We start from the raw sequence: 57,342 nt of genomic DNA, 5'->3' as shown, positions 1-57,342 counted from the left end.
GTTCGCCACCACCGCTTCAAGAGTGGCCCGGTCCCGGCGCTTGAGCTTGATATCGGTTCTTGCATGCATTCCACAGACTCGCACCGGCGAGCCCGAGCGGGAATCCCCAAAAGAATCGAAGTGTCAGATTTCATCCACTAGGATGGAACCGGCCGCCCGCGGCGGTTCGCTTGCCTCCTTCGCCGAGGGCATCGCGGCGAGCGAGGTTGTCGTGCACGATCCACCGCCAGGAACGGAGTTGCCGTGATGGATGAGGCGCGCCCTGAAACGCGGCTCAAGGGCCGGGAGCATTGGACGAAGAAAGGCGATGTGCGTCTTTTCCTGTGGGAGAAGAGCGCCGTTCCGTCCGCGACGCGCGCCGGAACCGTACTCTTCGTTCATGGATCGTCCATGGCCTCGCAGCCGACGTTCGACCTCGAGGTTCACGGGCGACCGTACTCCTCGGTGATGGATTGGTTCGCCAGTCGCGGCTACGACACCTGGTGTGTCGACATGGAGGGCTATGGCAGGTCTGACAAGCACCGGGACATCAACAGCGACATCGCCAACGGCGCCGACGATCTGGCCGCGGCGTCCGACTACATCCTGAAAACGCGCAACTGCGGGCCGCTGCTCGTGTACGGGATCTCATCGGGCGCCTTGCGGGCAGCCTTGTTCGCCGAGCGCCATCCGGAGCGGGTAAAACGTCTGGCGCTGGATGCGTTCGTGTGGACCGGCGAAGGCAGCCCGACCCTGGCGGAGCGACGCAAGAAGCTCCCGGAATTCCTGGCCCGCAACCGTCGGCCGGTAGATCGGGCCTTCGTGCACAGCATCTTCAACCGCGATCATCCAGGCACGGCCGAGGCCAAGGTGGTCGAGGCGTTCGCCGATGCAATCCTGGCCTTGGACAACTCGATGCCGACCGGCACCTATGTCGACATGTGCTCGAAGCTGCCGACCGTGGATCCGAAAAAGATTCTCGTGCCCACCCTCATCATGCGCGGCGAATACGACGGTATCGCGAGCTTCGATGATCTCATCGCATTCTTCCGGAAACTGCCGAATGCCGACAAGCAGTTCATCGTCATGCCCGGCATATCGCATGCCTCGTTCCAACAGAAGAACTACATGCTCGTCTACTACATCCTGGCGTCCTTCTTCGGCCAACCGGACCCCTTCTATCGCGGCGATGCATAGACGGATCGGCGCGTGCCGGCCTCGCCCCCTTCGCCGAAATGCCCGAAGGATTTTGGGGAGTTATGCGGCAATGGGAACCGAATCCAAGCGCCGCTGCGTCACCTGCCAGAAGGAATTTCCGGACGGCCCCGCCGAAATCCAAAGCAAGCTCAGCCAATTCGACGATTGGTGCATCTGCAAGGCCTGTGTGCTTGCATACAGGAAGCCGGTCAAGCAAGAGTCCAAGTGCAGGCCTGAACCGACCGAACGGCAGCGGCCCCGCGCTTAGGGGCTTCGATGCGAGGTGCTTCCGCCGTGAGCGAAACCTACCCGCGCGACCTCATCGGCTATGGCGGCAATCCGCCTGATCCGCGCTGGCCGAATGGCGCACGGATCGCCGTCTCCGTGGTGATCAACTACGAAGAAGGGGGCGAATACTCGATCCTCCACGGCGATCCGCATTCGGAAACCGTCCTGACGGATATGCGCGATCCCCCCCTCCTGATGGGCGCGCGCAATTTGAACGTCGAGTCCATCTTCGAATATGGCAGCCGTGTCGGGTTCTGGTCGATTCTGAGCGTACTCAAGGAGCGCAGCATCCCGGCGACGATTTATGCCGTGGGGATGGCGCTCGAAAGGAATCCGACGGCGGCGCGGGCGATGCGGGATGCCGGCTGCGAGATCGCGTCCCATGGCTATCGTTGGATCGATTACCAGAACATGAGGATGGAGGAGGAGCGCACGCAGCTTCGGCAGGCGGTTGCCGCAATCGAACGGCTGACCGGGTCTCGCCCGCTCGGCTGGTACACCGGGCGTCCAAGCCCGAATACGCGCCGCCTCGTCGTCGAGGATGGCGGCTTTCTCTACGACAGCGACGCCTACAACGACGACCTACCCTATTGGACCACGGTCGACGGCAAAGCGCATCTCGTCGTTCCCTACTCCTTCGACAACAACGATAGCCGCAGCAGCCGCGGCCAAGGCTTCGAGACCGGTGAGGTGTTCTTCACCTATCTGCGCGACAGCTTCGATTGGCTCTATTCGCGTCCGACGCCGCGCATGATGTCGATCGGCCTGCATTGCCGGCTGACCGGTCGCCCCGGTCGCCTGGGAGCGCTCTGCCGCGTCCTGGACTACATGGGCCAGCATAAGGACGTCTGGTTTTGCCGACGGGTCGACATCGCACGCCACTGGCGCGCCATCCATCCCCATCGTGGCGATGGCGCCGCTTAGCCGGCGGCTGCCTTCAGGGCGCCGGGCTCGCCGGAGAGAATCTCGAGGGCTGCAAGCACGCCGCCCTCCTTGAAGGGCACGCCGGCGCGCTTCAATCCCATCTCGACCCCGCAAAGCGTGCCGGCAAGCATCAGTTCGTTGAAGTCGCCGAGATGGCCGATGCGAAACACCTTGCCCTTGAGGCGGCCAAGGCCCGCGCCGAGCGACATGTCGTAGCCTTCGAGAATGGTGGCGCGCAATGAGTCCGCATCATGCCCATTCGGCATCAGCACCGCGGTGAGCGAGTTCGAGTACTCCCGCGGATCGACCGCCAGCAGCTCCAGTCCCCAGGCGCGCACCGCCGCACGCGTCGCCTCGGCAACGCGCCGGTGCCGGGCGAAAACCTGCGGCAGACCTTCCTCATCCAGAAGCATCAGCAACGCTTCACGAAGCCCGTACAACAGGTTCGTCGACGGCGTATAGGGAAAGAATCCGGTCTCGTTGGCGGCGATCAGCGGCTGCCAGTCCCAATAGGATTTCGGCAGCATCGCCGTCTTCGCCGCCGCGCGGGCTTTCTGGGAGATGGCGTTGAAGCTGAGGCCGGGCGGCAGCATCAATCCCTTCTGCGAGCCCGCCACCGTCACATCGACGCCCCATTCGTCGTGGCGGTAGTCGATCGATGCCAAGGATGAGATGGTATCGACCATCAGCAATGCCGGATGGCGCGCGGCCGTGATCGCCTTCCGCATCTCCGCGATGCGGCTGGTGACGCCGGTCGAGGTCTCGTTGTGCACGACCAGAACCGCCTTGATCGCATGCGCTTTGTCTTGGGCCAGCTTCTCACCGGCGACCGCCGGGTCGGCGCCGTGACGCCAGTCGCCGGGCACCAGATCGACGACCAGACCCAGCCGCTTCGCCATTTCGTGCCAGAGACTGGCGAAATGGCCGGTCTCGAACATGAGCACGCGATCTCCGGAGGAAAGCGTATTGACCAGGGCCGCTTCCCAGGCTCCGGTGCCCGAGGCCGGATAGATCGCCACCGCCCCCTCGGTCTTGAATACGCGCTTCATGCCCTGGACCACCTCCCGGCCCAGCGCGCCGAAATCCGGCCCGCGATGGTCGATGGTCGCCCGGTCGATGGCACGAAGCACGCGCTCGGGCACATTGGTCGGTCCGGGAATCTGCAGGAAATGCCGGCCGCTGCGGAAGCTCATAGACACTACCCCTGAGAAGGATGGCCGCAGTTTGCCTGCGGAACGCGACCCAGACAACCCGCCTCCGCCGCCCCGGCCTTGAATATGCCCGACAAATCGGCAGGATGGGCCATCAGCCGAGACGTTCCATGACCGCACCGAGCTCCTCCACCACGGCGTCGAGTTCCGGGATTGCTCCGGGCGATCCAGGTCTGGCAGCGCGCCTCAAGCGGCATGTCGAAGGCGAGGTGCTGTTCGAAGCGTTCGACCGCGGCCGCTACAGCACCGATGCTTCGATCTACCAGATCGAGCCGATCGGCGTCGTCATACCGAAATCGATCGCCGACGTGGCCGTGGCGGTGGCGATCGCGGGCGAGAGTGGGGTATCCGTGCTGCCGCGTGGCGGCGGGACCTCGCAATGCGGCCAGACCGTGGGCCGCTCGCTGGTCATCGATTGCTCGAAACATCTGGACCGCGTGCTCGCGTTGGACGTCGAGCGCCGCCGCGCCGTGGTCGAGCCGGGCCTCGTCCTCGAACGCCTCAATCGGGTGCTGAAGCCGCACAAGCTGTTCTTCCCCGTGGATGTCTCCACCAGCGACCGCGCCACCATCGGCGGCATGACCGCCAACAACAGCTGCGGCTCGCGCTCGATCCGCTACGGCAACATGGTTCACAACGTGCGCGGCATCGATGCGCTGCTGGCCGACGGCACCCGCATCGAGCTCGGCGAGGTGCCCGGCAACCTGGCGTCCAGCGGCAATGGCTACGCTCCGCGCTACCTCGATCTCGTTCAGCGCATGCGCGCCATGCACCGGCGCGAGGCGGCGGAGATTGCCATGCGCTTCCCGAAGCTTCTGCGCCGGGTCGGCGGCTACAACATCGATATGATCGACGATGCCGGCCACAATATGGCGAAGCTCCTGGTCGGCTCCGAAGGCACCCTGGCGTTCTTCAATTCCATCGAGCTGGAGCTGCAGGCAGTCCCGCCGCATCGCACCCTTGGCGTCTGCCACTTTCCGACGTTCTATCAGGCAATGGATGCGACGCGGCATATCGTCGCCTTGGGTCCATCGGCAGTGGAGTTGGTCGATCGCACCATGATCGACCTATCGCGCGACATTGCGATGTACAGGCCGATCGTCGATCGCTTCGTGCAAGGCCGGCCGGAAGCGTTGTTGCTGGTGGAGTTTTCCGGCACCGAAGCCGACGCGCAGCACGCGAAGCTGCGAGAGCTCGTCGAGCTCATGGGCGATCTCGGATTTCCGGACGCGGTCGTCGAGGCGACCGACCCGGGCTTCCAGGCAGCGGTCTGGGAGGTGCGCAAGGCCGGCCTCAATATCATGATGTCGATGAAGGGCGACGGCAAGCCGATCTCCTTCATCGAGGACTGTGCCGTGGCGCTCGAGGATCTCGCCGAATACACCGATCGCCTGACCCAGGTTTTTCGCAAGCACGGCACCTATGGCACGTGGTATGCGCACGCCTCCGTCGGCTGCCTGCACGTCCGGCCCGTCCTCAATCTGAAGCTCGACGTCGACGTGAAGAAGATGCGCGCCATCGCCGAGGAAGCCTTCGCCATGGTGCGGGAGTACAAGGGCTCGCATTCGGGCGAGCACGGCGACGGCCTGGTGCGTTCGGAGTTCCACGAGCCGATGTTCGGCTCGCGCATCGTGCGCGCCTTCGAGGAGGTGAAGGACGCATTCGATCCCGACGGCCTGTTCAATCCGGGCAAGATCGTGCGCCCGTCGCGGATGGATGACCGCGGCTTGTTTCGGTTCAAGCCGGGACATGCCGTCGAGCCGCTCCAGACCGTGTTCGATTGGTCGGAATGGGGCGGCCTCGGCGGCGCGGTCGAGATGTGCAACAACAATGGCCAGTGCCGGAAGTCGGATCCAGGCGTCATGTGCCCCTCCTACCGGGCGACGGCCGAGGAGAAGCATCTGACGCGAGGCCGCGCCAACACGCTGCGCCTGGCGCTTTCGGGTCAGCTCGGCCCCGGGGCCTTCACCTCCGATGCGCTCAAGGACACCCTCGACCTCTGTGTCGGCTGCAAAGGCTGCAAGCGCGAATGCCCGACCGGCGTCGACATGGCGCGGATGAAGCTGGAGTTCCTGCACCACTATAAAGAGCGCCACGGCTTGAGCCTGCGCGACCGATTGATCGGCTATTTGCCGCGTTATGCCGCGGTCGCCTCGCGCCTGGGACCTTTGCTGAACCTGCGGGACCGCATTCCGGGCCTCGCCGGGCTAGGCGAATGGCTGACGGGGTTCAGCCGGCAGCGTCCCCTGCCCCGCTGGCACGCGCATCCCTACCGCGCCCGGGACGAGCCGCCGGGCACCGGCGAGGCAGGCGCGGTCGTCCTCTTCGTCGATACCTTCAATCGTTGGTTCGAGCCCGACAACGCCCGGGCCGCCGAGCGGGTACTCACACGCGCGGGCTACCGCGTGCACGCCGCGGCGGCGCCAGGCAAGGCACAGCCCCTTTGCTGTGGCCGTAGCTTTTTGGCCGCAGGAATGGCCGAGGAAGCCAAGCGCGCGCAGCGCCGATTGCTCGCTTCCCTTCGCCCGTTCGTCGAGCAAGGCGTTCCCATCGTCGGTCTCGAACCCTCCTGCTTGCTGACGCTCCGCGACGAGCTGCCGGGTCTGTTGCCTGGCGCCGAGGCGAAGGCGCTCGCTTCTCGCGCCGTGTTGTTGGAGGAGTTCATTGCCGGCGAAGCCGCCGCCGGACGCTGGCGCCTGCCCATGCAAAGCCTGGGCGCCCGGCAAGCGCTGGTGCATGGCCACTGCCACCAAAAGGCCTGGGGCACGGTCGGCGCCCTCGAGGCGACGCTCCGCCTCGTCCCCGGACTGACGGTGAAGACCTTCGATGCGACCTGCTGCGGCATGGCCGGCGCGTTCGGCTACGAGGCGGAGCATTACGCGCTCTCCCTCAAGATCGGCGAGCTCGGGGTGCTGCCGACCATGCGTGCCGCCGCCGCCGACACGCTGCTCATCGCCGGCGGCACCAGCTGTCGCCATCAAATCCGCGACGGCGCCGGACGCGAGGCGCTGCATCCGGCGCGCATCCTCGAAATGGCGAGCGCACAGCCGTAATGTTCGTTGCGGTGCGCGGTCTGCGATAATTTATCCGTATCGTCGTTTGATAAATAAATTCTATCTAAATTACCGATATAGCCGCATGAATGATAAAAATACTTGACGCGATATTGGCGTGCCCAGATGCTCACCGGCCCAGGGAGGACTGCATGTACGAAATCACCCGACGTGATGTGCTGGAAGGGTTGCTGGCGAGCGGGCTCGTGCTGGGAGCGCTGCCCGCCTCGGCGCAGGACCGATCCGCGATCATCGAGGGCGCCAAGAAGGAAGGCGCCTTCGCCTTCGCCACCTCGATTTCGGCGGCGGGATTTCCGAAGTTCATGGACGCGTTCAAGGCGAAGTATCCGTTCTTGGACGTGAGCAGCGGCTACTACTCCGCGCCCACGGGCCGCGTCCTGGCGCGCGTCAGCGCCGAGATGAGCGCGGGCAATCTCAGCTTCGATGCGTTGCACGTCGCCAATCTGGCCCCGTACGTGACCATGGCGCGAAATGGGCAGCTGCTGCCCTACCGATCCCCGGAGCTCGCGGCATACCCCGATGAGTCCCATGACGGCGACCTCTGGGCGACGGCGCGCGTGATCGGCGTGATCATGGCCTACAACAAGAACGTGCTGCCGCCGGACAAGGCACCGAAGGCTTGGGTCGACATGCTGAAGCCGGAATTCAAAGGCAGAAAACTGGTGATCCAGGACTCCGCCGCCGGCACCAGCTTCAACCAGATGTACATGCTGGAGAAGCTGCTCGGCGCGGATTTCATGAAGAAATGGGGGGCGCAGCAGCCGGTGATCGTCTCAACCTCGGCGCAGCTCATCGACCTCTTGGTTCGCGGCGAAGCTTTGGTCGGTGCGACCGTCGATCATTTCCGCGCCTTCGAGGCGGATGCCGTCAAGGCCGGTATCGTCGGCGTCTATCCAAGCGAAGGCATGCCGGTCGCCATCGCCCCAATTGCCATCCTGAAAGGCGCTCCGCATCCGAATGCGGCGCGGCTGTTCGTCGATTTCGTGCTCTCCAAGGAGGGCAATACCATGCTCAACCTCGACATCTTCGGGGTTTATTCGAGCCGCAAGGACGTGCCTCCGCCCGCAGGACAGCTGCCGTTCGAGCAGACGAAGCCGCTCTTGCCCAAAGATCTAGCCGACTACGAGAAGGCCTCCGGAAACTTCCCAGAGCACTTCGACTCGTTCTTCAAGGTATGATATGGCGCTACGCGGCGTAGGTTTGGGCGAAGCCGCGTCCGGCAATCGCCGCTTTCGCAGCGTCAGGCTGGCGCTCTCGACGGAGAGCGTCGTTGCCATCGTCCTCTCGGTCGTGCTGACCGTCCTCGTCATCCTGCCGCTGATCGCCGTCGCCATGGGCGCCGTCAAGGATGCCGGCGGCCTCAGCCTGCAGCCCTTCCTCACGGTTCTCTCGGCTACCCGGATCATCACGAATACGGTGCTGGTCGGCACCGGCACCACGATCTTGGCGGTGACGCTGGGCGGTGCCTTGGCTCTGATCCTGGCCCGCATCGATACGCCGGGCCGCTCGGCGCTCGAGCAATTGGTCATTATGCCGCTCTACATCACGCCCTTGCTGACCGCGATCGCCTGGTCATGGCTCGGCTCGCCCCGTGGCGGCCTCGTCAACCTATTCGCTCGGCAGGTCTTCGGCATCGACAGCCTGGTGAACCTGCAGACGGCCGGCGGCGTCATCTTCGTGGCGGCGCTCGCCTATGTGCCCCTGCCCTTTCTCCTGATCGGGGCGGCCCTCAGGGTCATGGATCCGTCCTTGGAGGAGAGTGCGCGCATTCACGGCGCCTCGCAGCTGGACTCGCTCCGCCTGGTCACGCTGCCATTGGTGTTGCCCTCGGCGCTCGGCAGCGCACTTCTCGTCTTCGTGCAGGCGATGGGTTTGTTCAGCGTGCCCGCGGTTCTTGGCATGCCGAGCGGGTTCTATGTTGTCGGAACGGAGATCTATCGGCTCCTCAACAACTTTCCGCCACGGGTAAGCCAGGCGGCAGCGTGGGGGCTGCTCCTGCTTGCGGTCACCGCCGCGCTCGTGTGGCTGCAAGGCGTCATCCTCAACCGCCGCTCCTTCGTCACCATTACCGGCAAGGCCTTCCGGCCCCGGATTCTCGACGTCGGCGCCTTTCGATACCTGCTTGCGGCGCTCGCCTGGATCTATGTCGCCTTGGCGGTGCTGCTGCCGGTCGCAACGCTCATCTGGGCGGCATTGGTCAATTTCATCACCATCGACGTCAAGCTGATGGCCTTCGACCTCAGGCACTTCCGTTACGTGCTCTTCCAGTACCCGAAGACCTTTCTCGCCATGCAGAACAGCCTGATCCTGGGCGCTGCCACCGCGAGTGCCGTGTGCGTGCTGGGCCTCGGCGTCAGCTGGGTGGTCGTGCGCAGCCGGAGCCCCGTCCGCTCCTATCTCGACCAGGTCGGCATGTTCCCCCTTGCCACGCCCTCGATGGTGCTGGCGCTCGGGCTCCTTTGGGTCTACGTCGCGATCAAGTGGCTGCCGATCTATGGCACGATCGGCATCCTGCTGCTCGCCTATGTGACGCACTACCTGCCGTTCGGCATCCGCGCCGGAACGGGTGCCTTGCGCCAGCTCCATGCGGAGCTCGAAGATGCGGCACGGATGACCGGCGCCACCTGGAGCAAGATGGTGCGCTGGATCACGCTGCCGCTCACCCGCCCAACCTTGATTGCCACCTGGACGCTGATCTTCATCCTGTCCATGCAGGAGGTCAGCTCCTCGATCCTGCTCTATACGAGCCGCACCGTTGTGCTTGCGGTCGCGGTCTTCGATCTTTGGGAAGCCGGCAACGTGAATGCGCTCGCGGCGTTGAGCGTGCTGCAGCTAGCCGTCACCTTCCTGGCGCTCTTGGTCATGATCCGCGCCCGCCACCGGCAGGTCCTCGTATGAGCGCGGGCTTCCTCCAGGTCGAGAGCTTGGTGGTGAGCTACGGCTCGGCGATCGCCGTCGACGGTATCGATTTCGCTGTCGGCCAAGGCGAGCACGTGACCTTGCTAGGGCCCTCGGGGTGCGGCAAGACGACCACGCTTCGCGCCGTCGCCGGTCTCGAATCCCCCCGCGGCGGCCGCATCGTCATCGACGGAGCGCCCGTCTACGACGCCGCCAACGGCCGCAACGTGCCGCCGGAAAAGCGCGGCCTGTCCATGGTCTTCCAGTCCTACGCGATCTGGCCGCACATGACCGTGTTCGACAACGTCGCCTTCGGTTTTCGGGTGCGCGGGATCGGACGCGCCGAGGCCCGCCCGGCGGTCGAACGCGCGCTCTCGCTCGTCGATTTGGCGGGTTTTTCCGATCGGCCGGCTACGAAGCTGTCGGGTGGCCAGCAGCAGCGGGTCGCGCTGGCACGGGCGATTGCCTACGACTCGAAAATCATCCTGCTGGACGAGCCGCTCTCCAATCTGGACGCGCAATTGCGGATTGCGATGCGCGCCGAGTTGAGCGATCTGCGCCGTCGCTTGGGCTTCACGGCGATCTACGTGACCCATGACCAGGAGGAGGCGTTTGCGCTCTCCGATCGCATCATCGTCATGCGCGACGGCCGGATCGAGCAGCAAGGGACGCCGGGCGACATCTACGCGACACCGAAGACGCGCTTCGTCGCAAGCTTCCTCGGCATGAAGAATGTCCTCGAGGCCGAGCTTGCTCCGGTGCCCGGTGAGGATGACCTGGCGGACGCCAAATGCGCCCCGGACTTGATCTTGCGCGCGCGCGATCCCTGGCATCGCACCGCATCGACCACCGCGGCTGCGATCGGCTTCCGACCCATCGATGTACGCTTGGATGCAGGGCATGCCGTGCCCGGCGATGGCATTCCGGGCGTGCTCAGCCGATCGCTCTTCCTCGGCGACGTCGCCCATTACTATGTTCGCTCGGGCCCCGTCGAAATCTGCGTTCACGATCGTCCCCGCCCCGAGCTGGTCGAGGGCGCCGCCGTCTCTTGGCGGGTTTCTCCGGAGAAGTGCCTGGCGCTCCGCGACTAGATGTCCCCGGCGCGACGATCGACGAGTCATAGATCCATGGAGGTGTAGTGCGATGACTGGCGTCCAAGACGATACGGCCTCGCGCCGGAGCAAGCGGTCCAATCGCGGCCTGCGCATTCTTTGCCCGAACGGCCATCTGGGCTTTGCCCCGACCAAGATCGGCAGCTTCGAACGCGGCCTGGCGGCGGAACCCGACATGGTCGCCTGCGATTCCGGCAGCTGCGATTGCGGCCCGGTACCGCTCGGTTCCGACGGAACGGCAAGCCCGCTTGCCTGGCAAAAGCACGACATCGAGGCCATGCTCTTGGGCGCCCGCCGCCTCAAGGTGCCGATGATGATCGGATCGGCCGGCGATACCGGCACGAACAGCCGCGTCGACCGTTTCATCGGCATCGTCAAGGAAGCCGCCAAGCAGCACGGGCTGCCCAAGTTCAAGCTCGGCTACTTCTATTCCGAGGTATCGAAGGATCTCGTCCGCGCCAAGATGAAGTCTGGCGCCATGGTGCAGGGGCTCGACGGACGACCGGAACTCACCTACTCGGAGCTCGATGCAACCGACCACATCGTCGCCGTCGCCGGCGTCCATCCCTTCATGAAGCTGCTCGACATGGGTGCCGACGTCATCATCGGCGGGCGCAGCAGCGATTGCGCCATCTTCGCCGCACCCGCACTTCGCCGGGGCTATCCGGAAGCGCTTGCCTACTACTACGGCAAGGTCATGGAATGCGCATCCTTCTGCGCGGAGCCCTATGCCGGCAAGGAGTCCATCATCGGTGAGATCACCATGGAGGATGTGAAGGTCACGGCCATGCTGCCGGAGCAGCGCTGTACGGTCGCCTCGGTCGCTGCGCATTCGATGTACGAGCGGAGCAATCCATATTTCGAATACTTTCTGGGCGGCCATATCGATATGAGCCAGTGCGTCTATGAGCAGTTCGACGAGCGCACGACCCGCGTCACCGGCCCACGCTTCATTCCGGCGAAGGAGCTGCGGGTGAAGCTGGAAGGTGCCGGCAAGGTCGGTGAGCGCTATGTCGGCATCGCCGGTGTCAGAGACCCCTACACCATCTCGCGGATCGATGGGGTCATCGCCTGGGCCAAAGCCGCCGTCCGCGAGCGATTTGGCGATGAGGGCTATACGCTCGCCTACACCGTCTACGGCCGCGACGGCATCCTGGGCGAGCTCGAGCCCTTGCGCGATCGCCCCGGCCACGAGCTCTGCATCGTCGTGCAGGGTGTGGCGCCGACCAAGGAGATGGCCGAGGAGGTCTGCATGACCGGCACAAGGCAGATGTTCTACGCGCGGCTTCCCAACGTGAAAGGCACGGCCGGCGGCGTCGCCTTCATGCTGGATGAAGTCATGCCCGCAAGCGCCGCTTATCGCTGGACGCTGAACCACACGATGCCGATCGCCGACCCGATGGAGCTTTTTCCGGTGCACATGATCGAAGCGGGAGTCTGATCGATGACGAGCAATGCCGCGCGCACGACACCGCTGACCTCGCTCGCCAAGGCCATTCGCAGCAAGAATGCCGGCGTCGACAAGATCACCTTCGACGTCATCTTTCAGGAGAAGAAGAACTATGATCTCGTCCGCCAGAGCCGCGTCTTGTCGCGAGAGGCGGTTTGCAAGCTCTACGGCATTTCCGACTCGCGCATCAGCGACCATGTCGAGTTCGAGCCGGGTCTCGCGATCAAGTTCACCATCTTCCGCAAGGTGCCGAGCGGCAGCGTCGGCGATGCCGACATCTTCGGTAGCCAGCAATATGGGCCGCTGCTCGGGATCGAGGTGCCGATCTCGTAGGTTGAGGCGCTAGGACAATATCCACCGGGATCGAACCGGACGGTTCGATCCCGGTGGATGAAATTGCCCTATCTTTCAAAGAGTAGAGCAGCTTTATCCGGCCAGATGGAATCGCCAAGCGATTCCATCTGGCCGGATGCTGCTCTAGGCCAGAGGCTCGAGATCGCCGACCAGGGTGGGCAGGTATTCGTTCACGGTCGGATGGATGAACATGGCTCGCTCAAGCAGCGTATAGGGCTGATCGGCGTACATGAGGCCGAGCAGCGACTGAACCGCTTCGTCAGCCTCGATGCCGAGGAAGGCGACGCCCAGAATCCGCTCGCTCTCGGCATCGACCAAGATCTTCATGAAACCTTGCGTTTCGCCGCGTTCTCGCGCACGCCCGACATGGCTCATCGCCAGCTTGCCGACCACGACCTTGCGTTTGCTCGAACGCGCTTCCTCTTCGGTCATGCCCGCCCGCCCCAAGGGCGGGTCGATGTAGAGCGCGTAGGTGGGTATGCGGTCGCTCACGCGGCGCTTGCCACCGTCCAGCAGGTTTGCGGCAACGATCTCATAGTCATTATAGGAGGTGTGAGTGAAGGCGCCGCGCCCGTTGCAATCCCCGAGCGCCCAGATCCCTGGAACATTGCTCCTGAGCTCGTCGTCGACCGTGATGAATCCGCGCGCATCGACCGCCACGCCGGCCTTGTCCAAACCGAGATCATGCGTGTTCGCCGCCCGGCCGACGGCCAAGAGCAAATGCGAGGCGCTGACGGACTTAGCACCGTCATCGCAGTCGAGTTTGACCTCGATCTGGCCGTCACGTCTCTCGACGGCGATGCAGGCCGAATTCAGCCGAATATCGATCCCTTCATTCTGGAGAATGTCCCGCACGGCGTTCGATATGTCCTCATCATCGCGCGGGATCAGTCTCCCCTTTGTCTCCACCACCGTCACCCGGCTGCCGAAGCGCCGGTACATCTGCGCGAACTCCAGCCCGATATAGCTGCCGCCAATGATCGCGAGATGCGCGGGCAGGAAATTCACCTCCATCATTCCCGCATTCGTCAGGTAGGGCACATCCTTGATACCCGGCAGGTCCGGGACATGGGCGCGGGCGCCGACATTGATGAAAATCCGCTCGGCGCTGAGCTGCTCGCCGCCGATGGCGATCAGCTTCGGTGCTTCGAAGCGCGCCTGACCCCGGTATACGGTAAGATTCTTCGTTCCCTGCAGCCAGGCCTCGAGCCCGTCCTTGGATTTCTTGACGACCGCATCCTTGCGCGCCTTGACCCGTTCCATATCCACTTCGACCGGCCCGCTCACCTTGATGCCGAAATCCTCGGAGCGGCGCGTCACATAAGCGGCGCGGGCGCTGGCGATGAGTGTCTTCGTCGGAATGCAGCCGACATTGACGCATGTGCCGCCAAACAGCTTTCGTTCGATGATCGCCGTTCTGAGACCTTCCCCGGCCAGCCGGGCCGCCAAGGGCGGGCCGGCCTGGCCAGTGCCGATGATGATCGCGTCAAATTGGGTTGGCATAGGAACCTCCTCGTGGTGAGCGACCTTCCGCGTGTCGATGGATCAACGAAGCCGTCCCTCCTATTGACCTCTTCATGACCGCATGCTTCCCATGAAATTCTCGATCGGGTGAGGAGCCCTCTGATGCTGACCAACAGCCGCACCGTACGTATCGAGTGGGGAGACTGCGATCCCGCTGGAATCGTGTACTACCCGCGCTACTTCGCCATCTTCGACAACTGCACCCACGCCCTCTTCGAGCGCGCGCTCGGCATGACCAAATATCAGATGACCGAAGCCTATCGCATGATCGGATGCCCGATGGTCGATACCAGCGCCCGCTTTATCGTCCCGTCGCGCTTCGGCGATGATGTCGTCGTCGAGTCCGCGCTCGAGGAATTCCGACGGTCCAGCTTCAATGTCCGCCACCGGTTGCTCAAAGGCGCCGTGCTCGCGGTCGAGGCTTTCGAGACACGGGTCTGGGCCATTCGCGACCCTGCCGATCCCTCGCGCATCAAAGCATCGCCGGTTCCGCAGGACGTGATTGCCGCCTTCAAGCAAACCTGACGGTCGGACCGCCGCCTCACATCCTTTCGATGACCATCGCGATGCCCTGCCCGACGCCAATGCACATCGTCGCCAAGGCGTAGCGCCCGCTGCGCCGGATGAGCTCATTGGCCGCCGTCGTCACCAGACGAGCCCCGCTCATGCCGAGCGGGTGGCCAAGGGCAATCGCCCCGCCATTGGGATTCACGTGCTCGGCATCGTCCGGCAGGCCGAGCTGGCGCAGGCTCGCCAGCGCCTGGCTCGCGAAGGCCTCGTTGAGCTCAATGACATCCATGGCCCCGATCTTGAGGCCCAACCGATCGAGGAGCTTACGCGAGGCCGGCGCCGGACCGATGCCCATGATGCGCGGCGGCACGCCGGCCGTGCCGGCGCCGACCACCCGGGCCCGCGGCGTGAGGCCATGCTCCTTGACAGCACGCTCCGAGGCGACAATCACCGCGGCCGACCCGTCATTGACGCCGGACGCGTTGCCGGCGGTGACCGTGCCATTCTTGCGGAACGGTGCCGGCAGCTTGGCCAACATCTCCATGGTCGTGTCCGGACGCGGATGCTCATCGTCTCGGACAAGCTTCGGCTCGCCCTTCCGCTGCGGGATGGGCACGGGAACGATCTCCTCGGCGAGCCGACCATCCTTCATCGCGCGGCCGGCGCGTTGCTGGCTGCGCAGCGCGAAGGCGTCCTGGTCCTCGCGGGTAACCTGAAACTCCTCCGCTACGTTCTCGGCGGTCTCGGGCATGGCGTCGACGCCATACTGGGCCTTCATCAGCGGGTTCACGAAGCGCCAGCCGATGGTCGTGTCGTAGATCTCGGCACTGCGGCTGAACGCCGCCTCGGCCTTCGGCATGACGAAGGGCGCACGGCTCATGCTCTCGACGCCGCCCGCGACCATCAGCTCCGCCTCGCCCGTCCTGATCGCCCGCGCGCATTGGGCAATCGCCTCCATACCCGAGCCGCAGAGGCGATTGACGGTGGCGCCGGAAACCTCCGTCGGCATGCCGGCCAGAAGCGCCGCCATCCGCGCCACGTTGCGGTTGTCCTCGCCCGCCTGGTTGGCGCAGCCATAGATGACATCGTCCACCTTCGACCAGTCGACCCGGAGATTGCGCGCCATCAATGCCTTGATCGGCAACGCCGCAAGATCGTCGGTTCGGATCGTTGCCAGCGCCCCGGCAAAGCGACCGATGGGGGTCCTGACGGCATCGCAGATGAATGCTTCGGTCATGACGGCTCCTCTGCACACTGGACGTTCGCGGACGCCTCGTTCACTGCACGTTCTCGATCTGGCCGCGGTTCCTGATGGCCGACATCGTAGCGTATTCCTCCGATCGCGTACCATGGGACACTGGCTCGGTTGCGATCGCATGTCCGAGGAGTATTGACCCCATGACGCTCTTGGTCACCGGCGGCAACGGATTCGTCATGAGCAATCTCGCTCGCCATTGGCTCGAAAGCGATACGCAGGCACGATGCGTCATCCTCGATTCATCGCCACCCGATGCGATCGCCCTGCGCTTCTTTCAACCGGTCGCCGATCGGTTGCGGTTCATCGAGGGCGATGTAACAGAGCCTCGAACCTGGGCGCAAACCCTGGCGGCGCATGGGATCACCCATGTGGCACATGGTGCCACCGTGACGCCCATTGCCCGAGGCACCATTACCGAGGCGCGCCGCGAACCCGAGGCCGACGACCCGCGCCGGGTCATCGACGTCAGTGTCATGGGTACCGTGGCGGTGCTGGATTGGGCGCGGCAACGCCAAGGGCTGCAGCGTTTCCTCTATGTGAGCTCGGGCGCGGTCTATCTCGATGACGGCCCGGCAGTCGCCGGCGCGCCGCTGCCGGAGGATGGCTATGTCGGGCCCCGGGCGCTCTATGGCATCTCCAAGCAGGCCTCCGAGCTGATCGTGGCGCGCTATGCCGATCTTTTCCGACTCGACGTCGTATCGGTGCGGCTGCCGTCGATGTTCGGACCGATGGATCGCAAGACTCGCTCGCGCGACTACCAATCCGCCATGCACCGATTGGCGCATTTGGCGGTTGCGGGCAGCCGGCTTCGCGTCAATACCTTGGACGGCGTGGGCGACTATCTGCATGCCGGCGACGCCGCCGTGGCGATGGCGCTCTTGCTTCGAGCCCCCACTTTAAGACACAGGACCTACAATCTTGCTTCCGGCGAAGCGACGCGGACGCGGACCTTGGCCCAGTATGCGAAGGAGAAGGCACCGGGGTTCACCTTTGAGACGGCTCCGGCAGACGAGGCGAACCTGCTGCAGGATGAGCGCCTGACCGGCGGCAAATGGGGTGCCTATGACATCAGCCGGCTCGGGCAAGAGTTTGGCTGGCGTTCACGGCCGCTGCGCGAGGCGCTTCACTCCTATATGGATTGGATAGCAAGCTTCGAAGGCCGATGACGAAGTCCACGACTCCTCGCGACGATCACTGTGCCGCACGGAAGGCTCGCAATTTCCCTTTTCTCGGCGCGCTCCTGCTGGGGTGCATGCTGCAGGGAGCATTCGCGGCCGCGGGCGAGCCGGACGCCAAGCCCGGGGCGATCTGGAGCCTGTCGCTCGAGAACGATCTATTCGCCAATGCCGACCGCCACTACACCAATGGCATTCGGCTGTCCTATCTCGGTGCCGAATCCGACATTCCCGCTTGGATCTCCCAGGCGGCGGACGCGTTTCCGCTCTTCGCCGCGGAGGGCAAGCGTCGCGTCGGGTTCGCCCTCGGCCAAAGCATGTACACGCCCCAAGACATCACTCGAAGGCCCCCTGACCCGACCGATCGGCCGTTTGCCGGATGGCTCTACGGCAGCGCCGGAGTGATTTCGGAGACCGAGACCAGGCTCGATGCCTTGGAATTCGACCTCGGCATCGTCGGACCGGACTCGCTGGCGGACCGCGCGCAGAAGTTCGTTCACGGCATCACCAAGTCTCGCCGTCCGCAGGGCTGGGACTTTCAGCTTCACGACGAGCCTGGCGTCTTGCTGAGCTACCAACGGAAATGGCGCGGCCTCTAAGAGGTGTCCCGCTTCGGCCTCGGGGCCGATTTCACGCCCTATGCCGGCGGCAATGTCGGCAATGTGCTGACCCAGGCAGCCGCGGGCGGAATGCTCCGTGTCGGCTTCGACCTGCCGGCAGATTTCGGGCCGCCGCGCATCCGGCCGAGCCTGACGGGATCAGACTATTTCTTGCCCCAGCGCGATTTCGGCTGGTATCTCTTTGCCGGCGTCGAGGGCCGGGCTATCGCGCGCAACATCTTCCTCGACGGCAATACCTTCCGCGACGGTCCCCATGTCAGCAAGAAGCCCCTGGTCGGCGATCTGCAAATGGGCGTCGCCATGGCCATCGGGGGCACCAGGGTCTCCTATACGCATGTCTTCAACACCAAGGAATTCTATGGTCAGCGCGGCGGCGACACCTTCGGCTCCTTCTCCGTCTCCTTCCTCTTCTGACAGATAGGCAGATCGCATGAACGAAGGCCCCCTGAGCGGCAGTCAACCGCCGAGCGAGTTCGGAATCGGACGGCCGGTTCCGCGGAAGGAGGATTCGACCCTGCTCCGCGGCGAGGGTCGATACACCGACGACATCAGCCTCCCGCATCAAGCCTACGCGGTCATGGTCCGCAGCCGCCATGCCCACGGCACTATCCGCACGATCGACCTGTCGGCCGCCCGTCTCATGCCTGGCGTGCTCGGCGCCTATACCGGTGCCGATCTCGATGCGGCGGGCTTTGGGCAAATGAAATGCGCCGTCGCCTTCACCAATCGCGACGGGACGGCGATGAAGCCGCCATCGCGTCCGGCACTGCCGCGCGGGCGCGTTCGCTTCGTCGGCGAGGCGCTGGCATTCGTCGTCGCCGAGACGGCGGCTGAGGCCAAGGATGCCGCCGAGCTGGTCGAGGCGGAAATCGAAGCGCTCCCGGCCGTGACCGACCCCATTTCCGCGGTGGCTTCGGGAGCGCCGCAGCTCCATGCCGAGGCGACCGGCAATGTCGTTCTCGACTACCACTATGGCGATTCCGCCGCGGTGGAGGCCGCCTTCGCCCGGGCGGCACATGTCACCCGCCTCGATATCGTCAGCAATCGCATTGTCGTGAACGCCATCGAGCCACGCTCGGCCATCGCCCACTTCGACGCGGCCAAGGAGAGGTGGATCCTCTACGTCGGTTGCCAAGGCGTGTTCGGACTGCGTGCTGCCTTGGCGCGCGACATCTTGAATGTGCCGCCGGACCGCGTTCGGGTGCTCACCGGCAATGTCGGCGGCTCCTTCGGAATGAAGGCGCCGGTCTATCCCGAATATGTGTGCCTGCTGCATGCCACGCGCGTCCTTGGGCGTCCGGTCAAATGGACCGACGAGCGTTCCGAGAGCTTTCTGTCGGACCATCACGGTCGCGACCACATCAGAACCGCCGCAATGGCGCTCGACGCCAATGGACGAATTCTGGCCGTACGCCTCGCCGGCTATGGCAATGCCGGGGCCTTCCTCAATCCTCCCCTGCAGGCCACGACCAACGCCGTCAAGAACATCGTCGGCGTCTACGCAACGCCGCTGATCGAGGTCTCCGCCAAGATCGTCTTCACCAACACCACGCCGGTCGGAGCCTATCGCGGCGCCGGCCGGCCCGAGGGCAACTATTACATCGAGCGGCTCATCGACGTCGCCGCCGCCGAGATGGGCATCGATCGAGCCGAGCTGCGCCGCCGAAACCACATCCGCCCCGAGGCCATTCCCCATAAGGCTCCTTCGGGCATGCTCTATGACAGCGGCGAGTTCACCAAGGTCATGGACCGGGCCCTAGAAGCGGCCGATTGGGAGGGCTTCGAGAGGCGCAGGAAGGCGAGCGCTACCCTGGGCAAACTCCGTGGCCGAGGCATCGGCAGCTATCTCGAGGTGACCGGTCCGCCGCAGAAGGAGATGGGAGGGATACGGTTCGAGGCCGACGGCACGGTGACGATGATCACCGGGACTCTCGATTACGGCCAAGGACACGCTTCGGCCTTCGCGCAAGTCCTGGTCGACAGGCTCGCCATACCGTTCGATCGCCTGCGGTTGCTGCAGGGCGACAGCGACGAGCTGCTCGCCGGCGGCGGCACCGGAGGCTCGCGCTCGATGATGGCGAGCGGTCAGGCAATGGTCGAAGCGAGCCGCCGCGTTGTCGACCAAGGTCGGCAGATCGCAGCCTTCGTTTTGGAGGCGGCATCGGCCGATATCGAGTTCCGGCAAGGCCGCTTTCATATCGTCGGCACCGATCGCAGCATCGGCCTCATGGAGCTGGCCGGGCGCCTTCGGACCGGATTGTCGGTACCGAAGGAGCTGCCGCAATCTCTCGATGTCGGGCATGTGCTGGATAGCCCGCCATCGGCCTTTCCCAATGGCTGCCATGTAGCCGAGGTCGAGATCGACCCCGAGACCGGCGTGATCGAGGTGGTCGCCTACTCGATGGTCAACGACTTCGGGACCATCATCAATCCGATGCTGGTCGAGGGGCAAGCTCACGGCGGCATCGCCCAGGGGATCGGCCAGGCCCTGATGGAGCGGACGCATTACGACGAGCAGGGCCAGCCCCTGGCAGGCTCCTATATGGACTATGCGTTGCCCAGAGCGAGCGATCTGCCGTCGTTTCGGTTCGCCAGCCACCCCGTCCCGGCGACGACCAACGCGCTCGGCGTCAAAGGATGCGGCGAGGCCGGGTGCGCCGGAGCGCTCCCAGCGGTGATGAATGCCGCGGTCGATGCGCTATCGGCTTATGGAATAAGCCACATCGACATGCCGGCCACGCCGGAGCGCGTCTGGCGGGCGATCCAGGAGGCGCAGTCCGGCGCGGGCACCCCTCGCTGATCGCCAGTGGCTAGAGAAGCGGATTGGTCCGGCGGGTAAACGAAGCTTCTTCGGCGATCCAAGCATGAAACGCCCGGATCTTTGCATGCGTCTGTCGTTCGCGGGGAAACACCAGAAAATAGGCGACGCGGTTCTGAACTTTGATATCGATCGGATTGACGAGCCGTCCCGATGACAGCTCATCGGAAATGAACGCGGCCTGAGCGAGCGCGATGCCGAGGCCGTCGACCGCACCTTGATAGGTCATGGCCGAATTCTCGAACGTCAATTCCTTTTGCGCCGTGAGGTCGGCGATCCCGGCCGCGGCGAACCATTGGCTCCAATCCGTCGGCCTGCGGATCGAATGGAGGAGGACGTAGCGGCTGACATCGCGCGGCTGGCGGAGCCGACGCCCTCGACCGAGCAGCTTCCTGCTGCAGACCGGTATGAGGACCTCGCCGAACAGGCGATCGCCGGCGAGCTTCCGATCGATGCCCTCGCCATAGGCCACGGCCACATCCACCTCGTCGCGCTCGAAGACGACGGGATCATGCGATGTCGTGACCTGCACGGCTATGTCGGGGTGGAGGGCGTGAAATCGTCCCAGCCGCGGCACCAGCCATCGGATGGCGCAGGTCGGCGGCAGCTTGATGCGCAGCATCCGCTCGTCCGGGGCGGAAGAGAGGTTGGCGGTCGCGCGGGAGATTTGGAGAAACGCGTCACGAACCTCCCGAAGATAGCGTGCGCCCTCGCGCGTGAGCTCGACCTGTCGGTGCAGCCGCAGGAAAAGCTTCACGCCGAGCGCTTCCTCAAGCTTGAGGATGTGGCGGCTGATCGCCCCTTGGGTCACGAATAATTCGTCCGCCGCCGCCTTGAAGCTGACATGCCGGGCCGCGGCTTCAAAGGCGCGGAGTGCGTTCAAGGGCGGCAGACGCAGCATTCGAGCATCCCTATGAATGACTTTTGATCAAGCGAAACGGAATAAAACTGCCTCGTCAACCGCTTTCTGATGACCTTGAATGGGCTAATTAAGTCACGCGGGACCGGTCGTCCGAACGCAAGGGTTGAAGACCGGATCCGCGGGGAGAAGGGGCCGGGCCGTAGAAGCCCGCCAAGGGGAGCCGATGCAAGGCGCAATACGCAAGGACCTGCCGTTGACGCTGCGGTCTCGGCGCGGCGCCGCGCGCAATCGCGCGCTGCGGCGCGAAATCGACCGCCGCATCTTGGCGCGCACGATGGTCACTCTCGGCGAGAAAGCTCATCATGGCCCCCGCCGCTCACATGGATAAGGCGATCCCCAACGCACGGCTTTGGGGCAGCGATCCCATTGCCGGCCTGCTTAGAACCCTGGATATCGAATTCATCGCGCTGACGCCCGGCGCCAGCTTCCGAGGCCTGCACGACAGCCTGGTCAACTATCTCGGAAACACCCGCCCCGAGCTGCTGCTCTGCCTGCATGAGGAGCATTCGGTCGCCATCGCCCATGGTTACGCCAAAGTCCGTGGCCGCCCGATGGCGGTGGCGCTCCACAGCAATGTCGGCCTGATGCATGCAACCATGGCGATCTTCAATGCCTGGTGCGATCGCGTGCCTATCCTGATGCTGGGCGCGGTCGGTCCCATGGATGCGGTCCAGCGTCGACCTTGGATCGACTGGATTCATACGGCGCGCGACCTTGGCGCTTTGGTGCGCGGCTACACCAAATGGGACGATCAGCCCAGCTCCGTGCCTGCCGCGCTCGAATCCGTCCTTCGCGCCCATCAGATTGCGATGACCGCCCCGAACGGCCCGGTGTTCGTTTGCCTCGATGCCGGCCTGCAGGAGCAGGAGATCGACGCGACACAGGCCCCGCCTGGAGTCGCCCGGTTCCAGGCTCCCCAGCCGGCCGATCCGCCTGCAGAAGCCGTTAGCGAGGCCGCCAAGATGTTGGCTGAGGCCAAGAGCCCGTTGATCTTGATCGGACGTGTCTCCAGCGCTCCGGAAGATTGGCATCGCCGCGTGCAGCTCGCCGAGCGCCTCGATGCGCCGGTGGTCACGGACATCAAGACCGGCGCAAGCTTTCCAACGATGCACCCCTTGCATCCGTTTCCTCCGGGCCTCTACATCAGCAACGAGGCGGGAACGCTCATCAAGGACGCCGACGTCATCCTCAGCCTCGATTGGATCGACCTCGGCGGCACCTTGCGGCAAGCATGCGGAGGCACCTGGCCGGTTGCGGCCGTCATCCAGTGCTCGCTCGATCAATACGTCCACAATGGCTGGAGCATGGACTACCAGGCATTGCCGCCGGCGGAGATTACCATGCTGGCCTCGCCCGACAGGCTGGTGCGCAAGCTGCTCGAGGCGATCCCGTCATCTTCCTCTCCGAAGCGCAAGCCGCCGACCAGAGCACCGGCAGCCGTCGATACCGGACCGGCGATGCGCGAAGGACGGATTTCGATCGAGGTGATGGCGGAAGCGACAACCTCGGCGCTTGCCGGCCACAGCCCTTCCTATATTCGCCTGCCGATCGGCTGGCCCGGGGAGCATTGCCGCTTCTCGCACCCGCTCGATTATATCGGCTACGACGGCGGCGGCGGCATCGGCTCGGGTCCGGGAATGGCGGTGGGCGCAGCGCTGGCGCTCCGCGGAACCGGCCGTCTTCCCGTCGCCATCATCGGCGATGGCGACTATCTCATGGGGCTCACCGCGATTTGGACCGGCGTCCATCACAAGGTGCCCGTCCTGATCATCGTCTCCAACAATCAGAGCTTCTTCAACGACGAGCTGCACCAGGAACGCGTCGCCCGCATGCGCCAGCGTCCCGTCGAAAACCGATGGATCGGGCTCCGGATGAGCGATCCGCCGCTCAATCTCGCGGTTCTGGCTGAGGGGCAGGGAGCCGTCGGCCTGGGGCCGGTGACAACGCCATCCCAGCTCAAATCCACCCTGGCCGCCGCCATCGACAAGGTTCGCCAGGGCGCAACCTGCGTGGTGGATGTGCATGTCGCTCCGGAGTACGCTCGCGCCACCTCGACCGCACTGCTGCGCCAGATCCCCTCGTGAGACTGACCGCAGCGGGCCGCCACGGAGCCAGATTTTGCCGGATGGGAGGTAAGGATGCAGTCGCACCGATTTGGCTTTGTCGGCCTCGTCGCCGGGCTTTTGTTCAGCGCCGCTCCGTTCACGGAGCTCAAGGCCGATGAAATCGCCGTCGGCAACTACGGCATCGCCGCGAACGGCATGCCCTTCGCCGTCGCAATGGCAAAGGGCTACTTCAAGGAAGAGGGCGCCAACGTCACCGGCATCATCTCCTCGCAGGGCGGCGGCACATCATTGCGCAACATGCTGGCGGGCGGCGTCGCCTATGGCGAGGTCAATCCCGGTGTCGTTACCGTCGCCATTCGCGAAGGTGCCGATATCAAGATCATCAGCGACAACGTGCTGACTGTCGCCGAGTTCGTGTGGGCGGTGAAGCCGGACTCTCCCATCAAGTCGGCCAAAGACTTCAAGGGCAAGAAGATCGGCTACACCAATCCCCGCTCGACCAGCCAGGCGCTTGCCATCCTCCTTCTGCAATCCGCCGGCTACAAACCCGACGAGGCGGAGCTGGTGAAGACCGGCGGCTTCGGCGAAGGCGTGGCGGCGCTGGACGCCGGCCTCATCGACGTGGCGCCGATGGCCGAACCGGTGTGGTCGAAGTTCAAGTCGAAATATCGTGCCGTGGTGACGGCGACCGAGGTCCTGCCACCCCTCGACAATGTCGTCGGCGTGACGACGTCGGCCGCGGCCGCGACTAGGGGCGACTTCATTCGCGCCGTGATCCGGGCGCGCCGGCGGGCCGTCCAGTTCATGTACGCCAATCCCGACGAGGCCGGCGACATCGTCGCCAAGGCCTATGATCTCGAGCCCAGCGTCGCACGCAGCGCGATCAGGAATCTCGTATCCGCCAAGACGCAAGGCGTGCCCTATTGGGGCGAGGGCCAAATCAACCTCGAGGGGATGAAGCGGATGGTCGACGTGCAGAAGATGGTGGGCGCCATCGAAGGCGAGATCGACCTCATGAAGATGATCGACACGCAGTTCCTGCCGGACGACTTGAAGGCCGTGAAGTAAGGCACAGCCGGGGTCCGCGCGTGGCGAAGGTTCACGTATCGCTGCGGGCGGTCACCAAGGTCTTTGCCAGCCCCGGCGGCGGCCGGCAGGTGCACGCCTTGGGCCCAATCGATCTCGACCTCTACCAAGGCGAATTCTTCGCTCTCGTCGGCCCATCGGGTTGCGGCAAGTCGACCCTGCTCGAGCTCGTCGCCGGCCTGGCTCAAGCGACCCAGGGCGCAATCGAGTTCGAAGGGCATTCGATCCAAGGACAGATCGCCGATGGGGTCGGCGTGGTGTTCCAGGAGGACGCCTGCTTTCCCTGGCTTTCCGTTGCCCAAAACGTCGCCTTCGGGCTCCGCAAGAGGGACCTCCCGTCGGCGGAGCGAGATCGGCACGTATCGGAGGTCCTCGACATGATGGGCCTTTCCGATTTCGCCCGCAGCTATCCCGCGCAATTGTCGGGAGGCATGCGACAGCGCGTTTGCATCGCCCGCACATTGGTGATGGAACCGCGGCTTATTCTTCTCGACGAGCCCTTCGGCGCGCTTGATCAGCAGACAAGGCTGTTGATGGGCGAGGAGGTGCTGCGGCTCTGGCGCCAGACGGGAGCCACCGTACTGCTCATCACCCATGCGCTCGACGAGGCGGCGATGCTCGCCGACCGGATCGCCGTCATGTCCGCCCGGCCCGGCCGTCTCATCGATGTCGTCGAGACCGGATGGCCGCGTGAGCGCGATAGCCGCCTCATCGAGCAAGAAGCGTTCAGCACCATCACCAGCCGGCTGTGGAAGAACTTGCGGCAAGAATCCCTGAAGACGATCGGTCGCTCTCCGGGCGATCCGTGACCAAGGTCGGCTTCTTGCGCCTGCTGACGATTGTCGGAGCGATACTCCTGCTGGAAGGACTCTGCGTCGCCGGCGTTATTGACCGCATAACCATGCAGCCGCCGCACGAGATCGTGTTCGATTTCGGTCGGATCCTGGCGTCGGGTAAATTGAACGCCGCGATCGCCAAGACGCTCACCAATGCGGCAATCGCCCTCGGCCTTGCTTTGGCGGTCGGTATCGCGACAGGGGTTGTCCTGCACGGCTACAAGCCCGTCAGGGACATGCTCGACCCGCTGTTTGCGACCTACTACGCCATCCCGGTCTTCGCGTTCTACCCGCTGCTCATCATTCTGATGGGCCTCGGCGACGCCCCGCAGATCATGATCGGGTTCATGCTGGGCATTGTCGCCGTGATCGTGAATACCCTCAACGGGCTCGACCGCGTGCCTCGCGTGCTCAAGAAGACCGCCGCCGTTCACCGTCTGGGTGCGATGGAGACAGCGTTCAAGATCACCCTTCCCTATGCGGCACCCTATCTCTTGACCGGCGCCAAGTTCGCGGTCGCCTACTCTCTCATCGGCATCATCGGAGCGGAATTCATCATGTCCCGCGGGGGCATCGGTTACGAGATCAGCTTTGCCTTCACCAACTTCGACAATCGCACCATGTATCCGCTGATTCTGCTGATCTTGCTGGTCTCAATGGCCGTCAATGGCGCGCTGTCGCGGGTGGAGTCGGTGCTGTTGGCCCGCAGGGGGCTCAGGTGATCGACGAGCGCTGGAGGTCGCTCCACAATATCCTGTTCCTTCTCGTCAGCCTCGTCCTTGCTTGGCAGCTGCTCTATTGGTTCGTCGGCGATATCGCCATGCGCTCGCCTCTGGAAACGATTCGCTTCACCCAGCGCCTGGTGTCGACGGATTCATTCTGGCCGCACCTGTCCGAGTCCCTCCGCGCCTTCTCTGCGGCGCTCGCAATTGCCGTCGGCCTGGGCTTGGCCATTGGGTTCTGGCTTGGCTTCTCTCGCCTCGCCGGCGACGTGCTCGAGCCGATGCTGGTCGCCCTCTATTCGATTCCCAAGATAACCCTCTACCCGATCGTGCTGCTGGCGTTCGGCCTGGGCATGCCGGCGAAGATCGCCTTCGGCGCGATTCACGGCATCATCCCGATCGCGCTCTTCACCATAAACGCCGTCCGCAACGTCAAGCCGATCCTGATCAAGACCGGCCGCGTCTTTGCCTTGAGCCGCTCTGAAATGGTCGCCTCGGTGCTCTTTCCGGCCGCCGCTCCCGAGATCTTCACCGGATTTCGGGTCGGGTTCTCGCTAACGCTGATCGGAACACTGCTGGGCGAGATGTTTGCCGCGCAGCGCGGGCTTGGCTATCTCCTGATGACCGCCATCGGGCTGCACAATGTCGACGTGATCATGTCGGTGACATTCCTCTTGGTTCTGGGCGCGGCCAGCGTGAGCAGCTTGCTGCTGGCGATCGACCGGCGATTGCACAGATCGGCGTAGGGCCTGGAAGATCTAGGCGACGGCCCGCAAGCCGCCAATGTCGCGGATGAAATGGGCGATTTCCGTCACGCCGCGGTTCTCCTTGAGGTTCGTGAACAGGAACGGACGGCTGCCGCGCATCTTACGGGCATCCCGGTCCATCACCTCCAGGCTGGCTCCGACGATCGGTGCCAGATCGATCTTGTTGATCACCAAGAGGTCGGAGCGGGTAATGCCGGGCCCGCCCTTTCGCGGGATCTTGTCGCCCGCCGACACGTCGATCACGTAGATCGTCAGATCCGCGAGCTCCGGCGAGAAGGTCGCTGCCAGATTGTCGCCGCCGGATTCGATGAAGACGATATCAAGCTTGGGAAACTGCCGCGACATGTCCGTGACCGCCGCCAGATTGATCGAGGCGTCCTCGCGGATCGCGGTATGGGGGCAGCCGCCGGTCTCGACGCCGACGATCCGCTCGGCTGGCAGCGCGCCCGAGCGGACCAGGAACTCGGCGTCCTCCTTGGTGTAGATGTCGTTGGTCACCACGGCGATCTCGTAGCGATCGCGCAAATGCTTGCATAGTCGGTCGACGAGCGCCGTCTTGCCGGAGCCGACCGGGCCGCCGACGCCCACGCGCAATGGTCCACGAGGTGATGGGTTCATGATCGGAAGAGCCTCGAATATTGCACTTCGTGGCGCATCGAGCACCAGTCGACCATCGGCGCCGCGGTGCCGATTTGACCGAGATCGCTACCGAGCGCGGCATTCACCGCCGCCGCCACATCCGCCTCCAGGACGGCAATGGCCGCCTGTCCGTCCGATTGTCCCAGCGGAATCAGGCGAACGCCGGCGGAGACCAGATTGGCAGCAAACGCCGCCAAATAAGCGGTCAGTGCCGGTTGCAGCGGCAACCCGTGGCAGGCGGCCGCGAGAGCGACTGCGACCGGAAGCGTGATCGTTTCATAGCGCCGCACGAGCGTTTCAAGCTTGGGCACCGGCCACGCCGTCCCGGTGATCGTCAGGAAGGCGGAACCCTGCGCCCTGCTCTCGAGCGCGAGCTCGGCGGTGCCCCGCCACGCGGCGGCGAACTCCACCACCGTGTCGAGCGCGCTGAGATCGCCGGCTGCCACGGCGCGCCACGCCGCTACGAACATCGCACCATCGACCCGGCCTCCGCCTCGACTGAGGATCCCGCCCACCCAGGCAACGAGGTCGGATCGACCGGTCACCAGGCCGGCATCCACTGCCGCTTCGATTCCGTGGCTGTAGCTGTAGGCGCCCGTCGGATAGGCCGGGGACAGCCAAGCCAGCAGCCGATAGAGTGCCGCTTCACTCGCCATGGTGGTGATGGTGGTGATCGGACCCATCGCCGTGCTCATGGCGGTGCGGATGGCGATGATCGTGGTTGTGCTGGCCGTAGGCGCCGCCTTCCGGATTGAAGGGCGCCTGGATCGGCCGCACCTCGGCGCCAAGACGGCGCAGCATGTCCACGATCACGTGATCGTCGCGGATGAGGATGCGGCCTTCGGCGATATCCGCCGGCAGATGGCGATTGCCGAGATGCCAGGCCAGGCGCGCCAGCGCGGCCGATGATGAAGCGGTGATCTCGACCAAAGCCTCCGCGGCGGAGCCGACCGCGACGTATCCGCCACCCTGGAGCTTGAGCCCATCTCCCTGACGAAGCACCGTTGCCTCGGGCAGGTCCAAGAGGAACTCCAATCCCCCGTCGCAAGCATAGCGCCGCCGGCGACGATGCCGTTCATCATAATCGAGCGTGATGCTGTCGATCTGCTCGGCGGAGGGCCAGGTGCCGGCCGCCATGACCTGGGTCGCTCGACGCATGCCTCGCCTCAGAAAAGAAAGTAGCGCTGTGCCATGGGCAGAATCTTAGCCGGCTCGCAGCTCAGCAAAGCGCCGTCGGCGCGAACCTCATAGGTCTCCGGATCGACCTCGATGCGCGGCGTCGCGGCATTGTGGATCATGGACCGTTTGCCGATGCCGCCGCGGGTATTTTTGACGGCGAGAGCCGGGCGGCCCACCTGGAGGCGGCGGGTCACATCGGCCGCAATTGCAGCGGCGGAGGTGAACAATACCGCGCTCTCGATGCGGTTGCGACCGAAGCCGGCGAACATCAGCCGGTAGTGCTGGGGCTGCGGCGTCGGGATCGAGGCGTTGGGATCGCCCATTGGTGCCGCGGCGATCGAGCCGCATTTCAGCACCAGATCCGGCTTCACCCCGAAGAAGGCCGGCGACCAGATCACCAGATCGGCCAGCTTGCCCACCTCGATCGAGCCGACATGGCTGGAGAGCCCTTGGGCGATCGCCGGATTGATGGTGTATTTGGCGATGTAGCGGCGCACCCGGAAGTTGTCGTTGTCGCCACGGTCCTCGGCCAGCGGGCCGCGCTGGCGCTTCATCTTGTCGGCGGTCTGCCAGGTCCGGATGATCACCTCGCCGACGCGGCCCATGGCCTGGCTGTCGGACGACATCATCGACATGGCGCCGAGGTCATGAAGAACGTCCTCGGCGGCGATCGTCTCCTTGCGGATGCGGCTTTCGGCGAAGGCCACATCTTCGGGAATGCGCGGGTCGAGGTGATGGCAGACCATGAGCATGTCCAAATGCTCATCCAGCGTGTTTACGGTGTAGGGCCGCGTCGGATTGGTCGAGGACGGCAGCACATTGGCTTCGCCGCAGAGGCGAATGATGTCCGGCGCATGGCCGCCGCCCGCACCTTCGGTATGAAGAGCGTGAATGGTGCGCCCCTTGAAGGCGGCGATGGTGTCTTCGACGAAGCCCGACTCGTTCAGCGTATCGGTGTGGATCGAGACCTGGACGTCGTGGCTGTCGCCCACGGCAAGACAGGCATCGATCGCGGCCGGCGTGGTCCCCCAATCCTCATGCAGCTTCATGCCGCACGCCCCCGCCTCGATCTGCTCGATGAGCGCCTGCGGCTGCGAGGCATTGCCTTTGCCGAAGAAGCCGAGATTCATGGGAAACGCCTCGGCAGCTTGCAGCATCCGTCCGATATGCCAGGGTCCGGGTGTGCATGTGGTCGCCGCCGTTCCCGCCGCCGGTCCGGTGCCGCCGCCCAGCATGGTCGTGACTCCGGAGTAAAGCGCCTCCTCGATCTGCTGCGGCGAGATGAAATGGATGTGGCTGTCGACGCCGCCCGCTGTCACGATCTTGCCCTCGCCCGCGATCACCTCGGTGCCGGGGCCGATGACGATGTCGATGCCGGGCTGAATATCGGGGTTGCCGGCCTTGCCGATCGTGGCAATGCGGCCGTCCTTGAGGCCGATATCGGCCTTGACGATCCCCCAATGGTCGAGGATGAGCGCGTTGGTGATGACGGTATCCACCGCACCTTCGGCGCGCGAACGCTGGCTCTGGCCCATGCCGTCGCGGATCACCTTGCCGCCGCCGAACTTCACCTCCTCGCCGTAGAGGGTCCGATCCGCCTCCACCTCCACGAACAGCTCCGTGTCGGCGAGGCGCACCTTGTCCCCCACGGTCGGACCGAACATGTCAGCATAGGCACGGCGCGACAGAAAATGGGCCATGGTTGGCTCCTAGCGCCGCTGCAGGCTCGTGGCCGCGACCGAGCCGGCGGCACCGAGCAGGGCACAGCCGCTCAAGGCATCGAGGATGCGGCGACCGCGGCCGCTGAAGGCGAGCGCGCGCGCCTTCGAGGCCATCGCCGAGTAGGCCAGCAGCACGGGGTATTCCCAGGCGATGGCGAGGAAGCCAAGGACGACGATTCGCGCCGAGGCGCCATCGGCGCTGCCGACGAAGGCCGGCAGCAAGGCGCAGAAGGTCAGCACGGATTTCGGGTTGGCGCCCTGCAGCAGGAAGCTTTGGCGAAACAGCTGCGACGGCCTGGCGGCCGGGCCCCGGGTCACGCCGGCCCTATCGGCGCTGCACGCGCTCCTGAGGGCGCGGATGCCGAGCCAGGCGAGATAGGCCATGCCCACCCATTTCACCGCCTCAAAAAGCTGGGGGACCGCCAGCACCAGAGCACCCAACCCCAAGGCTGCCAACATGCAATACATGCCGTTGGCGGCGAGGATGCCAAGCACGCTGGCCTGTGCCGGCCGCCAGCCATTGACCATCGAATGGCCGACCACCTGCATGACGGCGGGACCAGGCGTGATATTCAGCAGGAAACTAGTCGTCGCGAACGCGGCGAGCGAGGTCGGATCCATCCCTGCGATGCTCATAGGCGCCCCATCACCTTACCGTTGAAGCCGTAGACCATCCGCGCCCCCGCATAAGCGACGAGCTTGACTCGCCGGGTCTGTCCCGGCTCGAAGCGCACCGCTGTTCCCGCGGGGATATCGAGACGAAAGCCGCGGGCGCGGTCCCGATCGAAGCGTAGGGCGCTGTTGGTCTCGAAAAAGTGATAATGGCTGCCGACCTGGATCGGCCGGTCCCCGGTGTTCGCCACCTCGATCTCGATCGCCGAACGCCCAGCATTGATCTCGATCTCGCCGTCGCGCGCAATCACTTCGCCAGGAATCATGCTCTTGTCCTCAACGAATGGGCTGGTGGACGGTGACCAGCTTCGTGCCGTCGGGGAAGGTCGCCTCGACCTGGATCTCCCGGATCATCTCGGCCACCCCTTCCATCACCTGCTCGCGCTTGAGCACCGAGGCGCCGTCGCGCATCAGCTCCGCCACGCTGCGACCGTCGCGCGCCCCCTCCACCACGAAATCGCTGATGAGAGCCACGGCCTCCGGATGGTTTAGAACGACGCCGCGCTCGAGCCGCCGGCGCGCCACGATCGCCGCCATGGCGATGAGCAGCTTATCCTTTTCCCGTGGGGTTAGATGCACGGAGACGTCTCCTCCTCGAATTCATTTCCTCAACTGTACCAGACCCGCGGCAACCGGCCTGGAAGGCAAGCCGCCGTTCGAAATTGCACGAGAAACGTTTGCAGATCGTCGCGCACGCGGCCTGCAGAGCCCAGCCAGCGAGCGACCAGAAGGTCGCCGAGCCGGGTGACGCCGGCGCGGCATTCCGCCCGTTCCACGATCGCGCGCGCCGCGGAAAGCAACCGCTCGGCACCCGCCCCGAGATAGAAAGCGGTCGCGGAGGCTTCGGCGCCGGCAAAGCCGCTGGGTGCCCCGATGGTCTCGGCGATGTCGTCCTCGAGGCTGAGCGCATCGGCCCAGACCAGCCTCCCGCCGCGCCACAACCGCCATCGCTCATGCCAAAATCCGCGCGAGAAGCTCTCCCCACGAGCCAAGCGGCCGAATACGACCATCTCGGCCGCGAAAAACCGGCCCTCCGGGGCAATCTCAGCTTCGTTCCGGCGGTCGAGGCGCGCTCCATCGAAAAGAATGGTCTCTTGTGGCAGCCACTCGAGCTCGGCTCCTGCCGCGACCTCGAGGTTGACCGAGATTCGGCAATCGTCCCCCAGCGAGCGATAGATCTTCTCCGCCGCCTGCGTGGTCACGATCGCCTTGGCACCCTCGGCGGCGGCGAAGCGGAGCTGCAAGCGATCGCCGCCGGCAAGCCCGCCCGAAGTCGTCACCAGCACCGCCTCGAGCGGCTCGTCTGCCGCCCGATTGGGAAAGAGCACGCGGGCGGGCGAGCGTTGGTAAAGCTCGGCCAAGACCGTTTGGCGTCCGCGGCGGCGGACACGGATATGGGCGGCCCCATCGCCACGCTGCAATGGCGCTGCCGGCCGTATGCGGGGAGCATCTTCGGGCACCTCAGACGGTAAGGTAGCGGCGAACATCGGCTTCCACCAAGTCCGCCTTTTCGCCCGCCATAACCACTTCACCGCGCTGCATCACCACGATCTCGTCGGCGAGCTCGCGGGCAAAATCGAGATATTGCTCCACCAGCAAGATCGCCATGTCGCCGCCCGCGGCAAGCGTGCGGATCACCCGTTCGATGTCCTTGATGATCGAGGGCTGGATCCCCTCGGTCGGCTCATCCAACACTAGAAGCTTAGGGCGCATTACTAAGGCCCGAGCGATCGCCAATTGCTGCTGCTGACCACCCGAGAGATCGCCGCCGCGCCGGCCCAGCATGTCGCGAAGAACCGGGAACAGCTGAAAGATATGATCGGGAATATGACGGAGAGGCCGTGGCAGAGGCGCAAAGCCCGTCTGCAGGTTCTCCAGCACCGACAGCCGGGGAAAGATCTCGCGGCCCTGCGGGACAAGGGCAAAGCCGAGCTTGGCGCGGGCATGGGGCGGGGCGGCACCCAGATCCTTCCCCTGCCAAGAGATGCGCCCGGCGCGGATCGGCTGCAGCCCGAAGATCGCGCGCAGCAGCGAGGTCTTGCCGACGCCGTTGCGGCCGAGGATGCAGGTGACACGCCCGGGCAGCGCCTCGACCGTGACCTTCTTCAAGGTATGGGAGGCGCCGTAGAAGAGATCGATGTTCTCGACGCTCAGCATCACCGCCCCAGATAGACTTCGATGACCCGCGGGTCTTGCTGCACATGGTCGATCGATCCCTCGGCAAGCATCGATCCCTCATGCAGCACGGTCACGCGCGCGCCGAGCGAACGAACGAACTCCATGTCATGCTCGACGACGACGATGGTTCGGCTGCCCGCCAGCTCGAGAATGAGGCCTGCGGTTGCGTCGGTCTCGTGATCGGTCATGCCGGCGACGGGCTCGTCCAGCAAGAGCAGCCGCGGATTGTGGATGAGCAGCATGCCGATCTCGAGCCATTGCTTCTGGCCGTGGCTGAGCGCCCCGGCCAGGGCCTGCTCGCGATCGACGAGGCCGACCGTACCCAAGACCGCCTGAATGCGATCGCGGTCGCCGGCGGAGAGCTGCGCCAGGAGTGTGCGCCAGGTGCCGCGTTCCGATTTGAGCGCCAGCTCCAAATTCTCGAAGACGCTGAGATTCTCGAATACCGTCGGCTTCTGAAACTTGCGGCCGATGCCCAGATTGGCAATAGACGCCTCGTCCAGACGCGTGAGATCCGTATCCCCGTCATAGAACACCACGCCTGCATCCGGCCGGGTCTTGCCGGTGATCACGTCCATCATCGTGGTCTTGCCGGCGCCGTTCGGGCCGATCACCGTGCGCAGCTCGCCCTTCTCGATGACCAGCGACAACCGGTCGAGCGCACGGAAGCCGTCGAAGCTGACGGTGACTCCGTCCAGGTAGAGGAGAGTGTTGGGCGGTCTCAGCGAGGATCCGGGTCCGGGGGTTGCCGCTGGCTCGCGCTGGGTCATGGCAACATCCATGATCAGTCGCCGGCGGCGGCGAGCGCCAAACGCTGGCGACGCCGGTCGCGGAGCTGCCGGGCGAGCCCGACGACGCCGTTCGGGAACAGCAGGGTCACGAGGATGAACAGGGCGCCGAGGAAAAAGAGCCAGATCTCCGGCGCAGCACCGGTGAGCCAGGTCTTCGCGGCATTGACGATGCCGGCTCCCAGCACGGCACCGAAGAGCGTGCCCCGCCCCCCGACCGCAACCCAGATCGCGATCTCGATGGAGTTGCCGGGCGAGAACTCGCTTGGATTGATGATACCGACCTGCGGCACGTAGAGCGCGCCCGCAAGACCGGCCAGCATCGCCGACAAGGTGAAGGTGAACAGCTTCGCACCGGTCACCGAATAGCCGAGGAATCGAACCCGGCTTTCGGCATCCTTGAGCGCCAGCAATACGCGGCCGAGCTTGGAGGTCACCACGAACCGGCAGATGAGGAGGCTGATCCCAAGGGCCAGCACGGAAGCGATGTACAAAGCCAGCCGCGTCGACGGCGCCTGCACCTCGTAGCCGAGGATCTCCTTGAAATCCGTCATGCCGTTGTTGCCGCCGAACCCCATGTCATTGCGGAAGAAGGCCAGCATCAAGGCATAGGTCATCGCCTGGGTGATGATCGAGAGGTAGACGCCGGTTACCCGCGAGCGGAACGCAAACCAGCCGAAGACCAGGGCCAGCAGTCCGGGCACCAGCAAGACCATCGCTGCCGCATAGGGGAAGTGGTTGAAGCCCCACCAGTACCAGGGCAGCTCCTTCCAATTGAGGAAGACCATGAAATCCGGCAGGAGCGGATGGCCATAGACGCCGCGCGTGCCGATCTGGCGCATGAGATACATGCCCATGGCATAGCCGCCGAGCGCGAAGAAGGCGCCGTGGCCCAGGCTGAGGATGCCGGCATAGCCCCAAACCAGATCGAGGCTGAGCGCCAGAATGGCGTAGCAAGCGTATTTGCCGAGGAGCGGCACGAGGTAGTTTGGCAGATGCAGCGGCGATGTGGCGGGCAAAGCCAGGTTCGCGAGCGGGACGACGACCAGCAGCACGAGGCCGAGGCCGAGGAGCACCGCCCAGCTGCGGGCATCGAAGAGACGCCCGAACATCTAAATCTCCGCCGCCCGGCCCTTGAGCGCGAACAACCCGCGCGGCCGCTTTTGAATGAAGAGGATGATGGCGACGAGCACCGCGATCTTGCCGAGCACCGCGCCGGCATAGGGCTCGAGCAGCTTGTTGACGATGCCCAGCGTCATGGCGCCGATCAGCGTTCCCATGGTGTTGCCGACGCCGCCGAAGACCACGACCATGAAGCTGTCGACGATGTAGAAGCTGCCGAGATTGGGGCTGACATTGCCGATTTGGCTGAGGGCCACGCCGGCAATGCCGGCTATGCCGGAGCCGAGCCCAAAGGTGAGAGCATCCACCCTCGAGGTGGCGATGCCCATGACTGCGGCCATGTCGCGGTTTTGCGCGACTGCACGCGTATAGAGGCCGAAGGCCGTGCGCCTCAGGAACACGGCAAGGCCGCCCAAGACCATGAAGCAGAAGACGATGATGACCAGCCGGCTCCAGGTGACGGTGAAGCCGCCCGCCAGCTCGAAGCCGCCGGTCATCCAGTTCGGATTGGCCACTTCTCGGTTGGGCGCGCCGAAGATGGAGCGGACCGCCTGCTGCAGCACGAGGCTGATGCCCCAGGTCGCCAGCAGCGTCTCCAGGGGCCGCCCATAGAGATAGCGGATCACGCTGCGCTCGAGTGCCATGCCGACCGCGCCGGCCACCACAAAACCGACGGGGACAGCGACGACGAGATAGGCGTTGATCCAGCCCGGCGGCAAATAGGCGCGGAACACCTCCTGCACGACGAAGGCGGAATACGCACCCAGCATGATCATCTCGCCATGCGCCATGTTGATGACGCCCATGACCCCGAAGGTGATGGCAAGACCGATCGCGGCGAGCAGCAGAACGCTGCCGAGGCTGATGCCCTGGAAAAGATTGGCGGCGTAGCCGATAAAGGTGAGGCGCCGCTGGACGCCGGCGAGCGCAGCTGCGAGGACCGCCTTGACCTCCGGATCGGTTTCCACCGCCGCGCGCCCCTCGAGCAGCGAGCCAACACGCATATCGGTCGCACCGCTCAATAGCTTCGCCGCCGCGATCCGGTTCGCCTTCTCCGCATCGGTCAAACCGGCGGCGGCCAGCGCAATGTCCATCGCCGCTCTGACGCTCGCATCGGTCTCCTTGGCCGCGGCTTCGCGCAAGAGCGTCACCGCCTCGGGCGTCGCGCTTTCGAGCAGGGCATCGGCGGCAAGCCGGCGCTGCTCGACGTTCATGCTGACGAGGCCGAGCCTGCCCACCGCTTCGCGCACGACATTGCGGAGGTTGTTGTTGATGACGACCGGGTCGAGGCTTGACGCCCTCACAATCCCAGCGGCTTCCAGCGTTGCCGCCCGCGTGATCCGGACATCATTGCCGCTGGGGTCGCCGATGACAATGGTGCCGTCTTCCTTGCGCGTAAACAGTCGCCCGTCGGCGAGCGCTCGCAGCACGGGCACGGCGCGCTCGTCGCCCAGCGCGGTCAACCGCACGATGGCTTCGCCCTTGGCGGCAAACGATTCAGCGGTCAGAAGCTTGATGGACCCGGCGAAGTCGAGCGGCTGGCTTTCGGTCGTGGCCGCGGTGACGCCGGCGCCGGCCAACAGCGCCTTCGCTTCGTCGTCGAAGGCGATCCTCTCGATCTCTCCTTCCTTGGCCATGTCCTCGATATCACCGGTCGTGGCATTGGTGATGAGGACCATCTCGCCGTCTTTTTCACCGATGACGACGGCGCCGTCCGCGACGCGGCGGAACAGCTTGTCGACCGCGATCGCCTGCAACGCCGCCTTAGCCTGGGGATCGTCATTCGCAATCAGTGCCTGAATGGCGGGCTTGGGATCCGAGTCGGCCAAGCCCGCGATCGCATCACCCAGAGCGTCGGCGCGTGCCGCCAAAGACAGGCTCAGCACGCCAATGGCGGCGAATACTGCCGCCAGCAAGACGCGACCCATTGCCCAGCCCCAAACGCTCGACCGACCCAACAAATGCATAACTCTTCGGATGGGCCTCTTGAGCGAAACGGGGCCGCTCCGCAACCGGGCGGCCCCGCTCTCTTGCTTAGTCGTACTTTACGAATTTCGGCTTTTCACAGTTGCCGCAGACCCAAGGGAAGGTCCAGTCCGCGGTGAGCTTGGAACTCTCCGGGATGTATTTCGACCAAGCCTCTGCCTTGATCGGCCCTTTCGTCTGCCACACCACGCTAAACTGCCCGTCCGGGCGGATCTCCCCGATCAGCACGGGCTTGGACAGGTGGTGGTTGGTGTTCATCACCGCCGTGAAGCCGGAGGGTGCCTTCACCTTCTGGCCGTACATGGCCTGGCGAACGGCGTCGACATTGGTCGATCCGGCCTGCAAGACAGCCTTCGTCCACATCTTGAAGCCGATATAGGTGGCTTCCATCGGATCGTTGGTCACACGCTTATCGCTCTTGATGAACGTGTGCCACTCCTTGATGAACGCGTCGTTGGTCGGGTTCTTCATCGACTCGAAGTAGTTCCAGGCGGCGAGATGGCCGACCAGGTTCTTGGTATCGATGCCGGCGAGCTCCTCCTCGCCGACCGAGAAGGCGACGACCGGAATGTCCGAGGCTTTGATCCCGGCGTTGGCCAGCTCCTTGTAGAACGGCACATTGGCATCGCCATTGATCGTCGAGACCACCGCGGTCTTCTTGCCGGCGGAGGCGAACTTCTTGATGTCGGCGACGATGGTCTGCCAATCGCTGTGCCCGAAGGGCGTGTAGTTGATCATGATATCCGCAGGTGCCACACCCTTGGCCTTGAGGAACGCTTCCAGGATCTTGTTGGTGGTCCTGGGATAGACGTAGTCGGTTCCGGCGAGCACCCAGCGCTTGACCTCACCCCCTTCCTTGCTCATCAGGTATTCGACAGCCGGAATCGCTTGCTGATTGGGAGCCGCTCCCGTGTAGAACACGTTCTTGGAGCTCTCCTCGCCTTCGTATTGCACCGGATAGAACAGGAGCCCGTTCAGCTCCTCGAAGACCGGCAGCACCGACTTGCGGGACACCGAGGTCCAGCAGCCGAAGACCACGTCCACCTTCTCCTTGGAGATGAGCTCGCGCGCCTTTTCGGCGAACAGCGGCCAGTTGGACGCCGGATCGACGACCACGGCCTCGACCTTCTTGCCGAGCAGGCCACCCTTCTTGTTGAGGTCGTCGACCATCATCAAGACCGTGTCCTTGAGCGTGCTCTCGCTGATGGCCATGGTGCCGGAGAGCGAATGCAGCACGCCCACCTTGATGGTGCCCTGCGCGGCTGCACCGGTTGCCCACAGGCCAACCGCCCCGGCAAGGGCCAGGGTTCCCGTCAATTTGCTTAGTCTTTGCATGAATGTCCCCCTATTGAGCCTCGCGCCTATTGCGGCGCAGCATGCAGGAGGGGCAACAGCAAGAACCGAGCCATGCGATATCTTACTTTCAAAGGGTCCGTCAGAAACCTGTAACAGAACCGCTTTGCATGAATTAACGCCGGGGTGCCGCTGGACTTGCAGTCACCGGCCTGACTATGATTTTCGCAACTGCACAAATTCGCGTCACTGAGGTGCCCGGAGCAGCGGCGGCATCCAGAAACATTCCTCGCCACTCGCAGCACCGTGATTTCGGGCCGTCGGAATCCGTGGAATCATGGTGCTGCCTAAAGTAGCAATGTCGATCCATAAGAAAATGAGCGCATGGCCCGAGACGCCAGGGGGAGAATTTTGATGCCGACGCTGAACATCAACGGGAAGTCGCAGCAGGCTGATGTGGACCCGCGCACGCCCTTGCTGTGGGTGCTGCGGGACACCTTGGGGATGACCGGGACCAAGTACGGGTGCGGGATTGCCCAGTGCGGGGCATGCACGGTGCATATCGACGGGGTGGCGATGCGGTCGTGCTCGGTTCCGGTGAGTGCGGCGGCGGGCAAGAAGATCACCACGATCGAGGGTCTGGCGACCAACGGGGTGCTGCACAAGGTGCAGAAGGCGTGGGTGGAGCATGACGTGCCGCAATGCGGCTATTGCCAGAGCGGGATGATCATGGCGGTGGCGGCGCTGTTGAAGTCGAAGCCGAAGCCGACGGATGCCGACATCGACGGGGCGATCACCAATATCTGCCGCTGCGGCACCTATCAGCAGGTGCGCGAAGCGATCCACGCCGCTGCCAACGCCAAGGCGTGAGGGAGAGAGCCATGACCCAGCAGATGACCGTGATCGATCGTCGCTCCTTCCTGGTTGGCGCCACGGCGCTTGGCGGCGGGCTCTCCCTGGGCATTACGCTGCCCATGGGCTCCGCCTCGGCGGCGGAGGCGGCGCCCGAGGTGAATGCCTGGGTGGTGATCAAGCCGGACGACACGGTGGTGATCCGCATCGCCCGCTCGGAGATGGGCCAGGGGACCTTGACCGGCTTGGCCCAGCTGGTTGCCGAGGAGCTGGAATGCGACTGGTCGAAGGTGACGACCGAGTTCCCCACGCCGGGCCAGAACGTGGCGCGCAAGCGCGTATGGGGGAACTTCTCCACCGGCGGCAGCCGCGGCATCCGGGAGTCGAATGAGTATGTGCGCCAGGGTGGGGCGGCGGCGCGCGAGATGCTGGTCCAGGCGGCTGCCAATAGCTGGAAGGTGCCGGCCTCGGAGTGCGGGGCGGCCAACAGCGTGATCACGCACAAGCCTTCGGGGCGCAAGACCACCTACGGCAAGGTTGCCGAGGCTGCCTCCAAGTTGGAGCCGCCGAAGGCGGTGAAGCTCAAGGATCCGAAGGATTGGAAGATCGCCGGCAAGCCGGTGAAGCGGCTGGACACGGCCGACAAGGTGACGGGCAAGACCGTCTACGGGATCGATGTGAAGCTGCCGGGGATGCTGACGGCGGCGATCAGGGACTGCCCGGTGAATGGCGGCAAGGTGAAGAGCTTCGATGCGGCCAAGGTCGAGCGGATGGCCGGGGTTAAGAAGGTGGTTCCGGTTGGCGAGAGCGGTGTGGCGGTGATCGCCGACAGCTTCTGGAACGCCAAGACGGCGGTTCTGGCCTTGCCGATCGTCTGGGACGAGGGCGAGGGCGCCAAGGTCTCGAGCGCCACCATCGCCGAGATGCTGAAGGAGGGCCTGAGCGCCGAGAAGGCTTTCATCGGCAACCAGGCCGGGGATGCCAAGGCGGCGATTGCGTCCGCGGCGAAGAAGGTGGAGGCGGTCTACGCCTACCCCTTCCAGAACCACGCCACCATGGAGCCGATGAACGCCACCGCCCTCTATACCCCGGACAGGTGCGAGGTGTGGGCGCCGACCCAGAACGGCGAGGCGGCGCTGGCCATGGCGGCCGAGGCCTCGGGCCTGCCGCTTGCCAAATGCGAGTTCTACAAGACCATGGTCGGCGGTGGCTTTGGCCGGCGCGGACGGACCGACTATGTGCGCCAGGCGGTCCTCATCGCCAAGCAGATGCCGGGCACGCCGGTCAAGCTGTTGTGGACCCGCGAAGAGGACATGACCCATTGCTCATACCACCCGGCGGGCCAATGCAAACTCACCGGCGGCCTCGACGCCAATGGCAACCTCGTCGGCTTCCACATACGCCTCTCCAGCCACTCGATTGCCGCCTCGCTCAATCCCCAGAACCTGCGGAACGGCATGGATCCGGGGGTCTTCCAAGGCCTCAATCCCGGCGGAACCGAGAGCGCCTTCGGATATGAGGTCAAGAACCTGCTGGTCGAGCACGCCATGCGCAACAGCCATGTCCTGGTCGGACCCTGGCGCGGGGTCAATACCAATCACAATGCGATCTATGTCGAATGCTTCATCGACGAGCTCGCCCATGCGGCGGGCCAGGATCCGCTCGCGTTCCGCCGCAAGATGCTGAAGCCGAAGCACCGGGCCGTGCTGGAGGCCGCCGCCGCCAAAGCCGGCTACGGCAAGGCACCGAAAGGCCGGTATCACGGGCTGGCGCAGTTCATGGGCTATGGCAGCTATGTCGCAGCCTGCGCCGAAGTGTCGGTCAGCAATGACGGCCGCTTGAAGATCCACCGCATCGTCGGCGCCACCGATCCCGGCTACATCGTCAACCCGGCGCAGGTCGAGCGCCAGGTCGCCGGCTCCTTCGTCTATGGCCTGTCGGCGATGATCTATGGCGGCTGCACGGTCAGCAACGGCGCCATCGAGCAGACCAACTTCGATACCTATAACCTCATGCGCATGGACGAGATGCCGAAGGTCGAAGCGGTCATGGCAGCCTCCGGCGGGTTCTGGGGCGGCGTCGGCGAGCCGACGATCTCGGTCGCCGCACCGGCGGTGCTGAACGCGATCTTCGCCGCCACCGGCAAGCGCGTCCGCGCCTTCCCGCTCATGAACCACGACCTCAGAACGGCGTGATCGACCCTGCGGCGGCCCCATCGGCCGCCGCTCCCGTTCGTCAGGTGGGACATCAGGTGACAGCTCGCACGATTCTCGCCGGAATGATTCTTTGGGCGACGGCCCAGATCGCCGTCGCCGCCTCGCCGGAAGGCCCGCCGGGAGCCGCCTCCTGCACCGGCTGCCATCCGGCCGGCCAAGCCGTCGAGACGCCGGTACCCAGGCTCATCGGCCGCACCGCGACGGAGATAACCGCGGCGATGCAGGGATTCCGCTCGGGGAAGCTGCCGACGACGATCATGGACCGCATCGCCAAGGGCTTCAGCGACGAGGAGAGCAGAATCATCGCCGCCTGGTATGGCGAGCAGAGGGACTGCGCGGGATCAAGACCATGAGCAGGCGCTGGACGTCACGTCGCGATTTCTTACGGAAAGTAACGGCCGGAGCGGCGAGCGCGCTCCTGCCGCTACCGGCCTTCGGCCAAGGGGCAAGCGGCCGCGTCGTCGTCATCGGCGGCGGCTTTGCCGGCGCCACCTGCGCGAGGACGTTGAAGCGGCTCGAGCCGCGCCTGACGGTGACGCTGGTCGAAGCCAACCGCAGCTTCACCGCCTGCCCGTTCAGCAATGGCGTCATCGCCGGTCTGCGCGAGCTCAAGGAGCAGCAATTCGGCTATGACCGGCTCGCGCAAGACGGAATCGCCCTGGCGTTCACCGCAGCGACGGCGGTCGATCCCCTGGCCCGCAGCGTGACCTTGGCCGATGGCGGGCGGCTTGCCTATGACCGGCTCGTTCTGGCCCCGGGAATCGACCTCCGATGGGAAGGGCTCCCCGGGTATACTGAAGCCGCCGCCGAGCGCATGCCCCATGCCTGGAAGGCAGGCGAGCAGACCCTCCTGCTGCGCCGCCAGCTCGAGTCGATGGAGGATGGCGGCATCGTCGTCATCTCGGCGCCGGCCAATCCATTCCGCTGCCCCCCCGGTCCTTACGAGCGGGCGAGCTTGATCGCCTACTACCTCAAGACCAAGAAGCCGAAATCGAAGCTCATCATCCTCGATGCCAAGGATGCCTTCTCCAAGCAGCGCCTCTTCCAAAATGCCTGGAAAGAGCTCTACCCCAACCACATCGAGTGGGTCTCCTTGTCCTCGGGCGGCAAGGTGACTTCGGTCGATCCGGCCTCGCTGACCTTGACGACCGATTTCAACAAGTACAAGGCCGATGTCGCCAACGTCATTCCCCCACAGAAGGCGGGGCGCATCGCCGAGCTCGCCGGTGTTGCCAACCAAACCGGATGGTGCCCCATCGACCCGGTGAGCTTCGCCTCGAGCTTGCAACCCAACATCCATGTGATCGGCGATGCCTCGATCGCCGGCGCCATGCCGAAGTCCGCCTTCTCCGCCAACGCCCAGGCGAAGGTCTGCGCGGCCGCTGTGGTGAACCTCATGGACGGCGCCACGCCCCCGGAGCCGAGGCTGATCAACACCTGCTATAGCCTGGTGGCACCTGACTATGGCATCACCGTCGCCGGCGTCTATCGGCCCGCCAACGGTATCCTCGCCGACATCGAAGGTGCCGGCGGCACCAGCCCGTTGGATGCGCCGCCATCCGTGCGCGCCCAGGAAGCCGGCTTTGCCGATGGTTGGTTCAAGACGATCACCGGCGAAGTATTCGGCTAGCCGCGGTGCCTGGCTTGGGCTCGCCTTGCTCGCGGCCTTGGCCGGCCCTTCGAGCCCGGTCGCCCTCGCCGAAGAAGGCCTTCGCCATTATATTGTGGTGGAGGATGCCATTCCTGCCTCCTTGACGGGAATGGCGGGAGATCCCGCCAAGGGGCGCCTGATCGTCGGCAATCGGCAGGTCGGGCTCTGTCTCCTGTGCCACAGCGGCCCCTTTCCCGACGAGGCATTCCAGGGAACCTTGGCGCCGAACATGGAGGGAGCGGGAAATCGCTGGTCGGAAGGTCAACTGCGTCTGAGGATCGTCGATGCGAGCCGCGTCAACCCTGATACCATCATGCCGCCCTACTACCGAACCGAAGGCTTGACCCGCGTGGCGCCCAGCGCAGTCGGCAAGGCCTTGCTGACCGCCGAGCAGGTCGAGGACGTGGTCGCCTACCTGAAGACGCTGCGCCAATAGAGCGGAGACGATGACCAGCGAGGATCATGCAATTTCGGGCACGAGCCGACGCCGCTTCCTCATCGGGTCGGCGCGCCTGGCCGCCGGTGCCGGGCTCCTGTCGGTGTTCGCCGCCAAGACCAGCCTTGCCACGCCGGAATCCATGCAGGCGGCGATTCAGGAGGTGATCGGCGAGGCGCAGCTGCGCCGTGGGCGCATCAGCCTCGATTTGCCGCCTTTGGTCGAGAACGGCAATACTGTGCCGGTCACGGTCGCAGTCGAAAGCCCGATGACCGACGTCGATCACGTCAAGGCCATCCATGTCTTCAACGAGAAGAACCCGCAGCCTCATGTGATCTCCGTGAGCCTCGGACCGCGGGCCGGCAAAGCGACGTTCGCCACACGCATCAAGCTTGCCGATGCGCAGCGTGTCGTCGCCATCGCGGAGATGAGCGATGGCTCGTTCTGGACCGAAAGCGCCGACGTCATCGTGACGGTCGCGGCCTGCATCGAGGTCATAAAGTGATGGCGCGGGCTCTGATCAACGTCCCGGCCAAGGCCAAACGCGGCGAGATCATCGAGATCAAGACGCTGATCTCCCATCCCATGGAGACCGGCTTTCGCGTCGGCTACAACGGCGAAATGATTCCGCGCGACATCATCGATCTGTTCGTGTGCACATACAACGGCGAGGAAATATTCCGCGCCACGCTCGCCCCGGCGATCGCCGCCAATCCTTTCATTACCTTCCATACGGTTGCGAGCGAGAGCGGCACGATCGCCTTCCGCTGGTCCGGCGACAATGGCTTCGCGATGATTGAGTCTGCTGCCATCGCCGTCGAATGATCGCCCGCTGGGTCCGTCGGTTCGCCACCCTCCTCCAATGCCTGCTTCCGGCGCTGGGCTTCGCTTCTGCGGCAGGCGCCACGGAAATCCCGTTCGCGGACCGGCGGTCAGGCTACGAGTTCATGGGGCGCGAGACTCGGGCGATGCAGGACGACGACACCGCCAATCCCGGCATGCTGTGGGTGCTCGACGGCGAGGCTCTCTGGAGCCGGAAGGAAGGATCCCGGGACAAGTCTTGCGCCGATTGCCACCAAGACGCCCGGGTGAGCATGAAAGGCGTTGCTGCACGCTACCCCGCCTTCGATGCCGCGCATGGTCGACCGGTCGATCTAGAAGAGCGCATCAACGTCTGCCGCACTGAGAAGCAGCAGGCGGCGCCCTTGCCGTTCGAGAGCAAGGAGCTGTTGGCTTTGACCGCCTATGTCGGACGGCAGTCCCGCGGCCAGCCCATCAGCATCGTCGAGGACGATCGGATCAAGCCGTTCATCGAGAGAGGTCGCGCGCTCTTCGAGGAGCGTCAGGGACAGCTCAATCTCTCCTGCGCCCAGTGCCACGACGATAATTGGGGTCAAAAGCTGGCAGGCGCCCCGGTGCCCCAGGCGCATCCCACGGGCTATCCGCTCTACCGGCTCGAATGGCAGGCCCTCGGCTCGCTGCAGCGACGGCTCCGCAACTGCCTCGTCGGCATGCGCGCCCAGTCCTATCCCTTTGGTGCGCCCGAGTACGTCAACCTCGAATTGTATTTGATGTGGCGCGCCCGCGAGCTACCCGTGGAGACTCCCGCCGTACGCCCCTGATTCCGCCGGCATTTCGAAAAGCATCGCGGAATTGCCGGTGTTGGCGATAGAGTCCCGGCGACCGCAGCGATGAACACGAGGATCCCATGACCGCGAAGGCCCGCAGCGAGGCTGATCTTGGACTGTTGGAAACGGCAAAGCGCGTTCTGCCGGCCGGCACGTTCGGAAATACGCCTGCCGACTTCGTGATCCGGGAAGGCCGTGGCGGACGGGTCTGGGATGAGGACGGCAAAGAATATGTCGATTTCCTGCTGGGATCCGGCCCGATGCTCATCGGCCATGCGAATCCGGAGGTTACCGCTGCGGTCCAGGCGCAGGTGCCTCTCGGCACGACCTATTTCGCCAACAACCGCCACGGCATCCGCCTCGCCGAGGCCATCGTCGATGCCGTCGCCTGCGCCGACAAGGTGCGCTTCGTCAGCAGCGGCACCGAGGCGGATGCCTATGCCATGCGTCTTGCCCGGGCCTATCGCAAGCGTGAGAAGATCCTCAAATTCGAGGGTGGCTATCACGGCATGAGCGACTATGCGCTGCAAAGCCTCGCCCCGAAGCGGCCGGGCAACTTCCCGCAGCCGGTCCCTGACTCCCCCGGTATTCCGCGGAGCGTCAGCGACGAGATTCTGGTAGCCCCCTTCAACGACATCGACAGCGTGAACGCCCTCATCCGCGCGCATCGCGATGAGCTGGCGGGCGTCATCGTCGAGCCGTTCCAGCGCATCGTTCCGCCGGCGCCGGGCTTTCTGCAGGCGCTCCGGAAGGCGACGTCCGAGAACGGCGTGCCGCTCATCTTCGATGAGGTCGTCACCGGCTTCCGCCTCGCCTATGGCGGCGCTCAGGAGTACTACGGCGTCGTCCCCGACATCTGCACCCTGGGCAAGGTCATCGGCGGCGGGTTTCCGCTGGCGGCGATCGCCGGTCGGGACGACATCATGGCGCATTTCGACCGCGGCAGGGTCGGCGATGACGGCTTCCTGACCCAGATCGGGACGCTGTCGGGCAACCCCGTCGCCGCCGTCGCCGGCCTCGCCACCCTTGAGATCCTGCGGCGACCCGGCGCCTATGAGCGCATCTTCGAGACCGGCCGCACCTTGATGAACGAGCTGTCACGGCTGTTGAAGCGCTCCGGCTTGAAGGCCCAGGTCATCGGCGAGCCGCCGTTGTTCGACGTCGTCTTCACCGACGGCGAGATCCGCGACTATCGCGGCACGCTGCGCGGCGATGTGGAGATGCTGCGGCGCTTCAATGCGCTTCTGCGCCAGCGCGGCATCATGAAGGGCGAGTCGAAATATTATGTCTCGCTCGCCCATACGGCCGAGGATATCCGGCACACCTCAGAGGCTTGGGCTTCGGCGATCGAGGAGCTCAAGTCTCAGAGCAAGTGAGCGGAAGGATCATACGATCTGGTTTCTGAGCGTGGTTTCGCCGCGCCAGAGCCGCTCGAGATTATCCATGAGGATATCGAGGACATTGTCCTCGTAGCGCCGGGTTTCGCCGCCCGTATGCGGGGTAATGAACGCGGTTTCCAAATCCCATAGCGGCGAGTCTGCCGGTAAGGGTTCCTCCACCGTGACGTCGATGCCGGCACCTGCGATCTTCCCCTTGGAGAGCGCATCGACCAGCGCCGCCTCGTTCACGCATTTGCCCCGGGCGAGATTGACCAGAAAGGCCGATTTCTTCATTCGGGAGAATGCGTCGGCATCCATCAGATTCTCGGTCTCCTTGGTCAAGGGACAGGTGAGCGCCACGAAATCGGCCTCCGGCAGCAGCGATTTCAGCTCCTTGGTCGCATGCACCGAGTCCGCCGCACCGCCGCCCTGGCTCGGATCGCGACGGATGCCGATGACGCGCATGTCGAGGGCTTTTCCGAGCTCGGCGAGGCGCCCGCCGATGCGACCAAGCCCTACCACGATCAGCGTCTTGCCGCCGAGCTCGTCTTCCCGGCGGGCGAAGTCGCCGATCATCCCGCGCCAAACATGCTTCTTCTGATTGTCGCGCGCTTCCGGCAGGCGTCGGCTCAAGGCGAGGATGAGGGACAGCGCATGCTCCGAGACCGCACGGGCGTTGACCCCGGCCGCGCTCGCCAGACGGATCCCCTTGGCGGCGAGCGCCTCCTTGGAGAATTGATCGACCCCTGCCCCGATCGATTGGATGAAGCCGAGCTTCGGTGCCAGCCCGATCAGCTCGTTGCGCCAGAGGCCGGAGATGACGAGGACGTCGGCATCGCCGATTTTCGCATCGAGATCCTCCCGGCTGGAGACCTGAAAATGGCCGATGCCGGTGTTGCGCGGCTGGAAGCGGGCCTGAAACCGGTAGGCGACATGGGCGAAGCAGATCTTGAGACGGTCCTTCGGGGGAATCACGGGTGCACCTCGTGGATGATTCATGGGACGCTCAGCGCCTGCTCAGACGGCCTCGATCAGCGACTTGATCAGGACCACCTCGAACTCGTGCGCCGTCGTCAACCGTCGCCAGCGCTCGTCGCTCATGCCTCGAAGGCGCCAGGCGATCAAGGTCAGCACCGATGCCTCGGCTCCGAGCTCGAGCCGGTCGCCGGGCACCACGCGCGCCATGATCCGCGGGGTGAGCGCGTCCTTGCTCTTGCCCAAGTGATAATCGATGACGCCGCGCTTTGGATCGGCGTCGATACGGACCCAGGTGACGGCGCCATCGAAGATGGATTGGCCCTCGACCAGCCCACCTTCGTGCAGCACCGTGCGCCAGGTCCCGAATGACCAGCGGTCGAGCTTGGCCGGGTCCGACATGAAGGCAAAGGCCTTGGCCGCCGGCGCCGCCAGCTCGATCGAGACCGCATGGGTGAGCGTGTCGGCCATGGCTCACCTACATTCCGCTCTTGAGGCCATAGACCCTGAGGGCTGCTTCGGGCGATACCAAGCCCGCGGCGATATCCGCCTTCACGCGTTCGGGAGGCCGCTCGGTTGGCTCCCCGAGGCCGCCGCCGCCAGGTAGCTCGACCACCAGCCGGTCGCCGGCCGGCACCACATGGGTTGCCTTCGTGGCGAGCGCCGCACCCGATCCCAGGCGAGCCGCCCCTACCCCGCCGGAATGGCCGCCATTGCGCCCACGCGGCGGAAACCGAATCCGATCGAAGGTCGCCGCCGAGATGGTGAACGCCGCCTCCTCGCTGTTGCCGATTTCGATCACCTGCCCGAGGCCGCCGCGATAGGTGCCGGGCCCGCCGGAGTCGCGGAGGTACTCCTTGCGCCAGAAGACGAGCGGGCATTGGTCTTCGGTGACCTCGATGGGAATGGTGCCGACGCCGCTCGGAAAGGCCGTGGTCGACAACCCGTCCTTGCCCGGCCGAGCCCCGACCCCGCCGAGGCCGACATTCATCACATTGAAGCGTGCGGCATTGCTCAGACGCGCATCGGCGACCCGCTCATGGGCGCTGGCCATGGCCAGAACCCAAATGCTGCCGGCGCTCTCTGCCGGAACCGCGTCCGGCAACGCCTGGGCAAGGCAACCGAAGGCGACATCGGGAAGCATCTGGCCCACGACATGGCGAGCGGTGACCGGCGAGGGCCGCACCGGGTCGACGATGGAGCCTGGCTCCGCCAGCACCTTGAACGGCGCGAGCGAGCCGGCATTGTTGGGAACACTGGGCGCGATGGCGCATTTGAGGCCGAAGACGGTATAGGCGTCCGTGTAGCATTTCGGCGAATTGATGCCGAAGAGCGAGGCCGGCGAGCTGCCGGCATAGTCGACGACGATCTCCCTCTCGCTCACGGTCATCTTCGCCCGGAGCAGGATCGGCGCATCGTAACCGTCGAGCTGCATCTCGGTCCCATAGATCCCGGGCGGCACCCGCTTGATCGCCGACAAGGTCGCCTCTCGTGATTTCTCGATCACGTGCCGGGCCAGCTCATCGATCGAGGTGAGGTCGAACTCCGCCATCATGCCGAGAAGCCTGGCGACCCCAACGTCGTTGCAGCTCACCAATGACAGAATGTCGCCGCGGACCTCCGTCGGGTTGCGGCTATTGGCGGTGACGATCGCCAATATGTCCTCATTCAGCCGATCGCCGGCGCGCAGCCGAAGATGCGGGATCAGCGTGCCTTCCTCGAAGACCGAATTCGCATCCGCGGAGAAACCGATGCCGCCGACATCGACCATGTGGCAGGTGGAGGCGAACAACGCGACGGGCCTGCCGTCGCGAAAGGCCGGGGTGACCGCGACGAAGTCGAAGAGATGGCCGGTACCCAGCCAAGGATCGTTGGTCACGTAGACGTCGCCGGGCGCCATCGTAGCGACGGGGAAGCGTTCGAGAAAATGCCCAACGGCGGCGGCCATGGTGTTGACATGGCCTGGCGTGCCGGTGACCGCCTGGGCCAGCATGCGCCCGGCCACGTCATAGACGCCCGCGGACAGATCGCCGGCCTCGCGCGCCACGTGACCGAAGGCGGTACGCAGCAAAGCCTGGGCCTGCTCCTCGACCACGGCGATGAGCCGGTTCCACATGACCTGCAGACGAATGGCCTTGAGCGAATCCTTAGACATGGCTCTTGGCCTCCATGACGATATAGCCGCTGCGATCGATCATCGCGGCGAAGCTCGAGGGGACGATCGTGGTCGTCTCATCCTCGACGATGACCGCCGGCCCCTCGATGCTGACGCCGGGCACGAGGTCGCTGCGCCTATGAACCGGCATCTCGACCAATCCTCCCAACGCCGGCTCGTAGACCGGACGTCGCTCCCGCGACCTCTCGACCGGGCGGCGAGGGATGGACGATACCCTCGCCGTCTCGGCCAGGATGGTCGAGGCCGTCACCGACCAAGTGACGATCTCCACCGCCATTGCCGGCAGATGCAACCCGTAGATCTGGCGATAGCGCGCCTCGAAACGCTGCCGGAGATCGTCGAAGTCCGCTTTGACCAGAGTCCGCTCGGAGAGGCTCATCGGCAGCTCATGGCCTTGGCCGACATAACGAACATCCACCAACCGCGTGACCCTGATCGGCGCCCCTGCGGCCCCGGCCGCTACGACCCCGCGGGCCTCCGTGCCGAGCTCGGTCAAGAGCCGATTGGCGGCTGCAAGATCCAGCTCGTCGAACGCCACCCGCCAGCTCCGCACCACCTCATAGGCAATGGGTGCCCGCAGAAAGCCGATGGCGGAGCCGACGCCGGCACCGACCGGCACGATCACGCGCATGATGCCAAGCTTCTCGGCGAGGCGGCCCGCGTGCAAAGGCGCCCCACCGCCAAACGCCACCATGGTGTAGCGATCGATCACCTTGCCGCGCTCGATGGCATGCACGCGAGCCGCATTGGCCATGTTCTCCTCGACGATCTCCGATATGCCGGCGGCAGGCCAGTGCCCATCGAGCTTGAGCTTGGCCCCGACATCGCCGGCGATCGCCGCCGTCGCTCGTTCCGGGTCGAGGGGAATGCGTCCACCGGCAAAGCGCTGGGGATCGATGCGACCCAAGGCGACATTCGCGTCGGTGACGGTCGCCTTCGAACCGCCGCGAGCGTAGCAGGCCGGGCCGGGATCGGCCCCGACGCTGTCGGGACCCACGGTGATGCGTTGCATGGCGTCGACCCGGGCAATCGAGCCGCCGCCGGCGCCGATCTCCACCATCTCGATGACGGGGATGCGCACCGGCAAGCCGCTGCCCTTGAGATCGCGATACATTCGCGCCACCTCGAAGCGCCGGGCCCGCTCCGGCTCGTAGTCATCCAAGAGGCAGATCTTTGCCGTCGTACCCCCCATGTCGAAGGCCAACACGGCATCAAGCGCACATTCGCGGGCGATTTGGCCGGCCAATATGACGCCGCCGGCCGGACCGGACTCGACGAGACGAATGGGAAATCGCGTGGCGTGCTCCAGGGTCGTGAGACCACCGCCCGACATCATGAGGAAAAGCGGAGAACGAAGACCGATCGCATCCAGACGCACGCGCAGCCGGGTCAAATAACCCGCCATCAGCGGACGGACATAGGCGTTGGCGCAGGTCGTCGAGAAGCGCTCATACTCCCGGATCTCCGGACACACCTCGCTCGAGAGACAAATGGTCACGGATTTAGGCAGAAGACCGGCCAGCAGCTCGCGGACGCGGCGCTCGTGCTCCGGATAGGCGTAGGCGTGGATGAGGCCGACGGCGACCGCCTCGGCGCCGCTCTCGTTGATTTGGAGCGCTGCCTGTCGGACATCCTCCTCGTCGAGCGGCCTCAGAACCCGGCCGCGAGCGGTCACCCGCTCGCCGACACCGATCCGCAGCTCGCGTTCGACCAAGGGCGCCGGCCGGTCCATGTAGACGTCATATTGCTCGAACCGCTTCTCGTAGCCCATCTCCAGGATGTCGCGAATGCCTGCGGTTGTAATGAAGGCCGTCTTGGCGCCCTTGCGCTCGATGAGTGCATTGGTCGCAAGCGTCGTTCCGTGAATGAACAGGTCGATCGCCTCCGGAGCGAGTGCGGCTGCCCGCAGGACCGCCTCGATCCCGTCGATGACCCCCAGCTCAGGTGCGGCGGGCGTGGTCAGGACCTTGGTCGTCACCCGCCCCTTCGGCCCCTCCAAGACCACGTCGGTGAAGGTGCCGCCGATATCGACGGCAAGACGGTGGCGAACGCCCTCAGCCATATCGCGTGAGTCCTTTAGGCCAGCCCGAAGCAATCCTGGTGGAGCATTGCCGGAGCGAGGGCGGAATTGGCAGTATCAACCGACATTTGCCGCCGAACAGGCGTTTTTTCCAGGTTACAACCCCTTCCAGGGAATGCAAGATGAGGCCCCCCGCGGACGCGCCGGCCGGGGCGATTCAGGAGTGGAGCATGTCCTCCGCCGTCGACGTCGTCATTGCCAAGAAGAAGCCGTACTACTACGAGCTCGAGGCCGGAAAGACCTATTTTTGGTGCGCCTGCGGACGCAGCCGGACCCAGCCCTTCTGCGATGGGTCCCACAAGGGAACCGATTATCGCCCCATCGCCTATAAGGCTGAGCAGCAAGGCGAAGAGGTGCTGTTCTGCGGCTGCAAGCACAGCAAGACGAAGCCGTTCTGCGACGGAGCGCACAACAACCTCTCCGCCACCTATGAGGAGGATGACCCGAACAGCGCCCAGAACCGCGCCATTCCCACGATCGACGCGGACAAGGACGGCAAGGCGCTTCTGGATGGCGGCTGCTATGTCTGCACCATCCCGGCCGCGAGCCTCGAGCGCCGGGGCGTGCTGTCCCATCGTCCCGTCATCAACAAGCAGGACGGGGCTCTCCATCAATCGCTCTACTACTTCGAATGCGCCCGCGGCCACTCTCCGATCGTCGGATTTGGCAACCGGCACGTGATCCTGTTCGTTTCCGAGGGCGAGGGCGAACTCGTCATCGGCGAGCGCGCGTTTGCCGTTTCGCCGAATACCGGTGTCTATGTATGTCCGGGCGAAGGATTCCAGTTTTGCAACGCCAAGGATGTGCTGCTCAAGGTGTTCGCGGCGGCCTGCCCGTCGGCCGACGGCGTCCTCTGGCATGAGGCGATGCCGGCGTATTTCGACGCGGCCAAGCCGCGCCGCACCATCGGCATCGACCCGGACGGCCGCAATCGCATGGGCGATCGGTTCTTCCAGATGCTCGTCGACAAGACTTTGGGATCGACCGTCGTCACGCAATTCATCGGCGAGATTCCGAAGTCGAAGGCGGCACCCCACCGCCATCTCTACGAGGAATCCCTGATCATCATGAGCGGCTCGGGCGCCATGTGGACCGAGGCGCGCAAGGCGCCGGTCCGAGCCGGCGACGTGATCTTTCTTCCGCGCAAGCAGATCCACTCCCTGGAATGCACCGATCCCGCGGGCATGCTGGTCGCCGGCGTGATCTATCCCGGGGACAATCCGTCGATAAACTACTGACCACGATCCCAATGGCGGCGCCACGCCGGCGTCCGCCGCAGATGAGAATTTGGAGGAGACGATGACCTACCGTCCCGGCCTTGCTCTGATCGCAGCCGCCTCGATCTTCGGTGCCGCTTCGGCCGGTGCCGCCAACTTCCAATGGGCCGCCGACTCCGATCCGGGGACGATGGACCCGCATAGCCGCAACGTCCTTCCTACGATCTCCTTTCTGGCAAACATCTACGAGCCGCTGATCCGGCGCGACCGGAACATGAAGCTGGAGCCGGCGCTGGCAGAATCATGGTCAAACATTTCCTCCGAAGTCTGGCGCTTCAAGCTCCGGCAGAACGTCAAATTCCAAGACGGCTCGCCCTTCACCGCTGATGACGTGGTGTTCTCCGCGGCAAGGACGAAGGGGCCGGGCTCGGCCTTGGCCGGCGTGCTGGCGCCCGTGGCCGAGGTGAAGAAGGTCGACGACCATACGGTCGATTTCGTCACCAAGGGTCCGGATCCGATCCTACCCTTCGAGATCACCGGCTGGCTCATCATGTCGAAGGCTTGGTCGGAGCAGCATGGCGTGGCCGCAGCGACCAGCCTCCAGAGCAACCAAGCCTCCTACGCCTCGACCAACACGATGGGGACCGGTCCCTTCAAGCTGCGCTCGCGCGCCGCGGACAGCGTGGCCGTGCTCGAGCCCAATCCCAGTTGGTGGGACAAGGTCGAGCACAATCTGACCGAGGTCACCTTCACCCCGCTCGCCAATCCGGCGACCCGGGTGGCGGCGCTGGTCTCCGGTCAGGTCGACATGATCTACGGCTTGCCGGTCTCGAGCGTTCCCCAGGTCCAGGCGCGTCCCAATCTCAAGGTGCTGCAGACGCCGGAGTGGCGCACGATGTATTTCGGGATCGACATGGGCCACGCTGAGCTGTTCGATGGCGACGTCAAGGGCAAGAACCCGTTCATGGACAAGCGCGTGCGCGAGGCCATGCGGATGGCCATCGACACCGATGCGATCCACAACGTGGTCATGCGTGGCTTCGGCGTGCCCAACTACCTCATGGTCGGGCCGGGTGTCGAGGGCTTCGATCCGGCGCTCAACGTCAAGCCCGAGCACGACCTCGCCAAGGCGCAGAAGCTGATGGCCGATGCCGGCTATCCCAACGGCTTTCAGACCGGCATGGACTGCTCGAACGACCGCTTCATGAATGACGAGGCGATCTGCACCGCGGCCGTCGCCATGCTGGCGAAGGTCGGCATCAAGGTGAAGCTCCGGGTTCAGCCCTTCTCGCAATATGTGAAGCTGATCAATCCACCCTATGAGACCAGCCTGTACTATGTCGGCTGGGGTGGAGCCACGGGCGACGCTCACAACTATCTGCTCAATCTGTTGATGAGCCGGGCCCCGGGCTCTCCCAAAGGCTTGTTCAATGTCGGTGGATATTCGAATCCTCGGGTCGACACGTTGACCGATCAGATCCAGGTGGAGCTCGACCCGGCGAAGCGCCGCACGATGATCGCCGAAGCCCTCAAGATCGTCCGCGACGACATTCCCACCGTGCCGATCATGCAGCAGGAGATCGTCTGGGCGGCCAAGACCAATATCGACTTGGTGCAGCAATCGGATGCGTATTTCCCGTTGCGCTATGTGCGGGTGAAGTAGAGAGGCGATCCGCATGGCGGCATCGGAGTTCTTCGCCGAGTCCTTTCGCGAGGCGAGGGAGAAGTTCCTTCACGCGCTGCAGGGAGCAGGCGGCTCGACGCTCGCGAGCTACGAGAACCCGGCAAAGGGCCCGTCGGGCGAAGGACTGTGGACCGATGTTGGCTGCGTGGGCCCGGCGGACGCAGCCAAGCTCCTAGTGCTCATAAGCGGGACGCATGGCGCCGAGGGCTTCTGCGGCTCCGGCTGCCACACGGGCTGGCTCGGGGCCGGCCATGCCGGGCACGATCTTCCGCCCGACATGGCCGTGGTCTTCGTTCACGCGATCAACCCCCATGGCTTCGCCTGGGTCAGACGCGTGAACGAGGACAATGTCGACCTCAACCGCAACTTCATCGACCATGGCAAGAAGCGGCCGGTGAATGCCGACTACGCGGCGCTCGAAGAGTGGGTGAATCCGCTCGAATGGTCATCGGAGGTTCTAACCCGCGCCGATGCGGCTATTGCCGCTTACTACGGAAACCCCAAGGACGACTTCCTGCCCAAGGCCATTCACGGCGGCCAATACATCAACCCCAAGGGCACCTTCTACGGCGGCGAGCGGGCAGTCTGGTCCAATCGAACTTTGCGCGAGATCGTCGCAAAATGGCTCGGGCGAGCAAAGGACATCTGCGTCATCGACTACCACACCGGCGGCGGAGTGTATGGCTTCTGCGATCTGTATGTCGACGACAAGAAGGCCGGAATCCGGTCCCGTCGCTGGTTCGAGCACTGCACGGCGATGGAAGACATGCAGGCCGAGCACGGCCACAACCAAGCCGAAGTCCCCGGCCTGCTCATGTATGTGCCTGAGCAGATCCTGACCGGGGCGCGGGTGACGAGCTGCCTCGTGGAGATGCGCACCGAACGCAATCGCGAAATGCTGCGCGCGCTGAGAGAGGAGAACTGGTTCTTCCAGCACGGCGACCCGGATTCGCAGAGAGGGCGGGAGATCCGAGCCGAGCTCAAGGAACGCTTCTACCCGTCAGCTCCCGAGTGGCGCGCCATGGTCTTGCGGCAATCGAATGCGATGATCCACGAGGCTCTGACCGGCCTCGCTGAGCGCTGATCTGAAGGTCGACGGCCCAATGCCTGGGCTCACGCGTTCCGATTGCGAAGCCCTCGACGCCGCCGATCCGCTTGCCGCACTCTCCCGTCGGTTCGCAGCCGGCGAAGCGGGCACGCTCTATTTCGATGCCAATTCCGTCGGCGCCATGCCGGTGGACGCGCCCGCCCGGGTCGATCGGATTCTCGAGGAGTGGCGGAACCTCCGCCGGCGCGGCTGGAGCAGCTCGACCTGGCTGGATGCGCCGCGTCGCCTCGGCGCCAAGCTGGCGCCGCTCATCGGTGCCGCTCCTGACGAGGTCGTGGTCTGCGACACGACATCGATCAATCTCTTCAAGGCGCTCTCCGCCGCGCTCGCGCTCAAGCCGGGGCGGCGCCGGATCGTCTCCCAGGTCGGGACGTTTCCTACCGATCTCTATGTGGTCCAGGGCCTGCAAACGCTCCTGGCTGGACTGGATCTGCACCTCGTCCCCGACGGCGCGGCGATCGAGCCTGCCCTCACCGATACGACCGCGGTCCTCTATCTGAGCCAGGTCGACTACCGGACGGCGCGGCGGCTCGATATCCGAGGGCTGACCGCGGCCGCGCATGGGAAAGGGATTTTGACGGTCTGGGACTTGTCCCATGGAGCCGGCGCCGTGCCAGCCGAGCTCGATGCCGCCGCCGCCGACTTTGCCGTTGGCTGCGGCTACAAATATCTCTGCGGCGGTCCGGGCGCGCCGGCCTATCTATTCGTCGCCCGCCGCCATCAGGAAGCTGTGCGCCCGGCCCTTGCCGGCTGGATGGGCCACGCCGATCCCTTCCGCTTCAGCACCGACTACGCGCCCGGCGAGGGCCCGAACCGCTTCCTGGTCGGCACGCCCTCGGTGATCGCCAATGCGGTCATGGAGGCCGCTCTCGACATTTGGGCCAAAGCAGATCCGGCCTTGATGTTCGCCAAGCATGCGCAACTGGGCGATCTCCTCATTCGCCTCGCGCGCGAAGGACAAGGCGAGGCGGCGATCGAGGTGGCGAGCCCGGTTTCCCCGGACGAGCGCGGCGGCTTCGTGGCGCTCCGCCACAATTCCGGTGGCGCCGTCGTCGGCGCGCTTGCCGATGCCGGCGTCGTCGCCTCGTTTCGGCCGCCGGACAGCATTCGCTTCGGCCTCAGCGCCCTCTATCACCGTTACGTCGACATTTGGGACGTCATGCAGCGTCTGCATGGGATCCTCAGCGAAGGGAGCTGGCGGGCAGCGAAATACGCGAAGGCCAAGACGATCTAGGCGAGTATCGGTGTATTACCCCAACGCGTATCGATGTTCCGCCTTAGAACGCGGTCTATGAGACCTCACGCTTAGAGCTTGAGTGGTTGGCGATCGGAACCCTTACCTTAATGAATGGAACCATTCTGATCATATTTGCGAACGTTATCGTCATAGGAAATTCACTATTACAGCTTTAAGAATTGCAATTGTTTTTTGGGTCTTCCGGAAGTTGTGTGGGTGATTTTGGGAACTTTAGAGCGTCGGCAGCATGCAAGTCAGCACCTTCAGTCTGAGATATTCCTGGTCGCGCAGGCCGTAGGCGCGGCGCTGGATGACGCGGATTTTGTTGTTGAGG

The 57,342-nt window shown here is 64.7% G+C and carries 51 protein-coding genes and 1 pseudogene; 30 read left to right on the top strand and 22 right to left on the bottom strand.

The features are described from left to right. Window positions 1-246 precede the first annotated feature (246 nt). Window positions 247-1,176, top strand: coding sequence for an alpha/beta fold hydrolase (locus tag HY058_09250; protein ID MBI3497473.1), 930 nt, complete (start codon window positions 247-249; stop codon window positions 1,174-1,176). A 294-nt stretch (window positions 1,177-1,470) separates the two neighbouring features. After that, window positions 1,471-2,388 carry an allantoinase PuuE gene (gene puuE / locus HY058_09245; GenBank protein ID MBI3497472.1) on the top strand — a complete coding sequence of 306 codons (918 nt, stop codon included), beginning with the start codon at window positions 1,471-1,473 and terminating at the stop codon, window positions 2,386-2,388. On the opposite strand, the gene HY058_09240 is transcribed toward puuE, so the two are convergent. After that, on the bottom strand, window positions 2,385-3,581 hold the full coding sequence (locus tag HY058_09240) for an aminotransferase class V-fold PLP-dependent enzyme (GenBank protein MBI3497471.1): 1,197 nt from the start codon (window positions 3,579-3,581) through the stop codon (window positions 2,385-2,387). The two genes, puuE and HY058_09240, sit on opposite strands and share 4 nt — an antisense overlap. A 128-nt stretch (window positions 3,582-3,709) precedes the next feature. Between HY058_09240 and HY058_09235 the strand changes: the two genes are divergently transcribed. From HY058_09235 to HY058_09210, 6 genes are all read left to right on the top strand, one after another. Further along, window positions 3,710-6,652, top strand: coding sequence for an FAD-binding protein (locus HY058_09235; GenBank protein MBI3497470.1), 2,943 nt, complete (start codon window positions 3,710-3,712; stop codon window positions 6,650-6,652). Between the two features lie 152 nt (window positions 6,653-6,804). Next, window positions 6,805-7,851 carry an extracellular solute-binding protein gene (locus HY058_09230; GenBank protein MBI3497469.1) on the top strand — a complete coding sequence of 349 codons (1,047 nt, stop codon included), beginning with the start codon at window positions 6,805-6,807 and terminating at the stop codon, window positions 7,849-7,851. Between the two features lies 1 nt (window position 7,852). Continuing rightward, window positions 7,853-9,571, top strand: coding sequence for an iron ABC transporter permease (locus HY058_09225; protein MBI3497468.1), 1,719 nt, complete (start codon window positions 7,853-7,855; stop codon window positions 9,569-9,571). After that, window positions 9,568-10,662, top strand: a complete 1,095-nt coding sequence (locus HY058_09220; GenBank protein ID MBI3497467.1) for an ABC transporter ATP-binding protein — start codon at window positions 9,568-9,570, stop codon at window positions 10,660-10,662. The genes HY058_09225 and HY058_09220 overlap by 4 nt, the downstream gene beginning before the upstream one ends. A 52-nt stretch (window positions 10,663-10,714) precedes the next feature. Further along, window positions 10,715-12,124, top strand: coding sequence for an acyclic terpene utilization AtuA family protein (locus tag HY058_09215; protein ID MBI3497466.1), 1,410 nt, complete (start codon window positions 10,715-10,717; stop codon window positions 12,122-12,124). 3 nt (window positions 12,125-12,127) lie between these two features. Continuing rightward, window positions 12,128-12,466 carry a DUF4387 domain-containing protein gene (locus tag HY058_09210; protein ID MBI3497465.1) on the top strand — a complete coding sequence of 113 codons (339 nt, stop codon included), beginning with the start codon at window positions 12,128-12,130 and terminating at the stop codon, window positions 12,464-12,466. Window positions 12,467-12,610: 144 nt separating this feature from the next. Here the strand turns inward: HY058_09210 and HY058_09205 are convergent, their stop codons facing one another. Then, entirely contained in the window at window positions 12,611-13,990 is a 1,380-nt protein-coding gene (locus tag HY058_09205; GenBank protein ID MBI3497464.1) for an FAD-containing oxidoreductase, read from the bottom strand. Window positions 13,991-14,113: 123 nt separating this feature from the next. Here HY058_09205 and HY058_09200 point away from each other — a divergent pair, with 123 nt between their 5' ends. Then, window positions 14,114-14,536 (top strand): acyl-CoA thioesterase, encoded by a 423-nt coding sequence (locus tag HY058_09200; protein MBI3497463.1) that lies wholly within the window; start codon window positions 14,114-14,116, stop codon window positions 14,534-14,536. 16 nt (window positions 14,537-14,552) lie between these two features. On the opposite strand, the gene pcaF is transcribed toward HY058_09200, so the two are convergent. Then, complete coding sequence (gene pcaF, locus HY058_09195; protein MBI3497462.1) at window positions 14,553-15,758, bottom strand: 3-oxoadipyl-CoA thiolase; 1,206 nt, start codon at window positions 15,756-15,758, stop codon at window positions 14,553-14,555. Window positions 15,759-15,919: 161 nt separating this feature from the next. Between pcaF and HY058_09190 the strand changes: the two genes are divergently transcribed. From HY058_09190 to HY058_09180, 3 genes and pseudogenes are all read left to right on the top strand, one after another. Beyond that, entirely contained in the window at window positions 15,920-16,945 is a 1,026-nt protein-coding gene (locus HY058_09190) for an NAD(P)-dependent oxidoreductase (protein ID MBI3497461.1), read from the top strand. 86 nt (window positions 16,946-17,031) lie between these two features. After that, a pseudogene (locus HY058_09185) lies at window positions 17,032-17,988 on the top strand (lipid A deacylase LpxR family protein). 16 nt (window positions 17,989-18,004) lie between these two features. Continuing rightward, a complete protein-coding gene (locus HY058_09180) occupies window positions 18,005-20,374 on the top strand; it encodes a xanthine dehydrogenase family protein molybdopterin-binding subunit (GenBank protein ID MBI3497460.1) in 2,370 nt (789 codons plus the stop codon). A gap of 10 nt (window positions 20,375-20,384) precedes the next feature. Here HY058_09180 and gcvA read toward each other — a convergent pair whose 3' ends face one another. Then, window positions 20,385-21,293 (bottom strand): transcriptional regulator GcvA, encoded by a 909-nt coding sequence (gcvA, locus tag HY058_09175; GenBank protein MBI3497459.1) that lies wholly within the window; start codon window positions 21,291-21,293, stop codon window positions 20,385-20,387. Window positions 21,294-21,616: 323 nt separating this feature from the next. Between gcvA and HY058_09170 the strand changes: the two genes are divergently transcribed. From HY058_09170 to HY058_09150, 5 genes are all read left to right on the top strand, one after another. Then, window positions 21,617-23,398: a thiamine pyrophosphate-binding protein gene (locus tag HY058_09170; protein ID MBI3497458.1), complete on the top strand. Its 1,782-nt coding sequence runs from the start codon at window positions 21,617-21,619 to the stop codon at window positions 23,396-23,398. A 54-nt stretch (window positions 23,399-23,452) separates the two neighbouring features. Further along, a complete protein-coding gene (locus HY058_09165; GenBank protein MBI3497457.1) occupies window positions 23,453-24,448 on the top strand; it encodes an ABC transporter substrate-binding protein in 996 nt (331 codons plus the stop codon). An 89-nt stretch (window positions 24,449-24,537) separates the two neighbouring features. Then, the gene (locus HY058_09160; GenBank protein MBI3497456.1) at window positions 24,538-25,275 is read left to right on the top strand and encodes an ABC transporter ATP-binding protein; all 738 of its coding nucleotides are present in this window, start codon (window positions 24,538-24,540) and stop codon (window positions 25,273-25,275) included. Beyond that, entirely contained in the window at window positions 25,272-26,024 is a 753-nt protein-coding gene (locus HY058_09155; protein ID MBI3497455.1) for an ABC transporter permease subunit, read from the top strand. Before HY058_09160 ends, HY058_09155 begins: the two co-directional genes overlap by 4 nt. A gap of 98 nt (window positions 26,025-26,122) precedes the next feature. Beyond that, the gene (locus tag HY058_09150; GenBank protein ID MBI3497454.1) at window positions 26,123-26,770 is read left to right on the top strand and encodes an ABC transporter permease subunit; all 648 of its coding nucleotides are present in this window, start codon (window positions 26,123-26,125) and stop codon (window positions 26,768-26,770) included. Between the two features lie 12 nt (window positions 26,771-26,782). Here the strand turns inward: HY058_09150 and ureG are convergent, their stop codons facing one another. The 13 genes from ureG to urtA all read right to left on the bottom strand — a co-directional run bounded on the left by ureG (window position 26,783) and on the right by urtA (window position 38,411). Beyond that, a complete protein-coding gene (gene ureG / locus HY058_09145) occupies window positions 26,783-27,409 on the bottom strand; it encodes an urease accessory protein UreG (protein MBI3497453.1) in 627 nt (208 codons plus the stop codon). Beyond that, entirely contained in the window at window positions 27,406-28,086 is a 681-nt protein-coding gene (locus HY058_09140; protein ID MBI3497452.1) for an urease accessory protein UreF, read from the bottom strand. Before HY058_09140 ends, ureG begins: the two co-directional genes overlap by 4 nt. After that, a complete protein-coding gene (locus HY058_09135; protein MBI3497451.1) occupies window positions 28,076-28,588 on the bottom strand; it encodes an urease accessory protein UreE in 513 nt (170 codons plus the stop codon). The genes HY058_09140 and HY058_09135 overlap by 11 nt, the downstream gene beginning before the upstream one ends. An 8-nt stretch (window positions 28,589-28,596) precedes the next feature. Next, window positions 28,597-30,309: an urease subunit alpha gene (ureC, locus tag HY058_09130; protein MBI3497450.1), complete on the bottom strand. Its 1,713-nt coding sequence runs from the start codon at window positions 30,307-30,309 to the stop codon at window positions 28,597-28,599. 9 nt (window positions 30,310-30,318) lie between these two features. After that, window positions 30,319-30,966, bottom strand: a complete 648-nt coding sequence (locus HY058_09125) for a LysE family translocator (protein ID MBI3497449.1) — start codon at window positions 30,964-30,966, stop codon at window positions 30,319-30,321. Further along, entirely contained in the window at window positions 30,963-31,268 is a 306-nt protein-coding gene (locus tag HY058_09120; protein ID MBI3497448.1) for an urease subunit beta, read from the bottom strand. Before HY058_09120 ends, HY058_09125 begins: the two co-directional genes overlap by 4 nt. Window positions 31,269-31,278: 10 nt before the next feature. After that, complete coding sequence (locus HY058_09115; protein MBI3497447.1) at window positions 31,279-31,581, bottom strand: urease subunit gamma; 303 nt, start codon at window positions 31,579-31,581, stop codon at window positions 31,279-31,281. A gap of 29 nt (window positions 31,582-31,610) precedes the next feature. Continuing rightward, window positions 31,611-32,489: an urease accessory protein UreD gene (locus HY058_09110; protein ID MBI3497446.1), complete on the bottom strand. Its 879-nt coding sequence runs from the start codon at window positions 32,487-32,489 to the stop codon at window positions 31,611-31,613. Beyond that, window positions 32,464-33,159, bottom strand: coding sequence for an urea ABC transporter ATP-binding subunit UrtE (gene urtE, locus HY058_09105; protein MBI3497445.1), 696 nt, complete (start codon window positions 33,157-33,159; stop codon window positions 32,464-32,466). The genes HY058_09110 and urtE overlap by 26 nt, the downstream gene beginning before the upstream one ends. Beyond that, window positions 33,159-33,950 carry an urea ABC transporter ATP-binding protein UrtD gene (gene urtD, locus HY058_09100; GenBank protein MBI3497444.1) on the bottom strand — a complete coding sequence of 264 codons (792 nt, stop codon included), beginning with the start codon at window positions 33,948-33,950 and terminating at the stop codon, window positions 33,159-33,161. Before urtD ends, urtE begins: the two co-directional genes overlap by 1 nt. Before the next feature lie 14 nt (window positions 33,951-33,964). Then, the gene (gene urtC, locus HY058_09095; protein ID MBI3497443.1) at window positions 33,965-35,080 is read right to left on the bottom strand and encodes an urea ABC transporter permease subunit UrtC; all 1,116 of its coding nucleotides are present in this window, start codon (window positions 35,078-35,080) and stop codon (window positions 33,965-33,967) included. Next, the gene (gene urtB, locus HY058_09090) at window positions 35,081-36,727 is read right to left on the bottom strand and encodes an urea ABC transporter permease subunit UrtB (GenBank protein MBI3497442.1); all 1,647 of its coding nucleotides are present in this window, start codon (window positions 36,725-36,727) and stop codon (window positions 35,081-35,083) included. A gap of 397 nt (window positions 36,728-37,124) precedes the next feature. Then, the gene (urtA, locus tag HY058_09085) at window positions 37,125-38,411 is read right to left on the bottom strand and encodes an urea ABC transporter substrate-binding protein (protein ID MBI3497441.1); all 1,287 of its coding nucleotides are present in this window, start codon (window positions 38,409-38,411) and stop codon (window positions 37,125-37,127) included. Window positions 38,412-38,783: 372 nt separating this feature from the next. On the opposite strand from urtA, the gene HY058_09080 reads away from it, so the two are divergent. The 9 genes from HY058_09080 to HY058_09040 all read left to right on the top strand — a co-directional run bounded on the left by HY058_09080 (window position 38,784) and on the right by HY058_09040 (window position 46,528). Beyond that, complete coding sequence (locus HY058_09080; GenBank protein ID MBI3497440.1) at window positions 38,784-39,239, top strand: (2Fe-2S)-binding protein; 456 nt, start codon at window positions 38,784-38,786, stop codon at window positions 39,237-39,239. 11 nt (window positions 39,240-39,250) lie between these two features. Beyond that, the gene (locus HY058_09075; protein MBI3497439.1) at window positions 39,251-41,416 is read left to right on the top strand and encodes a xanthine dehydrogenase family protein molybdopterin-binding subunit; all 2,166 of its coding nucleotides are present in this window, start codon (window positions 39,251-39,253) and stop codon (window positions 41,414-41,416) included. Between the two features lie 56 nt (window positions 41,417-41,472). Beyond that, window positions 41,473-41,790 (top strand): cytochrome C, encoded by a 318-nt coding sequence (locus HY058_09070; protein MBI3497438.1) that lies wholly within the window; start codon window positions 41,473-41,475, stop codon window positions 41,788-41,790. Further along, window positions 41,787-43,067 (top strand): FAD-dependent oxidoreductase, encoded by a 1,281-nt coding sequence (locus HY058_09065; protein ID MBI3497437.1) that lies wholly within the window; start codon window positions 41,787-41,789, stop codon window positions 43,065-43,067. Before HY058_09070 ends, HY058_09065 begins: the two co-directional genes overlap by 4 nt. Then, window positions 43,027-43,524, top strand: coding sequence for a sulfur oxidation c-type cytochrome SoxX (soxX, locus tag HY058_09060; GenBank protein ID MBI3497436.1), 498 nt, complete (start codon window positions 43,027-43,029; stop codon window positions 43,522-43,524). The genes HY058_09065 and soxX overlap by 41 nt, the downstream gene beginning before the upstream one ends. Before the next feature lie 10 nt (window positions 43,525-43,534). Then, window positions 43,535-44,029 (top strand): SoxY-related AACIE arm protein, encoded by a 495-nt coding sequence (locus HY058_09055; GenBank protein MBI3497435.1) that lies wholly within the window; start codon window positions 43,535-43,537, stop codon window positions 44,027-44,029. After that, a complete protein-coding gene (gene soxZ, locus HY058_09050) occupies window positions 44,029-44,349 on the top strand; it encodes a thiosulfate oxidation carrier complex protein SoxZ (protein ID MBI3497434.1) in 321 nt (106 codons plus the stop codon). Before HY058_09055 ends, soxZ begins: the two co-directional genes overlap by 1 nt. Further along, window positions 44,346-45,146, top strand: a complete 801-nt coding sequence (gene soxA / locus HY058_09045; GenBank protein ID MBI3497433.1) for a sulfur oxidation c-type cytochrome SoxA — start codon at window positions 44,346-44,348, stop codon at window positions 45,144-45,146. Before soxZ ends, soxA begins: the two co-directional genes overlap by 4 nt. Before the next feature lie 86 nt (window positions 45,147-45,232). Then, entirely contained in the window at window positions 45,233-46,528 is a 1,296-nt protein-coding gene (locus HY058_09040; protein MBI3497432.1) for an aminotransferase class III-fold pyridoxal phosphate-dependent enzyme, read from the top strand. A gap of 9 nt (window positions 46,529-46,537) precedes the next feature. Here HY058_09040 and HY058_09035 read toward each other — a convergent pair whose 3' ends face one another. The 4 genes from HY058_09035 to HY058_09020 are packed head-to-tail and all read right to left on the bottom strand — an operon-like array spanning window position 46,538 to window position 51,744. After that, window positions 46,538-47,530 carry a D-2-hydroxyacid dehydrogenase gene (locus HY058_09035; GenBank protein ID MBI3497431.1) on the bottom strand — a complete coding sequence of 331 codons (993 nt, stop codon included), beginning with the start codon at window positions 47,528-47,530 and terminating at the stop codon, window positions 46,538-46,540. An 18-nt stretch (window positions 47,531-47,548) separates the two neighbouring features. Beyond that, window positions 47,549-47,977 carry an SRPBCC family protein gene (locus HY058_09030; protein ID MBI3497430.1) on the bottom strand — a complete coding sequence of 143 codons (429 nt, stop codon included), beginning with the start codon at window positions 47,975-47,977 and terminating at the stop codon, window positions 47,549-47,551. A gap of 7 nt (window positions 47,978-47,984) precedes the next feature. Further along, window positions 47,985-49,661, bottom strand: coding sequence for a hydantoinase B/oxoprolinase family protein (locus HY058_09025; GenBank protein ID MBI3497429.1), 1,677 nt, complete (start codon window positions 49,659-49,661; stop codon window positions 47,985-47,987). Further along, entirely contained in the window at window positions 49,654-51,744 is a 2,091-nt protein-coding gene (locus tag HY058_09020; protein ID MBI3497428.1) for a hydantoinase/oxoprolinase family protein, read from the bottom strand. Before HY058_09020 ends, HY058_09025 begins: the two co-directional genes overlap by 8 nt. A gap of 188 nt (window positions 51,745-51,932) precedes the next feature. On the opposite strand from HY058_09020, the gene HY058_09015 reads away from it, so the two are divergent. The 4 genes from HY058_09015 (at window position 51,933) to HY058_09000 (ending at window position 57,005) form a co-directional block, all read left to right on the top strand. Next, entirely contained in the window at window positions 51,933-53,000 is a 1,068-nt protein-coding gene (locus HY058_09015; protein MBI3497427.1) for a CDGSH iron-sulfur domain-containing protein, read from the top strand. 61 nt (window positions 53,001-53,061) lie between these two features. After that, window positions 53,062-54,642, top strand: a complete 1,581-nt coding sequence (locus HY058_09010) for an ABC transporter substrate-binding protein (GenBank protein ID MBI3497426.1) — start codon at window positions 53,062-53,064, stop codon at window positions 54,640-54,642. A 13-nt stretch (window positions 54,643-54,655) separates the two neighbouring features. Further along, window positions 54,656-55,747 carry a DUF2817 domain-containing protein gene (locus HY058_09005; GenBank protein ID MBI3497425.1) on the top strand — a complete coding sequence of 364 codons (1,092 nt, stop codon included), beginning with the start codon at window positions 54,656-54,658 and terminating at the stop codon, window positions 55,745-55,747. Between the two features lie 19 nt (window positions 55,748-55,766). Continuing rightward, window positions 55,767-57,005: an aminotransferase class V-fold PLP-dependent enzyme gene (locus HY058_09000; GenBank protein MBI3497424.1), complete on the top strand. Its 1,239-nt coding sequence runs from the start codon at window positions 55,767-55,769 to the stop codon at window positions 57,003-57,005. Window positions 57,006-57,239: 234 nt separating this feature from the next. On the opposite strand, the gene HY058_08995 is transcribed toward HY058_09000, so the two are convergent. Beyond that, the coding region (locus HY058_08995) for a transposase (protein ID MBI3497423.1) at window positions 57,240-57,342 on the bottom strand (103 nt) is incomplete at its 5' end.

This window comes from Pseudomonadota bacterium (assembly GCA_016195085.1).
GTDB lineage: Bacteria > Pseudomonadota > Alphaproteobacteria > SHVZ01 > SHVZ01 > JACQAG01.
The sequence above is the reverse complement of the archived record's forward strand: the minus strand, read 5'-3'. Positions and strand labels throughout refer to the sequence as shown.

Bases quoted from the DNA above. Each gene is read 5' to 3' on its own strand.
- HY058_09250 (MBI3497473.1), top strand. From the start codon at position 247: ATGGATGAGGCGCGCCCTGAAACGCGGCTCAAGGGCCGGGAGCATTGG.
- HY058_09240 (MBI3497471.1), bottom strand. From the start codon at position 3,581: ATGAGCTTCCGCAGCGGCCGGCATTTCCTGCAGATTCCCGGACCGACC.
- HY058_09235 (MBI3497470.1), top strand. From the start codon at position 3,710: ATGACCGCACCGAGCTCCTCCACCACGGCGTCGAGTTCCGGGATTGCT.
- HY058_09230 (MBI3497469.1), top strand. From the start codon at position 6,805: ATGTACGAAATCACCCGACGTGATGTGCTGGAAGGGTTGCTGGCGAGC.
- HY058_09225 (MBI3497468.1), top strand. From the start codon at position 7,853: ATGGCGCTACGCGGCGTAGGTTTGGGCGAAGCCGCGTCCGGCAATCGC.
- HY058_09220 (MBI3497467.1), top strand. From the start codon at position 9,568: ATGAGCGCGGGCTTCCTCCAGGTCGAGAGCTTGGTGGTGAGCTACGGC.
- HY058_09215 (MBI3497466.1), top strand. From the start codon at position 10,715: ATGACTGGCGTCCAAGACGATACGGCCTCGCGCCGGAGCAAGCGGTCC.
- HY058_09210 (MBI3497465.1), top strand. From the start codon at position 12,128: ATGACGAGCAATGCCGCGCGCACGACACCGCTGACCTCGCTCGCCAAG.
- HY058_09205 (MBI3497464.1), bottom strand. From the start codon at position 13,990: ATGCCAACCCAATTTGACGCGATCATCATCGGCACTGGCCAGGCCGGC.
- HY058_09200 (MBI3497463.1), top strand. From the start codon at position 14,114: ATGCTGACCAACAGCCGCACCGTACGTATCGAGTGGGGAGACTGCGAT.
- pcaF (MBI3497462.1), bottom strand. From the start codon at position 15,758: ATGACCGAAGCATTCATCTGCGATGCCGTCAGGACCCCCATCGGTCGC.
- HY058_09190 (MBI3497461.1), top strand. From the start codon at position 15,920: ATGACGCTCTTGGTCACCGGCGGCAACGGATTCGTCATGAGCAATCTC.
- HY058_09180 (MBI3497460.1), top strand. From the start codon at position 18,005: ATGAACGAAGGCCCCCTGAGCGGCAGTCAACCGCCGAGCGAGTTCGGA.
- gcvA (MBI3497459.1), bottom strand. From the start codon at position 21,293: ATGCTGCGTCTGCCGCCCTTGAACGCACTCCGCGCCTTTGAAGCCGCG.
- HY058_09170 (MBI3497458.1), top strand. From the start codon at position 21,617: ATGGCCCCCGCCGCTCACATGGATAAGGCGATCCCCAACGCACGGCTT.
- HY058_09165 (MBI3497457.1), top strand. From the start codon at position 23,453: ATGCAGTCGCACCGATTTGGCTTTGTCGGCCTCGTCGCCGGGCTTTTG.
- HY058_09150 (MBI3497454.1), top strand. From the start codon at position 26,123: ATGCGCTCGCCTCTGGAAACGATTCGCTTCACCCAGCGCCTGGTGTCG.
- ureG (MBI3497453.1), bottom strand. From the start codon at position 27,409: ATGAACCCATCACCTCGTGGACCATTGCGCGTGGGCGTCGGCGGCCCG.
- HY058_09140 (MBI3497452.1), bottom strand. From the start codon at position 28,086: ATGGCGAGTGAAGCGGCACTCTATCGGCTGCTGGCTTGGCTGTCCCCG.
- HY058_09135 (MBI3497451.1), bottom strand. From the start codon at position 28,588: ATGCGTCGAGCGACCCAGGTCATGGCGGCCGGCACCTGGCCCTCCGCC.
- ureC (MBI3497450.1), bottom strand. From the start codon at position 30,309: ATGGCCCATTTTCTGTCGCGCCGTGCCTATGCTGACATGTTCGGTCCG.
- HY058_09125 (MBI3497449.1), bottom strand. From the start codon at position 30,966: ATGAGCATCGCAGGGATGGATCCGACCTCGCTCGCCGCGTTCGCGACG.
- HY058_09120 (MBI3497448.1), bottom strand. From the start codon at position 31,268: ATGATTCCTGGCGAAGTGATTGCGCGCGACGGCGAGATCGAGATCAAT.
- HY058_09110 (MBI3497446.1), bottom strand. From the start codon at position 32,489: ATGTTCGCCGCTACCTTACCGTCTGAGGTGCCCGAAGATGCTCCCCGC.
- urtE (MBI3497445.1), bottom strand. From the start codon at position 33,159: ATGCTGAGCGTCGAGAACATCGATCTCTTCTACGGCGCCTCCCATACC.
- urtD (MBI3497444.1), bottom strand. From the start codon at position 33,950: ATGACCCAGCGCGAGCCAGCGGCAACCCCCGGACCCGGATCCTCGCTG.
- urtC (MBI3497443.1), bottom strand. From the start codon at position 35,080: ATGTTCGGGCGTCTCTTCGATGCCCGCAGCTGGGCGGTGCTCCTCGGC.
- urtB (MBI3497442.1), bottom strand. From the start codon at position 36,727: ATGGCCAAGGAAGGAGAGATCGAGAGGATCGCCTTCGACGACGAAGCG.
- urtA (MBI3497441.1), bottom strand. From the start codon at position 38,411: ATGCAAAGACTAAGCAAATTGACGGGAACCCTGGCCCTTGCCGGGGCG.
- HY058_09080 (MBI3497440.1), top strand. From the start codon at position 38,784: ATGCCGACGCTGAACATCAACGGGAAGTCGCAGCAGGCTGATGTGGAC.
- HY058_09075 (MBI3497439.1), top strand. From the start codon at position 39,251: ATGACCCAGCAGATGACCGTGATCGATCGTCGCTCCTTCCTGGTTGGC.
- HY058_09065 (MBI3497437.1), top strand. From the start codon at position 41,787: ATGAGCAGGCGCTGGACGTCACGTCGCGATTTCTTACGGAAAGTAACG.
- soxX (MBI3497436.1), top strand. From the start codon at position 43,027: ATGGTTGGTTCAAGACGATCACCGGCGAAGTATTCGGCTAGCCGCGGT.
- HY058_09055 (MBI3497435.1), top strand. From the start codon at position 43,535: ATGACCAGCGAGGATCATGCAATTTCGGGCACGAGCCGACGCCGCTTC.
- soxZ (MBI3497434.1), top strand. From the start codon at position 44,029: ATGGCGCGGGCTCTGATCAACGTCCCGGCCAAGGCCAAACGCGGCGAG.
- soxA (MBI3497433.1), top strand. From the start codon at position 44,346: ATGATCGCCCGCTGGGTCCGTCGGTTCGCCACCCTCCTCCAATGCCTG.
- HY058_09040 (MBI3497432.1), top strand. From the start codon at position 45,233: ATGACCGCGAAGGCCCGCAGCGAGGCTGATCTTGGACTGTTGGAAACG.
- HY058_09035 (MBI3497431.1), bottom strand. From the start codon at position 47,530: ATGAATCATCCACGAGGTGCACCCGTGATTCCCCCGAAGGACCGTCTC.
- HY058_09030 (MBI3497430.1), bottom strand. From the start codon at position 47,977: ATGGCCGACACGCTCACCCATGCGGTCTCGATCGAGCTGGCGGCGCCG.
- HY058_09025 (MBI3497429.1), bottom strand. From the start codon at position 49,661: ATGTCTAAGGATTCGCTCAAGGCCATTCGTCTGCAGGTCATGTGGAAC.
- HY058_09020 (MBI3497428.1), bottom strand. From the start codon at position 51,744: ATGGCTGAGGGCGTTCGCCACCGTCTTGCCGTCGATATCGGCGGCACC.
- HY058_09015 (MBI3497427.1), top strand. From the start codon at position 51,933: ATGTCCTCCGCCGTCGACGTCGTCATTGCCAAGAAGAAGCCGTACTAC.
- HY058_09010 (MBI3497426.1), top strand. From the start codon at position 53,062: ATGACCTACCGTCCCGGCCTTGCTCTGATCGCAGCCGCCTCGATCTTC.
- HY058_09005 (MBI3497425.1), top strand. From the start codon at position 54,656: ATGGCGGCATCGGAGTTCTTCGCCGAGTCCTTTCGCGAGGCGAGGGAG.
- HY058_09000 (MBI3497424.1), top strand. From the start codon at position 55,767: ATGCCTGGGCTCACGCGTTCCGATTGCGAAGCCCTCGACGCCGCCGAT.